Below are 57,511 nucleotides of genomic sequence, written 5' to 3' on the forward strand. Positions count from 1 at the left end.
TGGTGGATCCGGCAGCTGCGGTGCAGGGTCGAGCAATGGGCCGGTGACCATCCCACGAAGCTGCGCTGCGGAGGTGGCCTGATCAGCCTGATCCTGGTGCTCGGAAGCGCCATAGCCGGTTGGTGCCTTGAGCGACTGTTGTGGCTGCCATCTCCGTGGCAGTGGCTGGGAGTTGCGATCCTGACCGTGGGCTTAGCCAGTGCCCTGGCGGCCCGCAGCCTGACCGACAGCGTTTTGGCGGTGCTGGAAGCGCTCCCGGCAAGGGACGAAGGCGACCTCGAGACGGCACGCCGGAAGCTGAGCTGGATTGTTGGACGAGACGTACAGAGCTTGGATCAAGCTGGACTGCTCAGAGCTGCTGCCGAGACAGCCTCAGAAAATGCTGTAGATGGCGTTTTCGCACCCTTGTTCTGGATGGGCATCGGTGCGTTGCTCTGGATGGTCATGCCCGCAGGCCCTGGCCCACTCGCTCTGGCCTGGGCCTTCAAGGCCAGCAGCACGCTCGATTCCATGCTCGGCTATCGCACAGGTCGCCTGCGTTGGCTGGGGACGGCTGGCGCACGCCTGGATGATCTGCTTACGTGGCTGCCCTGCCGTCTAGTGATGCTGACGCTGCCTTTGGTCTGCCCGCCATGGTCACGCTGGGCGCAACGGGTGCAGGCCGCAGAACGGGATGGGGCCACAGATCCGTCGCCCAATGCAGGTCGCTCAGAAGCGATCTACGCCCACTGCATCGGGATCCAACTCGGTGGTGAGAACCGTTACGGAGACCGTGTTGTGCAGAAACCGGTTCTGGGAGCTGATCAACCGACAGCCAGCCTTGGGCTTGTCAGACGTGTTCTGAACGCATCACGTCGATTGGAACTCCTCTGGATCAGTGCTCTTCTGATGATTCAACTGGCCATCATCCACTGAAGACCAATCAGTAGGCGCCACGGTCCATCGGCAGAAGCAACACACCAAAGGTGCGCAGAATGATCGCGAAATCCAGGCTGAACGAGCGGCCACGGGCGTAGGCCAGATCGAGCTTGACGCGTTTCTTGTAACTCAGGTTATTCCGACCACTCACTTGCCAGAGGCCAGTCAGGCCTGGGCGCACAGAGGCAACTTCATCCATATAAGGGCCGTAACGAACAAGCTCCTTATCGACGATCGGGCGTGGGCCCACCACGCTCATCTCGCCGCGGAGAACATTCAAAAACTGCGGCAGCTCATCAAGACTCGAACGGCGGAGGAAACGACCCAGCGGAGTGATCCTGGGATCACGCTTGAGCTTGAAATCACGCTCGAATTCAGCCCGCAGCGATGGGTCAGCCTCCAGGACACGGGACAGGACAACATCTGCGTCGGCACGCATGGTGCGGAACTTGATGCAGCCGAACCGTTGGTAACCCCGGCCCACCCGACGCTGGGTGTAAAAAATCGGCCCCGGTGAACTGAGCTTGACCAAGCCAGCCAGGAGAAGTAGCACCGGTGAACCAAGGCCGAGAACGGTCAGGGAAAAGGCGATGTCGCCAGTTCGCTTGAACACCCTGCCCCATCGGTTCTGATGGCGAATCAGAGCGAGAGCCGGCAACTCCGACGGGGGGGCTGAGATCAGCGCAAGGTGGGGCTTGTACTTGCCACGGCGGGCAGCACGACCAGCGGTCTGAAGCAAGGATGGCCGAGAGGCCGAGGTCAAAGGCTCAACCTGGGACTCAGCACACTCAACGTCACAGGCGGAGTCCTGACATCTCGGCGGGGTCACTCGCTGCAACGTCACAGCCGCGTCGATGGGCCTGCCAGGCCGTTTGCAGAGCAGATTCAAAGCGTGCGGCGAATGCTTCTGGCCTAAACCGCTCGGCCCACTGACGGATGGCTTCCGAGTCGAAGGAACGCCAGATTCGGCCTTGCTCAAACCACTCCACAGCCTGAACAAGCGACTCCACACTCTGTTCCGGGAAAAGAACACCGGTGGGCTCTCGCAACCCGGCCGTTGCACAGCGCACCGTGTCCAATAAACCTCCACGGCCAAGGCCGATCACGGGAGCCCCAGCGGCCATCGCTTCCACAGGAGCAATGCCGAAATCCTCGAGGCCTGCATAAACAAAAGCGCGACAACGAGACAACAGCTCCTCCACCTGTTGCCCAGACTGTCGGCCAAGCAAAGTGACGGTTGGCCCTGCCAGGGACTCAAGCCGAGCACGCTCCGGCCCATCCCCGACCACAAGCAGGGGCAGGCCCAATCGATTAAAGGCTTGCACAACCAAGTCGACTCGTTTGTAAGGGACCAAACGACAAAGGCAGAGGTAAACGTCGTCTCGTTCTGAATTCCAGCGGAAGCGGTTGACCTCCACTGGGGGATGGATCACGGAGGCATCACGCCCCCAATACTTACGAATACGGCGCGCCGTGAAACGGGAATTAGCAATGAGATGGTCCACCCTCTGAGCACTGAGCTGATCCCATTGGCGCAGGGCATGCAGCTGCCAGCGAATCAAAGGCCCGAGGCCACGCCTCGCGAGGGCTGAACGCTCTAGATAAGCGTGCATCTGATCCCAGGCGTAACGAACCGGTGTATGCACATAACTGATGTGCAACTGCTCCGGACTCGTCAGCACGCCCTTGGCTACAAGATGACTGCTGCTGATCACCAGCTCAGCTGCGCCGAGATCGATCTGTTCAACAGCAAACGGCAACAAAGGCAGGTACTGCTGCACATGGCTGCGCCCCCAAGGCAGGCCTTGAATCGGGCTAGTCAAGACGGATCGGCCATGCAACCAACTGCCAGTCCGGCAGGATTCGGCATCAATAAGGGCAGCCAGCTGTGGTTCGCAGCCGCGGCTTTGCAACAGGGAATCAATCGCCTCAACAACACGTTCAGCACCACCGACCGAGCGTGGTGAGAACCACTCGTGAACCAGAGCGATGCGCTGCGGGAATTGGTCCGAAGCCGAGGGCATCCAGCCACAATGATGCGAACGATACGAAGTCTCTCAGCTGATTGCAGGACCCTGCCGAGGTCACGATGCTGGTCCACATGTCCAGTACGAACCTCACCATCAACATCCTCCTGGAAGAGGCGTTGAACGAACCGGACATCGGCACCACAAGCCGTTTCCGATGGCATGCCACAGCAGTAGGAATTGCTGCGCTCTGCATCGACAGCGCTCCGCCATCAACACCCCCTTTTGAGGATGCAGTCAAAGAGGGACTCAATGTGGGGCTCGATCTCAGCAGGGAGGAACGAGAGTTCCATCAAGTAGAACAAGGATTGGTTCTCTTGTTTCACTCTTAAGGAATGAAGCGATCGCTGATAATTACTATCAAAGAGAAACCAGACAAGCAACGAAGTGGCACCTAGATCGAGGAAGACCAAGGCAAGGCGAAATGTATCGCTTACAGCACTCCAACCGCATGGGATAAGCAAACCAGTCCATGGGCAAAGATCATCAAAGGCATAGACCACTTAATGCATCAATGCAGAAGAAAAAAGCGATGGACAGAAAACACCAAACAATCGGGGCGGCAACACAATGGGCACGATGAGACATAAAACCAAAGGGAAACGAGCTCAACACGTGATCGTGATCGCAGGTGCATCTGGCACAGGCAAAACCCAGTTGATTCAGAAATTAAGCCAGAAACCACATGATCATTTTAGACTAAAAGTACTAAAACAATTGGGCTGTGATCCGAATCAAAGAATGAAACGATCAACGGTGGAACGCATGCAACGGTTAATGGATCCAGCGAATTTCAAGAAGCGAAAAACCAGAAAGCTAAAATACTGCTTATTGCTCCACATCGATCTGACAAGCATCAATCACAAGAGCAATTTGAAGCTATTACGCAAAATATCTAAACGAAGCAAAAGGGTCGATATCATCACCCTATACACATCACCAAAAGAATGGCGCCAACGAATATTTAAAAGACTGCACACAGAGGATGAACCTTCAATGCGGGCTGCACTAATTGCCCTAACAACGAGGATAAACAAAAAGCTATCGGACACTCTATATCACAGAGAATACACAAAGTGGCTGAACGACCTGGAACAACTAAGATACAAGAAGAGCGCAATAATCAATACGTTTAACAAAACAATTCTTACCTCAATCCCCCAGGTCAGCCGATAAAACAACGATCATCATCAGAGAATGGAAAATAAAACAATAAACAGCTCTCTCCCAAGCAAAGGGCCTAAGCATCCTCCATTCACTCACCGGACTAAAAAAGACAGGAAAGAAACAAATATTAATGGGTAGAATATACAAATATTGAATTGCGAGGCATTCAACGACCATCAGCAAAAACAACAAGAACTGGAAGAAGGCGAAAGATAGTCAAAATGAACAGCATCTAATCAAAAACAGTGCAAATAACAGAGGAAGGGACATAAGCAAAAATCAATGTGAAAGGAATGCAAAACCTGACGCAAGGAGGAAAAACGAATAAACCATAAAAAGAAAGGGCAATAAAAGTACAGCTCCTAAAGTTAGAAGGAACTGAATACGCATCGTGGCAAACCTTGAAGACCTGCGTAATGCGAAGACGATTGGTCAGAAAAATTTCGAGAACTGGTCGAGGAATGCAGGGTTAACGGGAATTGCTCAAGACAGCGCATATTTCAATGTGCTCCCACAGCATCAAACGTATATCGCCATAGCAAGTGGGTGGCTTGATTGGCAAAAAGCAAATATTGGACACAGCCAGGGCAAATATGAAAGAACGAATCAGGATGGAACATTCTATTCAAGTTGGGGACCAGAATTTGATGAAGTCAATATTGACTTATCACTTGCATCACACAAAAAGATTACGGTAGATGGTTTTGGTGAAATAAGAGTCAGGGAGGAGTTCTCACAGAGCATCTATGACAATGAATTCTGGCTTTATAACGGTCAGACGCCAGGGCCTGTCATCATCGCGGATCCAGGAGACACTATAAAAGTCAAATTAACAAACAATCTTGGCATAGATGCTCAAACAAAGGAATGGAATGGAACAGTAGAACGTACTAATCTTCATTTGCATGGCTCCCACGTATCACCCCAGGGAAAAAGTGATAACGTCATGATTGCCGTGGAAAATGGTGATAGCCAAGAATATGAATACAAAATTCCTGAAAATCATCCGAGTGGATTGCTTTGGATGCATCCACATCTACATGGTTCAACATCATTGTCACTGGCAGGCGGCGCGGCGCTACCTGTATTCATTTTGCCAGACTCGGAAGATACAAACAATCTAAGCGGATATGACCCGACAAAAGAAAATATTCACCTATTGAGTTTGCAATCATGGGCGGTTGAACAAGAGATTAATCCCAATATTGAGCAGGTAGAACACAACTGGGAAAACACACAACAAATGCCTGCACGGGTATTCAGCGACGACGAAGGCAATTATTACAAGTACAGCTCATCACCCTTCAACGGCAACAATTACCAGCCATTAGCACACTTTACAGGTAATCCATATTGGGGGATAAAAGAAGGGAAAGGTGCAACATATGCAGACTATGTAGCAGCCGAAACAACAGAGAATTTAATACACACAGTCAATGGGCAATACAATCCCACGATTAAAGCCGATACAGGTGAATGGGTCACGTTTGGCTTTCTGAATTTCTCATTGAATTCTAGTCATATTATTCAACTAATTCATGTTGATGATAACGGAAACATAAGCTTGGAGTCGCCAAACTTATTAGGTATAGATTCCGATATATCACGATGGGCGTCGGAATACGACACCTCTGTATCAACACTGCCTGGAATATCACCGGGCGGAAGAATTACAATCCAGCATTCCTTTAACAAACCAGGAGATTACTACTTTATTAGTAATGCTAGCGAAGAAGTACTCGGGGATTTAGCACCTAATGAAACAAATAGACCCAAGAATTCTAGTGAAACGTATCTTGGGTACAACGATGGCTTTCAGATTACCCCATCTCAGGTCTTAGCCACAGTAGAAGTAACAGGAAATACGGTACAAAGCTCTGATCAGCCTGACGCCTGGGACTATCTTGATGGTCAGAGAACTCATGCGCTCGGGCTCAAAGAGGAAGCAGCAACGTCAGGAGTAGCTCGAGAAAGAGAGTTTAATTGGTTCACAGACGCTCAAAAAATAAAAAATGAAGAAGGCCGTGGTACGGAAATAGGGCCTGACGGCGAAGAATATATTGATCCTGGCTACAACGACCCAGAAAGTTGGGAAAGCGTATGGACAATTAACCAACAATATTGGACACATGAACCAGATCACAGTCCAACAATATCAATTGCAATGTTAGATACATTGGAACGATGGTCACTAGTTAATAGTTCAAAATCTTTTAAAAGAGATACATGGCCGAAGGACAACCCGCCAACACAGATACAAGTGGGTCAAGCCCATCCATTTCACCTGCATCAAAATGAATTCATTGTCGAAACAATTAATGGCCTGAATGTAGGAATAGATCCCAGCACACATCAAGTTGGTGATGCATACATAGGAGATTCACTGGTCGATGTCTACCAAATGGCACCAGCCTATGCGAAGGGAACTGTAACAACAGAGAATCCATTTGGAACTCCAATGATTCTAGACGAAGAAGGTAATCAAATTGATGGGAATGGAGACATATATACAGGAGATGATTACTTGATAAACTCTAAAACAGATATTTTAGTTCGCTTTGAAGACTTCGCCGGCTTGTATGTAGATCACTGCCACTTGTTATTCCATGAAGATGGAGGAATGATGGTGCCGGTATTAACCATCCTCAACACCAATGACAGTTGGATCACGAATGGTTCAAGAACAAAGAACAGCGTTGACATATCACTTGGATCGAACCGTGAAAACAAGATTGAATTTCAGCCATTTGAGAGTTCACGATCAAGGGGAGTCAACATCGCAAGTGGCGATATCAATGCATTGAACTTTGTACCCGGACCAGAAGCAAGAACAGTCCATGTAACCGACAACATTGAAGATATTGCCGTCATTGAAGCCACGTCTTCAAATAAAGGAAGGTTCAAACTCAATATTTTCGACGGACAGAGTACAAAAGATTTTTACTCGGAAAAACTCAATGGGAATGATCCCAAGCTGGATACACTAGAAAAAATAAAAGAGTTGACAATTAGCGCCGAAGGGAAAGGAAACCGAAAAAACTTAAAATCATCCTTGGCAGTTGGTGATATTAATGGGGATGGTTATGACGACATCATCGTTGGAATTTCGGGCAAGAACTACGATGCCAAAATTCGTGTCTTTAGTGGGTCGAATTATGAGGAGCTATATTGCTTAACACCCTTCGGTGGTGCGAAAAGCGATGGAATTGATCTTGCAGTAGGAGACATGAACGGTGATAACTATGCAGATATCATTGTTAGCCAACTAGAGGGTGGGCAAGGAATTATAGATGGCTTCAACGGAAAGAAACTAACGGATCATTCTGCGATGGGGTGCAAAGACGAGAAGCTATCGAATATGGCAAAGCTCTGGGGGCAACCATCATATTTTAATCCACATGGCAATACTGATAATGCCGTACGAATAGCAATTGGTTATTCACTTCCAGATGAGCAACCACAAGCGCCTGATGGTGAGACATATAATTTCGACAATGAGAAGTATAACCAGACCTACTTGGCAAATCTCTCTACGATGATGGTCGATTCCAAATCAAAAGGTAAAAATTCGGAATTAAAGAACTGGCTTCTTAATTCATCCGAGGGTGCTCATGCTGGTCATGGTGATAATAATGGGCATAGCATGATGAATATGGGCAGTGAAAGTGAAGTAAATAGTATGATGAGTATGGGGGATGAGATAATCAATCCAACGAAGACCATGAACCAAAAAGGCAGCAAAGTAACTGAATTAATAATGAATGGAAAAATCACATTGGACCAAAGATATACAGATATAGATTTTCAATATTTTGATATTGACGCAGACAATAGGGGGCAGGGAAGCTTGCTGTTAACGCAAGATGATGGAGACGCAACACTAATGCACCTAACCAAAGATGCCGTATATCATGATGTGGAAGATAATATGAGGCAAGCTACATGGCATTTGGAAGCTGATTACTTCGGTTGGGCCTAATGTAAATCATAGGAACATACAAAATAAAGATCTGCTAACTAAAGAGTGTGAAAGGAATGACTTCTAGATTGAAAATCCATTATTGATAACACAATAAGTAGCTTGCATACCAAGGGTCTTCATTTCAACCTTCATTTTTTGGATATCATCTTCGCTCGCAACAATAACCAAACTTTCTAACTCCAGCATAGAGAAGAATTCATCCAAGATATCATTTACAGTATCAAGATGTACATGAAAAGCCTTGTGATCAACATAGCTTTCCCTTAGAAACAAATGTGTATCACTAAAGGCAGCAGTGAACAATAGTGTACCTTCCTCGCCATGGCCACGGGAAATAATTTCATCGGTGATCTTTTTAATAGCATTCATTTGACCATCTTTCACACGGAAAAGAGGGTAGATACTGATAAAAGAGTCGATGCGCTTCATGGAAGGAGGGTAGCTTCTATCACTTTAGGCAAAACATAACGGTAAGCCAATGCATGTGGATTTCACAACTAAGCAAAGAGAGCGCGTAACAAATAATCAATAGTAGGTGAAGAGAATGTTCAAAGAGCGCAAAGTAAGGGAAAGTAAAAGCATAAAAAAGTCACCAACACAATGTGATGGTGACAAAAGAAGTTAAAGAGACCAAAGTTTATCTGCAAAAACCTTGGAAAGAAGCCATCTTTACAGGTGATAGGGCACTAAGAGCATTCGACAACTCTTCAGTCGGAAAACCATAAGCGACAACTTTGACAGGAGTCAGGAGACCCATAAAATCAGAACCAAACAAGTCTCCGAAGGCCTTCATATGGAGAAGCGCTTGAGCGGAGTTGGAGTAACGCTCATACACATGAACTTCGTCACGAGCAGAGTTAACACTGAACTCAAAGTTAGTGGTATCAGGCTCATTGGACTGAAAATACTCAGTCATCTTGGCGGCAAGAGTAGAAATTTGCTCAAATGAATCAGGTTTACAGGAACAGGTGATTGTCCAGGAAACCCACGTGTTGGAATCGGAGATGAGAGTCATGAGAAAAATAAATAATTAAGGGAGAAGAAGGAAATGGGGATTAGTGGCCAGCCCTAATCAGGTCAACAAGTCTTTCAGCTATTGCATAACAGGTAAGCATAGGATTGCGAGATACATGATCGGGAATGATTGAGCAATCAACAACTCTTAAGGAAGTGCACTCATGCACTTTTAGATATTGATCAACAACAGCGTGATTATCAGTGGCGGGGCCCATTTTGCAAGTGCCAACCGCATGCCATATTGTGGCAGAACGATCAGTAATATATTGCTCGATAAACCGAGTATCGTTAATCATATCCTCTGTTAAAACAGCTACTCCCTCAGAAATATCCTTGAGTGCGCCCGTAGTAAGCAACTCATAACCTCGTCGAACACCGTCTACCATCTTCCGCATGTCTTCAGCGTGAGAATTCAAGCGATGGTCAATACGGGGTTGCTGATTCGGATCAGAAGATTGAAGTGTGACGCGCCCGCGTGATTCAGGACGATTGATCACAATGCCAGTACCAAACATCAAACCTCGGGTTGGATCTGCACCTGGAAAACGCTCAGCACCAAGTTTGCCAAGACAATAGATTTGCATATCGTTAATATGACTGCTACCGGGGGCGGTGTAATGAATAACCATTTGAACGTCATCATCGGTCTCATTCACAATGCCGGGTTTTGGATAAGCAGCGACAACCGCTAATGAGTGGTCGATCAGATTACTACCAACACCCTGTAAATTATTGACGCACTTAATGTTCAATCGATCCATATCGTCAATTGGACCAACACCAGAACGCAGAAGAATCGAAGGAGAATTAATGGTGCCAGCGCTGAGAATCACTTCTCCGCCAAATAGACTTTCAACAGAATTATCCGAATTAACAACCTCAACGCCAATGGCATCTTTACCAGAGAATAGAACTTTATTGACCATCGTCCGATCCTTGATCGTCAGATTCGGACGGGATTGAGCATCCAAAAGGTAAGCAATAGAGCTGGAAACACGCAGTGAACCATCTCCTGCACGATTCATGGGAATGGGCCCTACACCGTCATAACCATTTGGGTGATTGTGATCTGGCACCCAGGCATAACCATCAGCCATAGCTGATTCCTTAAACGCACCAACTACTGGGGAATACTGATCAGGCCTAAAACGTTGGATAGGAATCTTGCCGGAACTACCGTGATAAGAAGCATACCCAAAATCAATATCATTCTCGATTCGTTTGTACATGGGCAAGATATCTTCCCAGTCCCAGCCAGTGTTACCAGCTGCGGCCCATGCTCTGAAATCCTGCGGAAGACCACGCAGAGAAATCACACCATTAACAGCAGAGCAACCACCACTCACCTTGCCCCGTGCATAGGGAAAATCTCGCCCTGGGGTTACCTGCGTGATGTAATGCCAGTCGTGATCTTCAACAGAAACCGCACGGGAATCCAAAAGATCACGAGGAGTTTCTTCAATGGAGGAGAAGTGAGGACCAGCCTCAAGAAGCAAAACTTTTGTATTTTCGTCTTCAGTTAGGCGGGCAGCAATGACAGCACCAGCTGTTCCAGCACCGACAATTATATAATCAAAAGCAGACATAAAGAGACAAGGAAAATCTATAATTAAACGTTAGCCATGGCGCTAAATCAATCAAACAAGAATGAAGATTTATTTTAGAATGAATTAGAAGAAGCCGGTGTCTGAAATCGGCGAACCGCTCAAAGAGGTCAGCACCTCGTCTCTGTATTCTGTAAAAACAGAATTGGCATCCTTCCAATTATTGACTTGTCCGGATTCAAGGACAAAATCGGATAATTCATTAAAAGAAGAATAAGAACTATTGGCAAGCAAACCCTGACCAAAGTTACCGTCGACGACCGCATTGGTGCCCCACTGTGTTTGCGACCATGTGCTTGCAGCGGCTAATAAGCCAACCCGGTAGGTGTCGCGACCGCTTGTAGAACGCAAAATAGCCAGTGGCAAATCATTCTTAGACAATCCATTATTCACGGCAGATGCCCAAGTTGATAGTTCCTTGGAATTAGGACTTCTATCGTAAAGAGTATTGAAGACCTTATTTGAAATAGCATCGGAAGACAGCTCATCAAGCTTGCCTCCAAAGAAAGATTCAACTAGCTCTGAATAATTAACAAGAATTTTAGTGACCAGCTCCTGCGATGTTAGTTTGGAGCCTTGATTGGCAACAGAAAGCTTTGCAAGATCACTTGGCTTAATCATTTTATTCGTATAAGCTTGATAGGCTAGTTGAGCAAGATTGACTCTTTCATCAACATCATTTGCAGAATACGAAAAGCTGAGATTTGGCAATGATGGATCTTTTTTTGACCGTGTAATACCAGTTAAATCATCTGAAGTTACACGATCTATTCCTTTCAGATTGATATACAAATCCTGTGTGCTGTTGTATATATCCTCTGAACTAGATGGATTACCAATATGATATTCGCCGTCGGAAGCCCCTTGGCTGAAAATCAAATAATCATCCATGATCAAAGAGCCATTTGCAAGAGCACCGGCAAAAGTTGGAGTGGCTGAAGATAAACCAGGTTCGATACTTTGATGATTCGTTAAGCTCAGCTTGAAGGCACCTCCAATATGATCAACACCATCTAGAGATGGGGTGTACATCTGATGGCCCTGATGATCACCATGATCGTTATCAGAGCTCATTCCATGCCCACTCATAGGAGTGTCATCTGGGTCTGTTGTACCAGTAGCAATGAAGTGTCCTGAATTGAGCTGAAAAGTCAAAACATGACTATTACCTGCTTCTGATTCAGCGGTAACAATTAAGTTCTCAATTGCCGATTGCGAATAACTATTGAAACCGGATGTTATTGACAGTGATTCGAGATCATCGAAGCTCGATGACTTATATTCAATGTCAGACAGGATGTCAGTATCAGGTAAATAACCTCCTTCAAATTGGCCAGTCTGATTCAATAAAGAAACAGAAGAACCATCGAGGATTCGAATTCTCAAAGTTCCATCATCAACATAAGCAAAAGCATAATCATCAAAATTATCTAAATTAAAATCTCCAACACCAACAGCAGTTGAAGAGCTTTTAAGCTTAAGAGATCTTGCATTATCTACTTTTTCCCAAGGACGATAACTATAAAGATTTGACCAATCAAAATGAGTATCCTGTGCTTGCCAACCAGTCAATTCCAAATCTGAAAGTTTAACTCTATTATGACCATTCAGGGATTTAATAAACCCAGCGGTAACCAGATCTCTCTTTCCATCACCCGTAAAATCGCTATTGAAAGCCCAAGGGGCTACAGTTGAATTTTCATAGGGTTTAAAACGAGAAAGCAATACAGCTTGCTGATCATTTTTAAGAGAAGCACCATCATAGATGTGAACACGCCCCGATGAATTTGCTTCTCCACTGTATGACAAAATAACATCTTGGATGAAATCGTTGGAAATGTCTCCTACTTGAATTCTCACTATATTCTTTCTCAATACATGCCGCAAAGGAAGAACCACTTGTTCAAGAGAATCAGCTTCACGTATAATCAAACCCTTTTTATTTAGGCGAAAAGACTCAGCAGGAACAATCCAGCTTGAATCAGTATTCTCAATAACTGAAACGACCTGCATCATGCCAGCATCTTCATGCTCCAGCAAATGGCAATGGTGAACAAAGGTTCCAAGAAAGTCTTGATATAACATTCTGATCGTCGTATCATTATATCCAGTTGTATAAGGTGTCGCTGAGGGATCAAGTCCGTCGTCAGTTGGTACAAACTCACCTACTAGAGGATCAAGCTTATAATGCGTTCCATCCTTATTATAGTTATATCCAGATGAATTGAGCTGAGTGACATCTTCGAGAGTGCGCTTATTCGACAACTCATTATCACTGTGTTTTACCTGATAATCATTGACATGGATATGAAAAGGGTGGGCAGTGAAGTAGCCACCATTAGCCACGTCTTTTCCGCCCCAATTCCAGTTTCGTAATGACCACTCCTCCATTGTGCCAAGCTGAGCAATAACCAATGGACCATTGGGAAAAACATGGTCATTAATCAAATCAGGATTGACATAACCAAGCCATGGATTCTCGTTGGAAGTAGCAATCAAATCATAGTTATTCACTGGTGAACCAGCCTGCGCCCGTTCAGTAAGTGCTTTCTGAGTTGGAATATCCCGTTGGTCATCGGGACCGACCAATTGCAAAATTTGATAATTAAACTGGCGCTTACGTGTAGGATTCCATCCGTCTTCAAAGAGATTTACACTGGGAATAGCATCGGGGGAATAGTCTTCACTGCTGGTCAGTGGTGTTATCTTCTGAACATTGATTTGTTGATTTACTTTCTCAATGTAATCATCGAGAACTTGTGTATCAATGTGAGGAGAATCGCCACTAACATTAAAAGTGGCAATTGCTCCTGGGCCTGAATTAGGATCAGAGAAATCTGTATTTTTAGTTGAAAGTTCTGCATATTTATCAGGTTGCCAGCGTAATGAATTAATGTCAAATTCCTGTCCATTTTGACCTTCAAAACTATAAGCACTGATCAGCTCTGATTTACCTGCAGGAAGATTCACAAGCAAATCAATTCTCTTACCAGAGGGTAAGGAGATCAGATTGGATGCTTGTTCATATGAGGTAGCATTACTCAAACTTCCATCTTGTTGATAACCTAAGACGCCCTGCTCAACTTTTTGAATCTGAGGATAAGTATGACCATCTTCACCGTACATATAAAGCGGCAAAGCAACCCACGAGCCATCACTTTGCTGATGACGTATGGCTAGATTCATATAATAGTTATTGTCTTGATTGCTAAAACTAAATGACTGCCAGCCACCGGCATTCATATTTACTTCTGGCTGATATTCACCATTAATCGTAAACATACTTGCACGGTTAGCAGCAAGCCCCTCAGTACCTAAGATGTTGCCGTTGACTGAAGCTAATTCATAATTTCCTGAATCTTTATCGATACCAACTTGCATCGTTTTGATGACGCCTAGGTTTCTTGGTACGTCTTTAAATGCAGGAATTAAGCTCAGTGGATCTCCAACTTGCATGAACCCTGAAAGGCCACCATAAACTTGAGTGTTAACAGCCGGGTGAAAATGGGGGTGATACCAGTAAGAACCCACTCCATGATCATCCGGAATGTCGATGATTGTTGTCCAATCTTGCCCAGTTGTATATCGACTAACGACATTGTCACCGAATCCAGATGGAACAACATGGCCACCATGCATATGAAAATTAGTACTATCCATGCCACCGGCCATGGCTCCACCATTGAGGCCATAGGAATTGTTCTCAACCATGGAAGCCATTTGGGCCTGCTTCCCGGTGAGGCCAGCGATACTTATATTGTTATCAAATTCTAGCTCTAAAGTTTCACCAGGCTTTATCATTAAAACAGGGCCTGGATAGGATGTTCCTTTGCCCTCTAACCCGTAGGTATACAGCATTGATGGATACCAAAGAGGAGCTGTATCCTCAGAGGCACCACTCATTGATGCTAAATTCTTGAGCAGTGCATTGGAATCAAAGTCAGATAAAACAGTATCAATACCTCTATCGTTATTCCATAGATCCTCAGGATAATAGTTATCTTTGTTCAATACTGCCTTATGAAGGTTGCTATCAAGGACGGATGTATTTGCCCATTCACCGGTTTGATTGGCAGATTGATCATAACCCACTCCCTTATATCCTATGTAGCTTAGTGCTTCGAGCAATTGATTATTGGCATAAGCCCCCCATCCTCCTTTTCCTGTCTTAAAGCTGGCCGTAATAGATGTTAGATATTGGTTAAAGATGCTATTTTCATCCTCTTTGTTGATTAGTTGAGGGATCAGCCAATCACCAACAAACTTGCTGACATTTTTAATCTGAACCGGATCTGTTGTAATTTCTAATGTAGCCTTAAGCGTGCCGTTATTTGTTACATTTTCACTAACAAAATAACCATTATTATCCTGCCCTAAAGTATATCCTGATGAAAGGAAGACGTTTGGTGCTCCATCTTTGTCAACGGGATAGAGAGAGCCAATACGGAACTGATCCACAATCAAAATCTACCGTGACACTATCGATATTAGCCATGGTGGATGCGTGGCAAAATGTTTTAATTTCTACTTAAGAATGGCATGTGTTCAATTCAAGACGGTCAAATTTTTGACTCACTAGTCGACTAAGTATTTTGCTTCTTAAACGCCGTAGCAGTCAACGACATGAGAATGAGATTAATAACAACAAGGGCCAGACCGATATAAAAAATCATAGTCACAGAGAAGGTTGATATGAAGCCAGCGATAAACGTCATTGCCACAAAGCCAATGCTTAAAAGAAAGCTGAACAAAGCCCATGCTGGACGAACGAGCCGTGGTCCAACAACTTCTGAAAGCCGAGCTACGATTAATCCAATGTAAGCGCCATTCCAGAAGGCAAAGAGAAACGCTCCAAGATTAACAACTGCGATTATTGGGGAAAAAACAAAGATACAGGTCCCGATAGTTCCAATCACCACAGATGCAAGAAGAACCGAATCAGTCGGAATTTTTTTCGGAACTAAACCTGCAACGATAGCTCCAAGGGTGTATCCAAATCCCACCAAAGCGAATGAACTGCTAGCGACTTCGCTCGAGACCTTAAAAACTGAAGTTAGGTATAAAGGTTGATACGTTAAAATTGACACTTGAGAGGCACCATAAAGAAGTGTCGTGAGTGCAAATATTTTAAGCGCAGGAGTCCAATTGATTGTTGACGGTGCAGTTGATTTAGCACTGATGGCTTCCTGAGTTGATGAACTGGGTATATCTTGATCTGAAGAATGTGATAATTTTAAATCTCGCTCTTCCGATAGACCTCTTGAAATTAACATCCATATCGGAACAGCAAACAAAATAGAGAAAATGCCAGTGAAATCCCATGCAGCTACTGGAGAGCTTTTAACAAAAAATGGCAGTAATACAGAATCCAAGAGAGGTGCAATACCAGCACCTGCAAAGATAATTCCCATCGCCAATCGCTTTTGGTCGGCATGTAATCGGCGCGTACCAAAACCGGGCAATCCAGTAACGAGGTGTGCACAGCCCCAACCAGAGACTAAACGCCAAATTGCATTCCATCCCATCGAAGGGAAAAGTGGCTCAATGAAAAATGTCACGATACATACAATTAAGGCAATTCGGATCATTCTTAGAGATTGATCCTCTCTCTTTAACCTTGTCTGATGCACACATCCGGCAAGATATCCAGCTAAATTAAGGCCTACAAGTTGCCCAATATTATCCGATGTGATCCAATCAGACTCGACCATCATATTTCCAAGAACAGCTAATTCTGTTCTCTGAAGTCCAACCCCTATTGCTAACGCAGATGAAGCTGCGATGACGCCTAAGTAGTCGTAGGAAGACTCTTTGTTGATGGCTGAATGAGTCATCTAGGATAGTGAATCAGATGATCGGAGATTTTGTTTTGGATATGTCATGCATCACCTAAGATGCTGAAGTTTGTTCCGCAGCAAAATCACGCCTTCCGAATCTATACAAAAGCACATGAATGGAGCATTAACCATGGAAAGATTTAATCAATGGGTTGCATAAGATTTCAGGATTTTCGCAACGACTCCAGGCAGGAGTGTGCTCCAATCGAATTGCGATCTTCAAAACCAAATAGTTGATGTCTTGCAAAAGGATGGATAGACATCCTCAAGACCCATGGAAGATAACGATAAATAAGGAATCTTGTTCTGCCCCTCTCACGTTCCATCACCTTTTCTCTTGTGAGGAGTAGGAAAACAGCAAGATCTATTAGTGAGCACCTTTACTTGCGTCAATCAGAAGACTCGCCATTCACAGAAGAGCAAGAACTTGGATGTAGCACTTGCTGTCTCACTTGGACAAATTCGCTATAGCGATGACCTACTGGGAGTCTCCATAACGCAACTCCTCTTACGTTTGAAATTTTCTCTTACATCGCTAGCGAAAACCTTTTCAACAATCAGCTTCACGGATCAGTGCTGAGTGCGTATAGTGAGTTTATATATATCGAATGCGAGAATGAACGGCGAATTTTTGTCGCACTTATCCCAGGTGTTACTTGATTCTGACGAGCAAAGATATTCAAAGTCTCAACTACTTTAAAAAATGCAGTAAGTAGTTGAAGCTTATTACTGTGAAGATTCTTCAGCATTGAACCTGGAGAAAAGCAGCAAACTTAGTGACAGCAAGCTTACAAATAATTCTCTTAGATTTGCTTCTTGCGAGGATTTCGCACGCCTTTCAGTTTTGCTGCCTTGGTCTGCTGCCAGTCAGTGCTCGCAACATGTTGTAGGAGGTCAATACAATTCCAGGAAAGGAGCTGCAGTACAAGCCATTCCCGATAATTTAGTGACCGAATTAAATGATAAAATTGACTTGAATCAAATGAACGTTATTGAATCAGGCTGCTTTGAAGGCATTCATTCTATTAGCATGGCTATTTATGGAGCCAAAGTATATGGATTTGATGTGCGCATAGAGAACGTACTTAAATCAATGGTGAGGGCTTGGGTCCATGGGCAAAGCTCTTCAACGTGTTTTGATCTTTTAAATATTGAAAATACATCTGTATCTGATTTTTACTTAGCTGCTTATCCTAATTTAAATGTTGATTTATATCATTGCAGAGGTGTATTGTATCACTTGACCAATCCATATAAATACTGTTGTCAAGTTGCTGCTCTAAAACCAAGTTTCATTTATTTCCATACACAAGTCGCATCTGACGAACAAGCTGACGAATTATTAGAAACTTCGCATGGAACCTATAAGGTCTTTAATTACAGAGAAGGAGGGAGAGTGATTCCCTTTGCTGGAGTAGAGGATTATGCGAAGTGATTTACTGTTTCATCGCTAAAGTCTTTAATGAGTGAGCTGGGGTACGGAAACATTATTTTAGAAAAACTTAAGGAAGAAAGAAATGAGCTAAGGCTCAAAATCTTGTTGAAGCGCCAATAGTAAATTTACCGCCCTTTGTAACTTAACATGCGGGAACATGGTCTGCAACATATTCTTTATTTGCTTATTTATTTATCAACTCGTCACTTCTAATTCTACCATTTACAATACTCTTCTAAACCTTTCTAATCAGAGAAGCGCGTCTAGTGTAAATTTCTCTTATCGGCTAGCGGTAATAAATAGCTGTCAGACAAAGGGTCCAACAGATGCCGAACCCATTGATTTCGCCCTACACGTAATTCAAGACCAGGCAACACTTTGCGGGTTTTAATTCTTGAGATCCTATCCATGGCAGTCTATTTGGGACTGCAGAAGACCCCCAAACAACTGCTCAAAACGAAAAAGGTTGTTTGCAGACTTGAGGTCCTTAGGGGACTTCCTGTGACCTTCTAAACGCTAAGAAGCCCAACCCTCACTAGAGGATGGGACTTCAGAGAACTTCCTGGGAAGTACTTGACACGGAGAGGGTGGGATTCGAACCCACGAGGGTGTTACCCCTACACGATTTCGAGTCGTGCGCGATCAACCGGACTCTGCCACCTCTCCACACGTCCGAGGACGTGTAGGAACTTTAGAGGCCAATGAACCGCGAGCCAGCCCAATGCTGCAGAAGCCAACGGCGCTGCGGTGCAGAAGGCTTGAAGCCAAGCCATGTTCCAGTGAAAACCTGCTGGGGGCCTGATCTCTGCTGCTGCTGAAGTTTCCACATGGCCTGAGGCCTGGGGAGCAGCTGCCAGCGTTGCCGTCCCGCCCGCAACACCAGTGATCCAGTGCGGTACTGCGCGCGTTGCACCGACAACCCATCACTCCGCAGCATCTTGCCTGTGGCGATTGGAGGGCGGCCCTGCTGAGGGGCCTCTACGCGGTGTGCAAGCTCTTGCCAACAGGGGAGCACATCCGTGGCCACTGGATCCAACAACATCACCCAATCCAGGCGGGAGTGACCATGCACAGCGGCCACCCGTTGCGCCATCCGACAACTCCGGACATCGCCATGGGTGCTTACCAGAGCAGCACGCCCACGATGACGAGCCAGCAACCAGTGGCGACCAAAACGCTCGACCGCCACGAGGCCATCGGAGAGCTGCAACAAGCCGTGGGCCAGCAAGGCAGCTGCCATGGGGAGCAGCGACCAGCGCCTGCTGCTAGCACTTGCCCTCAGCAGCCAGGGCAACAAGGCCACAACCAGCAGTCCAACAACCCACGCCTGCGGACGACCGGTGAGCATTAGCGCTCCAGGCCATTGACTGATCCAGATCGAGATGGCCATCACCAGCCCTGCCATCTGCTGCGCCGGCCACAGCAGCAGGGGGAGAACGGACGGAGGCAACACCAACGCCAAAAGTGCCGACAGCATGGCCAGCAGCGTCAGAGGCGCCAGCAGCGGAGCAACCAGAAGATTGGCGAGCAAGGCGTAAAGCGGCATCGCACCGAAGTGCAGCAACTGCAGGGGCAGTGTCCAGAGGAAAGCCGCGACGGGGATGGAGAGCGCCGCGGCAGCGATCAGGCAGGCAACCTTGAACAGCCTGCTCCAGGCGTGGAGCCGTAAGGATCAAACCAGCGGTTGCTGCTGCACTGAGTTGAAAGCCGATCGACAAGGCCCAGCCAGGCCGAAACAGCAGCATGCCGCTGAGTGTCAGCAGAAGCACGCCGAGCGGACGGCTGTGATGGCCTGACTCACGAATCAGCAATGCGATCGCAGCCATCAGCACCGCCCGCACCACTGATGGCTGGGCCCCGGCAAGACAGACAAACAGCAGCAGCGAAAGGCCAGCCAGAGGAAGCCTCAGGCAAGGGGCCCAATGGCGGGCCAGCATCAGCACACTGCCCAGCAGCACTGACAAGTGAAAACCCGATGCAGCGAGCGCATGGGACAAGCCGGCAACGCGGAACGCCTGTCGCACGTCTTCGGGGAGCTGCACCTGGGCGCTGCCTAGAACCAGGGCGGACAGGAAGGCGCCCCGCCGCGGCCCTAAGGCCTTCTGAAGCCGCTGGGCAACATCACGCCGCAGATCAACCAAAGGTGTCGGTGGACGCCGCAGAACCTCGATGCTGTCGAGCCTGAGTCGACTCCAACTGCCTTGGCGGGCCAGACGCTCCGCCGATCCCGGCAACGATGGGTGCGCACCAGGCATCGGACGCCGCAGAACCCCAGTTGCTTGGACGTGCCAGCCCTGGAGCAGCGTTGAAGCGCATTCAGGGAGCTGCAACTCAGTGCGCCCCATGGCCCGGTGGCCCTCAACCCGATCCACCTCCAGCAGGACAGAACACCCTGAGGGGAAACGCCGCACGTCGGCGACCAATCGACCACTGATCACCACCGCTGCTGACGGCGTCTGAATCAGGCGCGATGGATCAGATCGACTCGGCGTTGGTGCCCCCAACAGCACTCCTCGAAGCACAAGGAGTACCAGTAGGCAGAGGGCAACGCCATCAACGGAAAGACGTCGACTCAGAAACCATTACGCCGCTGTCTCGAGAGTTCCCCCCTCCAGCAACGGAAAGCCCAAGGCCTCCCGTTCCGCCAGCCAGCCCTCGGCCACCTTGCGGGCCAGGTTGCGGATACGACCGATGGTGGCCGTGCGTTCGGTCACGGAAATCACGCCACGGGCTTCCAGCAGGTTGAAGGTGTGGCTGCACTTCAGAACGAAATCCAGGGCCGGCGCCGGCAGTTTCTGCTCGATCAAATCAGAGGCTTCAGCCTCATAGATGGCAAACAACTGCTTAAGCCGCTCAGGATTGGCGGCCTCGAAGTTGAAATGGCACTGGCCCTTTTCAAACGGCAACCAGATCTCGCCATAGCTGCGCTTGCCGTTCCAGCTCAAATCCCAGATGCTTTCAACGTCCTGGAGGTACATGGCCAGCCGTTCCAGGCCGTAGGTGATCTCAATGGAAACCGGCTTGCAGTCAATACCTCCGCATTGCTGGAAATAGGTGAACTGGGTGACCTCCATGCCATCGAGCCAGACTTCCCAGCCCACCCCCCAGGCCCCGAGGGTGGGGGATTCCCAGTTGTCTTCGACGAAACGGATGTCGTGATCAGCGGCCTTGATGCCCAGAGCCTCGAGCGAAGCCAAATAGGTCTCCTGAATGCCATCGGGAGACGGCTTAATCAGCACCTGGTACTGGAAGTAGTGCTGAGCCCGATTGGGGTTATCGCCATAGCGACCATCGGTGGGGCGGCGGCAGGGTTCGGGATAGGCCACGGCCCAGGGTTCGGGGCCGATGGCACGAAGCACCGTGTGGGGACTCATGGTGCCGGCACCCTTTTCCGTGTCGTAGGGCTGCAGCAGCAGACACCCCTGGTCCGCCCAGAACCGGTTAAGCGTGCTGATGATGTCCTGAAAATGCACTGGGCCGGGGCTACCTGAGTTCCGATTCTGCCCAGTGACCGGTCAGCCCTCCAAGGCCAGGCAACGGCGCAGGTGCGCAATGGCGTGATGGCGATGCGGATTGCTGCCGCTGGGGCCAATCATTCCGAGCCAGAAACTGCCGTCCCCTTGAAAGACCAGGACAGGCTTTGCCCCTCCCTTTCCATGGCAGTCGAGCAGGGACATGCAGAGTTTTTCGGCCACTTCCGGGCCCTTGGGTCGCTGACGCAGGCGGCGCAGCAGCGGATCCACCTGAGAGAAAGAGACGAAACAGGTGCGATCGGAATCTGTGATCAGGATCAGACCATCCAGCCACTCGACCTCTTGGAGCAGCTCTTCGATGCGGGGCAGCAGCTTCGGCAGCGGAAACGCCAAACCGGACCCTCCCCTTAACTTTCTCTTTAGCTTTTCTAGGTCAGCAACGGGGTGCGTCGCAAGCGACACAGCCAAAGGTTCACGCCCTGAGGGTCAAAACCCCCATCTGTCTTCCCACAACAGCGCGGTGGACCGCTTCAGCAAATCCCGCCTCCTGTGCCAGCCGCTCCTGCTCAGACCCATCAGGGAAGCGCTCCAGGCTTCTCTCCAGGTAGGCGTACTCCTCGCGCAAACCCACTGAAGCGGCGGCGGGCACTACCAGGCGGCGCAGATAGAAGCGTTGAAACGCAGCCGCCGCTCCGCTCGCCGGCAATCGATTGAAATCCAGCACCCCTGCGCGTCCCCCTGGCTTCAGCAGCCGTCGCAGTTCCTTCAGCCCCTGCAACGGGTCCGCCAAATTGCGCAGCCCGTAGGCCATCACCGCACCGTCAGCACAGGCGCTAGGCAATCCGGTTTGCAGGGCATCCCCTTGCTGGAAGGACACCGGCAACCAAGGCTGCTGCCGTTGGCGCTGGCGGGCCTGCTCCAGTGGAGCCGCGGCCGCATCCATACCGGTCACCGTGCCGCCAGGGCGAACACAGCGCCCCAGTTCCAAGGCCAGATCTCCTGTCCCACAGCACAGATCCAGCCACTGTTCACCAGCCGCCGGCTTGAGAGCACGCACCAGCTGACGTTTCCACTGACGATGCAGCCCGAAACTGAGCACATCGTTCAAGCGGTCGTAGCGCGGAGCCACAGCATCAAACAGCTGTTCCACCGCCGCGGGATCACCAGGCTTCATGGACGAATCGTCAGGCCACGGGAGAGCAGATCCTGCTTGATCTGTTCCACCGTGAGAACGCCATCGTGCAGCAGCGAAGCCAGCAAAGCTGCAGAGGCATGCCCTCCCGCGGGGCCTACATCCAGAGCTTTGGCGATGTGATCCATGCAACCAGCTCCTCCGGAGGCGATCACAGGAATGGGAACGGCATCCGCCACGGCCCGGGTCAAGGCGAGGTCGTATCCAGCCTGGGTGCCATCGCCGTCCATCGACGTCAGCAGGATCTCGCCGGCCCCGAGGCCCGCCACCCTCTTCGCCCACTCCACAACATCGAGACCGGTGTTCTCACGCCCTCCTTTCACATACACGTCCCACCCACCTGCATCGCGCCGACGGGCATCAATAGCCACAACAATGCACTGACAGCCGAACTGATCAGCCCCCTCCCGCACCAACTCAGGCCGACGCACCGCCGAAGAGTTCAGGCTCACCTTGTCAGCACCGGCCCGCAACAGCTCGGTGATCCCCTCAACGGTGCTGATCCCACCTCCCACTGTGAAAGGAATCGTGACCGATTCAGCGGTGCGACGCACCATGTCGATCAGGGTGCCGCGCCCCTCGTGGCTGGCCGCGATATCGAGGAAAACCAATTCATCAGCCCCTGCACGGCTGTAACGGCAGGCGAGTTCCACCGGATCACCGGCATCGCGCAGGCCAACAAAATTGACACCTTTCACCACCCGTCCGCGGGCGACATCGAGGCAGGGAATCAGACGCAGAGCAACCATCGATTCGGCGCAAAAGCGACTGTTAAGGTTGCGCCACTCTCCAAGCCTCGCAGGCCATGTCCCAGGGTGACGTCATCTCGATCGGCTCCAAGGTTCGCGTGACCCGCGTGCGGGATCGCATTCCACAGGCGATGGTGGACCTTCTCAAGAAGGACGCCAACGGCACGGTGAAGGATTTCCGCACTGTCGACGGCAAGGGAATCGGTGTGGTGGTCGAGCTCAGTGATGGCTCCACCAGCTGGTTCTTCGAAGACGAAATCGCCGCCTCCTGAGGACAGTCTCCGTGAGCGACGCGCGTCAGCTGCTTGGGATGAAAGGTGCCTCCGGCACCACCAACATCTGGAAGCTGCGGCTGCAGCTGATGAAACCGGTCACATGGATCCCCCTAATTTGGGGCGTGATCTGTGGGGCCGCCGCCAGCGGCAACTACCAGTGGCGTTTGGATCACGTGCTTGCCGCCTTCGCCTGCATGTTGATGAGCGGCCCCCTGCTCGCGGGCTTCACCCAAACCATCAACGATTACTACGACCGCGAGATCGACGCGATTAACGAGCCCTATCGGCCGATTCCTTCGGGAGCGATTCCTCTGGGCCAGGTCAAGCTGCAGATCTGGGTGTTGCTGCTGGCAGGCCTTGGGGTCTCTTACGGACTCGACCGCTGGGCTGGGCACAGCACCCCAGTGGTGTTTCTCCTGGCCTTGGGTGGCTCTTTTGTGAGCTACATCTACTCAGCACCTCCGCTGAAACTGAAGCAGAACGGCTGGCTGGGGAACTACGCCCTTGGGGCCAGCTACATCGCCCTTCCCTGGTGGGCCGGTCAGGCCCTGTTCGGTCAACTCACCTGGGGCACAGCGCTCCTCACCCTCGCCTACAGCCTCGCTGGACTCGGCATCGCTGTTGTCAACGACTTCAAGAGCGTCGAAGGCGACCGCGAGCTCGGCCTTCAATCCTTGCCTGTGGTCTTCGGGATCGAACGTGCTAGTTGGATCAGCGCCGGAATGATTGATGTTTTTCAGCTGGCGATGGTTGCCGTCTTGATTGGGATCGGCCAACATTTCGCAGCGGTTCTGTTGGTTCTCTTGATTGTTCCTCAGATCACCTTCCAAGACATCTGGTTGTTGAGAGACCCCGTGGCCTTTGACGTCAAATATCAAGCCAGCGCCCAGCCGTTCCTGGTGCTCGGAATGCTGGTGACCGCATTGGCTGTGGGCCACAGCCCCCTGACCCAGGTGATGTGAACCGTTCCCGCCTGCAATGGGCTCTGATCGCAGGCACTGCAGCTGCGGTGGGAGTGGGGGCTGCACTGGGCACGAGAGCTCTGACAGAGCTGGTGGATGCCACTCTTCCAGATGCCCGGGGAATTGCCAGCTTCAATCGACCGGGAACGATCACCCTGCTCTCCACCAACGGCAAGGTGATCCAGAAGCTGGGGCCAGCGACCCGCGAGAAGGTCAAGCCCGGCACGATGCCGCAAACGGTGGCAGAAGCCTTCATCGCCGCGGAAGATCGGCGCTTCTATCAGCATGACGGGGTGGATGGCTGGGGGATTGCCCGCGCCATCGTCACCAATGTCCGCCAGGGCGCTGTCCGGGAAGGGGCGAGCACCATCACCCAGCAACTGGCCCGAACCGTCTTCCTGAGCCAAGACCGCACCATCACACGCAAACTCAAGGAAGCGGCTCTAGCGATGAAGCTGGAACGCCAGCTGAGCAAGCAGCAGATCCTCGAGCAATACCTCAATTACGTCTACCTGGGATCCGGCGCCTATGGCGTCGCCGACGCGGCCTGGATCTATTTCTCTAAAACCCCAGATCAGCTCACGGTTCCGGAAGCGGCGATGATCGCTGGGCTGCCCCCGGCACCATCGATCTATTCCCCCCTGGTCAACCCTGATCTAGCGAAGGAACAGCGTTCGATCGTTCTCGATCGGATGGCGCAGGCCGGGTTCATCTCCACAAGCGAAGCGGAGCGCGGTCGCAACAGCCCCCTGGGGCTTAAGCCTGCAACACCAAAATATTTCAACAGTGCAGCGCCCTACTTCACCACTTGGATTGCCCAAGAACTGCCCAAACTTTTAACTCCCGAACAACTTGAAGTTGGTGGGGTCAAAGTTCGCACCAGCCTCAATCTCGACTGGCAAAAAAAAGCTCAGCAGGTTGTTCGAGCCAATGCACCATTCGACACTGAAGGGGCGATGGTTTCGATCGATCCCGGCAACGGACTGGTGAGAGTGATGGTGGGCGGGAAGGATTTCTCCAGGAGTCAGTTCAATCGCACCATCCTGGCGCTGCGCTCTCCAGGTTCAACCTTCAAGCTTTTTCCTTATGCAGCAGCCATTGATCGGGGAATGAAACCCGAAACCAAGGTGTTTGACGCAAAGCGTTGCTGGAATGGCTACTGCCCCAAAAACTTTGGGAACAAGTACTACGGCAACATCTCCCTGGCCGATGCTCTGAAGAATTCACTCAACACGGTGGCTGTTCAACTGCAAGACATCGTTGGGTTTGATGCCGTCATTGACATTGCCAACAACTTCAACATCGGTACCGAGCGTCCTCTCGGCAAGTACTACCCCATGGCTATTGGGGCCTACGAGCAAACCATCCTCGACATGACTGCGGCCTATGCAGGCATGGCCAATCGCGGTGTGTTTTTCACACCCAGCCCCTTTGAGGAAATCCGCGGACCCAAGAATGAGCTTCTTTGGAGTCGGCGATTGAGTGGAAACAGAGGACGACGAGCGGTTGACAGTGATGTCGCCGACACCATGAACTGGATGCTGCAGCGGGTCGTGACCGGCGGCACAGGCATCGCCGCGAAACTCGATGATCGGCAGGTTGCCGGAAAGACAGGAACGTCAGAGAACACCCGCGATCTCTGGTTCATCGGTTCGATTCCTCAGCTCACAACTGGTGTTTGGTTCGGATACGACGACGATCGAGCCACCAAAAGTACGAGCGGCGAGGCCGCATGGGCTTGGAAACAATTCATGCTTCAGATCAAGGACGAGATTCCCGTCCGCGCCTTCCCTGACAAACCCAAGCTGAAACGAAAAATGCGTCTGGCGGTCGATCCAAAAACGATCGCCAAACCGCCCAAGACAAAACCCAAACAAGAGCCGAAGGCCACCTCCGAGCCTGAAGTACCTCAACCGACTGCAGAGACTGAACTGGAACTGCTGAACCCCACTCCCGTGGCACCTCCGCGTCGCCAGACGCCTTACCTATGGAGAAACCGCTCGCAAGACGACAACGTTGATCGCCAAGGTCGCCGCTGGACCCGGGATTAATCCAACGGCCTAAACCCGCTGAAGCACAGCGGAATAGAACCCATCCCCCCCGCTGGCTTGATCCGGCCAGCGCTGGCTTTCCTCCTCCAATCGCAGCGAGGGGTGACGCTTCAACAAGGCCTGCACCTGAGCATGATTTTCATCTGGATGAATGGTGCAGGTGGCATAAACCAACGATCCAGCGGGAGCCAGCAACGGCACAAGCCCATCCAGGAGAGCCTGTTGTTGGGGCAGAAGGCCGCGGATGGATTGCGGCGTCACCCGCCAACGGGCATCGGGGTGACGGGCCAAGGTGCCAAGCCCAGAGCAGGGAGCATCGATCAGGATCCGCTGGAAAGATTCACGCCATTGGGGATGCTCTTCCAACAAGTTGGTGGCATCCGCTGCAAGCGCATGAATGGAAGCAAGGCCTAGCCGAGCTGCATTGGCCGCGACGCGCTTGAGCCGTCCAGGAGACCGATCCACAGCCCAAATCTCAGCCTGATCTCCCACCAATTCCGCCAAATGGGTGGCTTTCCCGCCCGGCGCAGCGCAGGCATCGAGGATCCGGTCCCCAGGCTGGGGTTGCAGCAGAGGCGCAATCCATTGCGCCGAACAATCCTGAACACACCAATGGCCCTCCGCATAACCGGGCCAGTGGCGCAGGTCGCCGCTGTGACCGGAAATGCGAAGGCCATCAGGACAATCAAAGATGGGTTCACAGCTGATTCCTGCCGCTGCCAAGGCCTGCTGCACCTGCTGCGGGCTCGAGCGCAGCCGATTCACCCGTAAATCCAGATCCGGCACACGGTTGCAGGCGCTCGCCACTGCCTCGGCTCCCTCCGAACCGCGCCAGTCGAGCAACAGCTGGGTGAACCAATCTGGAAGGGAATGGGCCTGGGCCAGCTGAGCCGCCTCATCATTCGGCAGCTCAAGGGTTTCGCCGGCATCCCGCGCCCGCAGCGCCGCCCTCAGAACCCCATTCACGACGGGAGCCAGCCGTGCCAGCCCCTTGCTGGTTTTGGCCAATTCAACGGCGGTGTTCACCGCTGCTGAATCTGGAATCCGCTCCATCAGCAGCAGTTGATAGAGACCCACGTGCAACAGCCAGCGCAGCTTGGGCGGCTGCTTCGACGCGGGAACTTTGCCCAGCCGATCCAGCCAGGCATCGAGGTAGCCGCGTTGACGGATGGCGCCATAGGCCAGCTCGGTCACCAAGCCTCGATCCGAGGGTTTGAGGTCCCTCTCCCGCAGCAACCGCTCCAGCGCCACATCGGCATAGGCCCCAGCCGCAACTGCCTGCAACACATCCCAGGCGAGGCGGCGCGGCAGCAGTCCAATCGGAGCCGAATCAGACAAGAACACCAGGCATCAAGCTCCAGCATGGGTGTCCGGGTGCCAGAGGAACTGGAGTAGGGGCAAGCGTCCTTCCACATCCACCGGAATGCCTTCTGCCATCAGCAACTCCCGCTGCATCCAGTCACTTCCCTCACGGCTGAGGCTCATCGCAATCCGACCTTGAGCATTCACCACGCGGTGCCAGGGAACGGTGGATGGGAGCTTGAGGCGACGCAGCGCCCAGCCAACCTGTCGCGCGCAGCCATAGGCACCGATCAAATCAGCGATCTGGCCATAAGTCGCCAAGCGACCGTGGGGGATGCGAGCCACCTCGCTCCAAACACGCTGATCAAATGTGGATGAGGACGACTCCATCAATCTGCGTGGCTTTGATGGGAGCTTTCATGCATCAGAACCCAGACGTCCTACGGTGCCGCCGGAGACGTACGGTTCAACAGAGGGATCCTTGAGCAGGATCTGGATGGCGACAGAAGCACAGACTTCTTGATTGTCTTGCCAGGCCCCCAAGCATGGAAGGACCCCCATCTGTTGCTCTAACCCGATTCATCGCCCATGCCCCTGCTGCCGCGACGGTTTGAGCGGCTGAAATCCGTGCTGAACCACCGCATGGCGGACCTCACGGTGCTGCTCGAACACGTGGAGAAACCCCACAACCTCTCCGCCATCCTGCGCAGCTGCGATGCCGTCGGGGCGCTTGAAGCCCACGCGGTGAGTTTCGACGGGCGTCCGCGCACCTTCAACAGCACGGCCCAGGGCAGCCAGAAATGGGTGCCTCTTCACGACCACCCCGATACCGAAACAGCAATCCGCTACTTAAAAGAGCGGGGGTTCCGTCTCTACGGAACCCACCTCGGGGTGAATGCCAAGGACTATCGGGACTGCGACTTCACCGGACCCACCGCCTTCGTGCTCGGGGCGGAGAAATGGGGGCTGACCGATGAGGCCAGGGATCTGATGGATGAAGCGCTGTTCATCCCCATGCGCGGCATGGTGCAGTCACTGAACGTGTCGGTCGCCACGGCAACCCTGCTGTTTGAGGCGCTGCGCCAACGCCAGGTGGCCGGCCTGGCGCCGACCCAAGGCGAAGGGCTTAAGCCGGAGCAGTACCAACAATTGCTGTTCGAATGGTCCTACCCCGAGGTTGCGCGCTGGTGCAAAGAGCAGCAACGGCCCTATCCCGCCCTAAGTGAGGAGGGCGAACTGATGGAAGAGCTGCCTCGGACTGTGAAGCTGCGCTGCTGATCTGACAAAACACTTGTATCTCCGCGAACCCTGGGCCATAACCAAAGCAGCGGATTGTCAGCAATGGACAACAAACAGCTGCACCAGTACGCGGTCACATACCACTGCGGCCACGAGTGGGGCGAGGAAATGCTCCAGTCCGACGATCTCAGCCATGCCGTGGAAGCAGCCCACGCCATCTTCCCGAGCTCCTGCCGGATTTCGATTCGAGAGGTGAAGGCCCCGAAACAGGCCTGAGCTCAACGCGACCGCCGCGGCACCCCAGGCAACTGAATCGCAGCAATTAACACCGCTGCCTCCAGCAGCAAATTGCGGCTCACCAGGACCACCACCATCACCAAGGTGGTGGCCAGGATCCGCTCGAGCAAAGCGATCACATCGTCCATGCTGTCGCAGCTCTTCTTCCAGAGCAGTGCTGCCATGCTCAGCAAAAGCAGGCTGATCCACCAGGCCATCAAACCCGAGCTGATGGGATCAGTCTGACGCGGGGCGGGCTTCGCCGCCGCTCACCCAAGCCTCAATGCCTTCCCCAAGGAAGGACAGACCGAGCACAAGAACAAACATCGCCAGACCTGGGAACAGCGCGGTCCACCACACCCCAGTGGGCACCGCAGCCAGCGCCAGATTGAGATCACCGCCCCATTCGGGCACGGTCTCCGGCAGGCCCAGGCCGAGAAATCCCAGCCCCCCCAGCACCAGCACCGCATCGGCGGCATTGAGGGTGAGCAGCACAGGCACAGAGGTGATCACGTTGCGGAACAGATAACGCCGCAGGATCCAAAGCGGCCCCGCCCCCAGGCTCTGGGCGGCTTCCACAAACAGTTCGCTCTTCACCTGGGCGGTTTGGTTGCGAACCACCCGGAAGTACTGCGGCACGTACACCACACAGAGTGCGGCGGCGGCATTGGGAATTCCCTTGCCCAACAGAAACGCCAACACCACCGACAACAACAGCACCGGCAGGGTGTAGAGCGTGTCCATCAACAAGACCATCACACGATCGACAGCGCCACCGAAGTAACCACTCACCATCCCGAGGGGTACACCGACCACCAAGGCCAAGCCAACCGCCAGCAGCACCACTTGAAGGGCCACCCCACTGCCGGCCATGGTGCGCACACACACATCCCGGCCCAAGCGGTCCGTGCCGCACCAATGGGTCCAGCTGGGGCCTGAATAGATCGGGTTCTCCAGGCCAGCATTGGCATCCGGAAGGATCCCAACACTCACCAGCACGGGCGTGATCAACGCCACCAACAGGTAGATCCCCACGATCACCAGCCCCCAGCGGGCCATGCGGGTCGAGAGGCTGCGGGTCACGGGCAAGTTGGCCTCGGGCAGATGCATTGTCTCCCGAACCGCGGAAGAATGAATCCATGCCTTCCCGCTACCGCTGGCGACAACGACTCCTCGGCAGCCTCCAAGGTCAGCTGCAACTGGCCACCTATCTCGTTGTCTTTCTTGGGTTCACCGGAGCCTCGTCGGTGGGCTTGTTCATCGGTCAGCGGAATCTGCTGGCCAATGACCGGCAATTGGCCCGCCAGAGCATCGAGCTTTGCGAAGACGCCATCACGGACCTGCAGAACGATCCAGCCCGTCTTGAACAGGAGCTTCTGTTCCACTCCAATCTGAACACGAACCTTTGGATCGAACGCAACAACGGCGTCCTGGTGCGGCCCAGCATTCACCAGTCCCTCTCGGACGATACGATCCAAACCGCAATGGCCACCAACCCAGGCCGTGAGCCGGGGCTTCAACACACGATCGACGTCGATGATCAACGGCTGGTCACAGAGCTGGTCAAGCAGCTCCCCGATGGCTCACGCCTCTGGATGGCACAACGGGCCAGCTCCAACCTTCAAGCCCTGAACAATTATTTGGGGTTGATGATCATGGTTTGGGGCAGCTGCCTGGCGATCACCTTGCTCAGTGTGAGCTGGGTGGTGCGGCGCGTGGTTCAGCCGTTGGATCAGCTCAATTCCGCCACCTCCCAATTAACGGCCGACACCCTGGCCAACGCCAAATTGCAGCTGGGTCAGGGCCCTGTCGAAGTGATGCAGCTGAGCCGCACTTACAACGACTTGTTGGAACGTTTGGCCCAGTCATGGAGTCAGCAACGCCAGTTCGTGAGCGCTGTGAGCCACGAACTGCGCACCCCCCTCACCATCGTTCAGGGCTATCTGCACCGCACGATCAAACGGGGCGACAACCTCAGCCCCGACCAGGTGAAGGGGCTAGAGACCGCAGAGGATGAAAGCATCCGCATGCGCCGGCTGCTGGACGATCTGCTGGACCTGTCCCGCGGGGATTCCGGCAGATTGGCCCTCGCCAATGAACCGCTGCGCATCGCCGACCAGCTGGAAGAAGTGGCGGATCTGGCCCGCAACACCTTGAACCGTCCCCTGCTGCTGGAACTGCCTGACGATCCAATGGCCCGCGATGCAATCGCCCAGGCCGATCCGCCCAGGCTGCGTCAGGTGCTGCTGGATCTGATCGAAAACGCCGACAAGTATTCGCCTGAGCGCTCACCCATCCGTCTGGTGCTGCGGCACACAAGCGGTGCGTCCTTCATCGAGGTGATCGATCAAGGCATCGGCATCCCGCCTGAAGACCTGGGGCAGGTCTTCCAGCGCTTTCAACGGGCCAGCAACGCCCCAGAAAAAACAGGCTCCGGCTTAGGACTTTCGGTGGTGAAGCTGCTGGTGGAGGGAATGGGCGGCAGCATTGAGGTGCAGAGCAGCCTGGGTGAAGGCAGCTGCTTCACCGTGATCCTGCCGTCATGATTCCGTTTCTGGTGTTCTGCTCACTGCTGATCCCGGTGAATCTCTGGGCTGCAATCACACCACACATGCACAGCGATGTGTCGATGCGCATCCTGCACGGCGTCTGCACTGTTGTTTTGATTCCCCTGCTGTGGACGCTCTGGGATCAACGGCGTTTGCTGCGGACTCTGCCTGCGCTGGTGTTGGCGATCTTTGCGACGGTGATGGTGGTGGTGAACAGCTGGATCACTGCCATGGGCATGGGCGTGGAATTCGGCTGGTTGGATCACCTGTTCCTGGCGATGTCTGAAGTGGCGTTAACGGTGTTTTTCTTGATGGCTCCGGAGCCAGAGGCCATCCCAGAGCCTTAACCCACCGCCTGGGAGCGAACACGACGGTCACCGAGGCGGGAGCGTTGTTCAAGCTGAATCTGCAGCACCGGCAGTCCGGGCGGCTGGTGGAGTTGGAACGACTCCACGGCATCCAACACAACACGGTTCTGATAGCGGCTGCCAGCTCGAATGCTGCCCTGGAGATCAAAGGCAGGCCCGCAGCGCATCAAGACTGAGCCGCGCCAAATCGCTGATGGCGCCGGTCCCAGGCTGTACAGCACAGGATCAGAGCCGTCGCTTGGCGTAATAGCGAGCTGGGGTCGCCGACCGGCCAAAGCACAAGGCCAGCTAACAGACGGATCAGGGTCGATCCGCCAGCTGGAGGCTCGCTCCAGATCGCCCTTCACCAGCTCCAGCGTGCGGCGTTGCCATTGCTTCAACTGAAAGCTCTCTGCAAGAGAGCCGCCCTGACGGGTTTCTGCGAACAACATACGCCGGATTGAATGCCACCCGGGTGACCAATGGGAATCGATCCATCAAAATCAATTCCACAAGTGTGGGACTTGATTCCACATGGATGCAACTCCTCTCGAGTAAAACTTCTGGTTCATACATCAAGGTCGAAGACCTTTGACCCTTCATCACATGGAGGGAGGGCTTAGTTCCCTCCTCCATCGTTCAGCTTCAGCACCGCCATGAAGGCCTCCTGCGGCACATCCACCTTACCCATGGCCTTCATCCGCTTCTTGCCTTTGGCTTGTTTCTTCAACAGTTTCTTCTTCCTGGAGATGTCACCGCCATAACACTTGGCCAACACATCTTTGCGGATGGCGCTGATGCTGGTGGAGGCAATGATCCTGCTGCCAATGGACGCCTGAATGGGGATCTTGAACTGCTGGCGAGGAATCAGTTCCTTGAGTTTCTCCACCAAGGCCTTGCCCACGTTGTAGGCCTTGTCTTGATGGACGATCGTGGTGAGAGCATCGGCCCGCTCGCCATTGATCAACACATCCAGGCGCACTAACTGGTTCTTGCGGTACCCGATCAGGCTGTATTCCATCGAGGCATAGCCCTGGGTGCGCGTCTTCATCTGATCGAAGAAGTCGGTCACCACTTCCGCCAGCGGTAACTCGTAGATCAATGTCACCCGATCGGTGGTGATGTATTTCATATCGATGTACTCACCGCGCCGTTCCTGGCAGAGGCCCATCAAGGCACCGTTGTATTCATTCGGTGCATAGATCTCCATCTTCACGTAGGGCTCTTCGATCGACTCACGCTTTTGCGGATCGGGAAGTGTGGCGGGGTTGTCCACCATCACCTCTGAGCCATCGATCATGTTCACCTTGTAGATCACCGATGGCGCGGTGACGATCAGATCGAGGTCGTATTCGCGCTCCAGCCGCTCCTGCACGATCTCCATGTGCAGCAGGCCAAGGAAGCCGCAGCGAAAACCGAAGCCCATTGCACTGCTGGTTTCCGGCTCGTACTTCAGCGCCGCATCAGACAGCTGCAGCTTGTCGAGAGCATCACGCAGGTCTGGGTACTGATCAGCCTCCGTGGGGAACAGGCCGCAAAACACCATTGGCTTGGCCTCGGTGTATCCGGGTAAAGCCTCATCCGCCGGCGCATTCACCAGGGTGATCGTGTCGCCGACCCTCGCATCGGCCACGGCCTTGATCGAGGCCGCCAGATAACCCACCTCACCGGCGTGGAGCTCATCCACCTTCTTCTGATCAGGCGCCATGATCCCGATCTCATCGAGCTCATAGGTCTTCTTGCTGGCCATCAACAGCACTCTGTCTTTGCAGTTGATCCGGCCGCTCATCACCCGGAAATAAACGATCACGCCCCGGTAAGGGTCGTAATACGAGTCGAAGATCAGTGCCTTGGTGGGTTCCTCCACCGCATCCTTCGGCGGGGGCACCCGGTCGACCACGGCCTGCAGGATCTCGGGCACACCCAAACCGGTCTTGGCCGAGCAGGAAATGGCGTTGCTGCAATCGAGTCCGATGATCGCCTCGACCTCTTCCTTGATCCGATCGGGATCGGCCCCGGGCAGATCGATCTTGTTGAGCACCGGGATGATCTCGAGATCGTTGTCCAGCGCCAGATACACGTTGGCCAGGGTCTGGGCCTCCACACCCTGGCTGGCGTCCACCACCAACAACGCGCCTTCACAGGCCTGCAGGCTGCGGCTCACCTCATAGGAGAAGTCGACGTGACCCGGGGTGTCGATCAAGTTGAGGACGTACTCCTCGCCATCAGCAGCGGTGTAATTCATCCGGGCGGCCTGGAGCTTGATCGTGATGCCCCGCTCCCGTTCCAGATCCATGTTGTCCAGGAACTGCTCCTGCATATCCCTGTTGGCCACGGTGCCCGTGTCTTGCAGCAACCGGTCGGCCAGGGTCGACTTGCCGTGGTCGATGTGGGCAATGATGCAGAAGTTGCGGATCCGTGAGACGGGGGCGTCGGTCATGCAGCGGCGGAATCCCGTCTCGGGTCCAGAGATCGTCGTTGTCCCAATCCTAAGGAGCCGCACCAGTGGTCATGAGCAATCCCTGGACCCTGCTGCTGCTGGCGATCAGCGCTGAGGTGATTGGCACCTCCTGCCTGCGGTTGTCGGAAGGCATGACTCGACCGCTGCCCACCCTGCTGGTGTTCAGCGCCTATGCCATCGCCATGGCCCTGCTCTCCAAGGTGGTGCTGAGCATTCCCTTGGGCATCACCTATGCCCTCTGGAGCGGCATCGGCACCGTGGTGATCGTGCTGGTGGGGCGCTTCGCCTACAGCCAGATGCTGCAGCCCACCCAGTTGATCGGCATCGGCCTGATCACCGCCGGGGTGGTCTTGGTGAATTTGGCGAAATGAGCTTCAGGGGGTGAGTCCCAGCAAGGCATCGCTGCGCTCCCGCATCCGCTGCAGCACCTGCGGATCCTGCTGAGGGTCTTCATTGATGCTGGGCAACAGTGCTTGCAGCCGCTGCTGCCAGGCGTCGCCGTCGAGGCGTTGCTTGAAGCAGCGCTTTAGCACCTCCAACATGATCGTTACCGCCGTGCTCGCTCCCGGGGAGGCCCCCAGCAACGCCGCGAGGGAGCCATCGCCGGAGGCGACCACCTCCGTTCCCAGCTGCAGCCGACCGCCCTGCTTGCTGCGTTTGATGATCTGCACCCGCTGGCCGGCCACCGAAAGGGTCCAATCTTCAGCGCGGGCGGTGGGCATGAACTGCTGTAGGGCCTCATGCCGCTCGGCAGGACTCTGGCGCAGCTGATTGATCAGGTATTGCACCAATTCGAAATTGGTGGCGCCCACCTGCAGCATCGGCACCAGATTTGTGGCGCGAACGGAGGCGGGCAGATCCAGCAAGGAACCCTGCTTGAGGAACTTGCTGCTGAAACCGGCAAAGGGGCCAAACAACAGCGACCGCTTGCCATCGATCCAGCGAGTGTCGAGGTGGGGCACCGACATCGGCGGGGCACCCACCGCTGCCTTGCCGTACACCTTGGCGCGTTGCCGGTCGGCCAGCTGCGCATCGCCGCAAACCAGCCAAAGGCCACTCACTGGGAAGCCAGCAAAATCGGCCGCCTCCGGAATCCCAGAACGTTGCATCAGCGGCAGGGCTCCACCACCGGCACCGAGGAAGACAAAGGGAGCACGCACCTCCTTCTTGCCGGAGGGCCCCTTCAGCACCACGCGCCAGTCGGCTTCGGTCATGTCGCTTCGGCGCAAGCGCTTGAGGTCTTGCACCTGAGTGCCATACACAACAGTGAGGGCTCCGCTCTGCTGAAGCGGCATCAGATAGGCCCGGGTGAGGGTGCCGAAATCAACGTCGGTACCCCGATCAATCCGCGTCGCCGCCACCGGCTGCTTGAGATCACGCCCCGCCATCACCAGGGGCATCCATTCGGTGAGCTCGCTTTGCTCCTCGCTCCAGCGCATCCGCGCAAAGGCCGGCAGCTCCTTCAATTGGCTGAAACGCTGACGCAGAAAAGCGATGTTTTCGGGCGTCCACACCGCGCTGATGTGCGCCGCTTGCTGCAGAAAGCTGCCGGTGTCGAGCTCGCCCCGCTCCCGCAGCGACCCCCAGAACTCCAGGCTTCGTTCAAACGACGCATTGATGGCCACCGCTTTAGCGGTGGCGACGGTGCCATCCGCCTGGAGAGGGGTGTAATTGAGTTCGCAGTTGGCGGCATGGCCGGTGCCAGCGTTGTTCACCGCTGCGCTGCTTTCCAGTGCAGGGGCTTCGAGCCGCTCGACAAGAAGAATCTGCAGCTGCGGATCCAGTTCGTGCAGCAAGGCCGCCAGCGTGGCGCTCATGATTCCGGCACCCACCAGCACGGCGTCGTAACGAGCCTCTGGGTTGAACGAACCGTCGTGCTGCACCGGAGCTGGAGGGTTAACCGCTCTCGTCACCCTATGGGGCCACTCCGTAACCTTGGGACCCTGACGTCTGGTTCATCCCAATGAGCACTGAAACCATGGCCCTCACGCTGGAGAACGTGGAGAAGGTGCTGGATGAACTGCGCCCCTTCCTGATGGCCGACGGCGGCAACGTTGAAGTGGTGGAACTGGATGGCCCGATCGTTAAGGTGCGTCTGCAGGGAGCCTGCGGCAGCTGCCCCAGCAGCACGATGACCCTAAAGATGGGCATTGAACGCAAGATGCGCGAATCGATTCCCGAAGTGAGCGAAGTGGTGCAAGTGCTCTGAGAAGCATTTCGGTGAAAGCCGAATAAATTTGAAGAGGTCAAGTCGGCTGAATGGTCACCGAGGAACAACTCGCAGCACTCGATTTGACCCTATGGCTGGGCTCAACAGAGCGAGCAGCGGAAGTTGAGTTCTCGAACCAGAGCACGATTTCTCGGCGCCACCACAAGGTTCTGCGTCAATTCGGAATCGAGCTGAAACGCACCAAGCGTGAGTTGGAGGTATCAGGCGACCTTCAGCTTCTGGATCTGGAACGCCAGGTGCACCAGATGGCTCGCCTCAAACGCCGGCTAGGTCTTCGCCTCCAGGCTCCCTTCTGGCTTCAGAACAGTCCCGGCGTTGTTCCACCCGAGGGCTGGACAATGAACCCGCAGCGAGTGGACCTCAACTGCACAGATCCCGTGACGCTGTTGAGAGAACACGTCCTGGACGCCTGTCTGGCCACGCCGACGCAGATTCCCGACAATCGCGACGATCTCTTCATCCTCAAGCTGCACAACCGCCCGATCGAGCTCACCCTTCTGAACCGGAACAATCAGAGCGAAAGCGAACTCGCGGATTCTTTCCAATGGAGCTTGGAAAGGGGAAATCTGCAGCTGAAGCTGATGCCCTTCCTCCCCGCGAGTTGTCGCGAGCGCTCCCAAGAGTGGTTTGAAGAGTTGCTCACGATCAACCAGCCAGAGCGAAACAAAACAATGACCCTGCGGCCTTCAAGGCATTCGGGACAAAGCTTCCATATGGCTTATCTCACCCCAGAGATGCGAGTAGCTCAACCACTGCCATGGCTGGTGGATCAAAACTTCGAGCCGTACATCTACACCGAACACCTGGTGGTGTTGGCGCAACATGCCAATGAACCGGCCATGCTGGCCTTGATTGAGAGCCTTCAGCAGCAAATCGGCCAATAAACATTGGAGTTCCAGTTCCAAGCAAGGCTTCTGTCTTGTTGCTGGACGTTCATCACGCTCTACGGACAGCTCCGTAGAACGAAATCGCACCCGTACAACGCTGTTTTTTGCCAGCTCAGCGGAATCTCCAGCAGATCCCGCGTGCCAGTCACACCCTGCATGAAAAACAACACGGCCCCCAGCACTGACGCCATGACATGCAAACGGCGGAGGCGGAGGTCTCGCAGGATCTCAGGCCGAGCCGCTAAGGAGAACAGCATCAGTCCTCTAACCGCAACACCAGCCCAGTCATGGGACTGCCAGAACGCCGGCGACAGGGGGTCGTCCGACAGACACCAAACCTCAGGCTGCGCTCCGAGGGTCAAAACACCGATCCAGGAGATCAGATTGAAACTGAGGCGTAGAGCGGCCGCCTTACTTCGCCAAAGGGCAACGAGGCTCGCCCCCATCCCCAGAAGCACGATAAGCAGCTGGGAGGCTCGACCAGCACCGCCGGCCAACGGCCCAGATCACTGTGATTGCGTCCCACGAGGGTGGGTGCTTCACCTGTGCGACACGACGTTGACGCGTCTGCCAAGCCAGACGCACCACCATTCCAATCAAGGGCTACATCAGAACAACCGCCAAGGCGGGATGGAGAATCCAGAGCCAATCGGTTGTCGTCATATGTCGGAGTCCATGCCCTTCAACGGTCAAGCATGGCCAGCAGCCTTGATGCCTCAAGTGGCCGCCCTGCGAATTAAATTAATCGATCAAATTAAAATCAACAAAGCGCAAAGTATCGCACTGCATATTTACAGAAAATAAAAAATGAATGCCTTAGACCACAGGCATGCCTAGCGAGCTGAACCAATGCGGACAGCACCCAAGCCGATCAACGAAGCAGCCAGGCTGAGATCACTCAGTGAATATCGAATTCTGGGAACAAAGCCTGAAAAGGCGTTTGACAACATCACCAGAATGGCCTCAGAGATTTGCCAGTCGCCGATTGCCCTGATCTCTCTGGTGGACGAAAAACGTCAGTGGTTCAAATCAAAGGTGGGACTTGAAGCCAGTGAAACAGACCGGGACATCTCCTTTTGCGCCCATACGATTCTCGATTCCAAACCGCTAGTTGTTGAGGACGCACTGTTTCACGAGAAATTCCGCGACAACCCCCTCGTTCAGGAAGAACCCCACATCCGCCTCTACGCAGGATTCCCCCTCAAAACCGATATCAATCACCGCATCGGAACGCTTTGCGTGATTGATCGCATTCCCAAATCACTCACCAATTCGCAATACAAGGTGATGGAAGGCCTGGCTGATCAGGCCACCACTCTTTTGGAACTCAGGCGCCGCTCACTGGCCCTGATGGATGAGTTCTGCCAGATGCATCACCATCAGGGCTTGATCACCACCTGCAGCTACTGCAAATCCATCCGCGACAGCGAAGGATTCTGGCAACCGATCGAACGGTTCCTGATGCAGCACAGCACACTGAATTTCAGCCATGGCATCTGCCCCGAGTGCATGAACGAGCACTTCCCAGACGTCCCAACGAGCTGACTCGATTCCTTGAACAGGCACGGTTGAACCCATTGAAGATGTGTGATTGAGAGAAGCAACACCACGAACACTTGACATCACCGGAAAATAAACTTGAAGTTCTGGTGATGCGTTATGCGAATTGCAGATTTTCTGTATCGCAAGCTCGGGCTCAATATTTTCAAAGCTGCGCCACACCTGCAAACGCAGACCTCAGATATTTCCGCATCTCCAGTGGTCGAAGCAGAACGCTTGGAACCACCGACCCCAATCAACACATTGCTAACAGATGTGATTCACATCGGCCCTCGGGGTGGTCGATACAAAGTGGACGCCAAAGGTCGCAAGGTGTACCTCAAGGCCAGCTGAAGCTTTCCAGGCCCACAAGATTGCGATGCAAACTGAGTTGAAATACTGATCGATTGCGTTCGGTATCAAACAGAACCATCACGTAACCAACCTGCAAGACAGGGTTGGTTCATGTCGGGAGATTGAGTTGAACGCTGGTCCTGCTTGCCCCATCCGATTTGCCATACCCAAGAACCAAAAAGAATCGCTCGCCGATCAATGCCTGACGGCAGCTGAGATCGAATGGCGACGCTGGTCTGGATGGCAGATGGAACGAACAGCGGAAAAAAAATTCCGAAAAAAGTGGTGCTGAATTCATTGACCCAGCCCTGACACGATCACGCAGCAGGCTCAGCGTCTATCGCCTGGCTACGACCCGATGGTCTTGCCAACGTGGTGGCACCCATCCTTCGGCTCTCGTCAGTGCCGTAACCATGCGCGACCTCTGCCCTGCCCTGCAGAACAAGACGTACTTCAACTAGGACGCACTTCTATTTAGAAAAGCTCAGATCACCTGCAGCGCAGTCGTTTTTGAAGAAGAGACCATGAAGCTTTAGTCATACCTTTAGTCACAGAATTTGGTCGCCAAAGTCAGCCGAGAAAACCCTGGGTCATGACACCCACTAAGCAAGAGATCCTCGCCGCGTCTGCTGGCTGGGTAGCGGTGACCCTGAACGTGTTGCCTGGTCTTGGCGCCGGATACCTCTATCAGCGCCGCTGGAAGGCGTACTGGACGACGTCAGCACTTAGCCACGACCTGGTTCGTTCTAGGGGCGGTTCTGGGGCAAGACGCAGGCGCTGGAGAGGAGCTTCAGAACCAGCTCATCGGGCTCGTTGGCCTATTTGCACTGGCAGCCAGCGCTGCAGCTCAGACGGGTCTGACCGCAAAGAAGGCGCGAGGAGAGACATCAAGGCCCCACTCACCTCGGGCAAAGGGGGGATAGGGGTCATTGGCGGCCACGCTTACCCGTATAGGGAACTAAAAAATTTGCAGTTAACCCTAGGAGCCACTTCGGCGCAACTGCTGTGATTACGGTTGAAAAGCAGCCATCAGACGAAGCATGAGTCCTCTACTCCTGCTGGTTGGCTTTGGACTCGGCGGTTATCTCGCCGTATGGCGCAACAAGCAAGCCTTAAGAGCCAAAGCGAGTCGTAGGCGCTAGCTGTCCTTAGCCAGCTCAATCAGGTTTCGCAGCGCCACCCACTGCGCAATTCATAGATGGTTACCTGAGTGATTCGCAGGCTTCTCCATCGCCATCACCATCGAGGTAATGGTGACCCTGAGCCAAAAGCTCTTGAGCGCGACTCCAAGATCCAATGTCCTTGCAGCGGTATTTGCGAGAGGTGCCTGAGCTTGATGAACTGCTGCGTCTCCCTCGCCGATAGTCCCAAGGCCGTGCGATGCCTGACGGCCCAATGGACCAGACTCCGATGCCCTGACGCTGGGCTTCGTTCTCAAGCTGCAGGTATCTCTGTGAATCGCACTGACGGAGGTACCTCCGATAGGCAAATGCTTGGCCTGCTTCAACCATCAGCTGGTTCACATTCCCTCGACGGTTGAGCAATTCCGCCACGGTTCTTCCGTAGCGGTCTTTGGTTTTCACCCTCAATGTCACCTCTGAGCCAACGGGTGTTAGCTGCTTCAGTAATGCCGTTGACCTTGCACCCCACGGTCGCTGAGATGTCTCCGGTGCATCGATGCATGCGAGGCGAACAGTGATTCGACTGCTTCCTTCAGAGACACGAATCGTATCGCCATCACCTACAGAAACCACCTGTGCAGCGTTGACGCTTGTCGTGAGGCAGATAGGGAGCAGGAGAGCAGAAGCTGCTTTCATCGCATCCTTTCTCCATTCATGTCTTAAAGCTTTCCTATCAGCATTCTCGTCTTTGGACTTTGAGTCCTGAAGCCAGATGCCTAAAATAAGACAATACAAGCTACAAAAGATCTTCAAAGTAAAGAATAGGCTGGCGAGGTCCTTCCAAGATCCACAGCCACACTTAGGTAAATCCAGTGAAACTGCAAAGTCAATACCACGTAGTCGTTCATCTCGGATACTATTCTTGGAGCATTCAACCTTGCATGTGATGTCTGTAAATAGTTTCGCGATTGTTACCTTTCGCTCGACGGGGAAAATAGTCCTACTGCTAATTCTTGGCTTTTCTCCAGCAATATCTCATGCGCACGGGGGCGGATTGGCTGCTGATGGCTGCCACAGAGACAACCAGAGTGGTGGGCGCCATTGTCACGGCGGAGGCACCCTGAACTTCTCAATGCCAAGCATGACCGTCCCATCCCTGACTCCATACGCTCCCACCATGGTCAGCCCAAAACGGGGCACGTGTGCCAGCTATTCGGAAGTAGATGGAGTCAAGAACTGTCTTGACTAGCTCATTGTCAGCGATTACTTATTTTGTCGATTTGTCTAAATGAATAGCTACATGCAAAAATTAGCAGCAAAAGCAAAATGCCTACAGCACATTCCGGACTGCTAAAGTAAAAGAGATTGCTACCATGCGCTTGAAAAAGACAATTGGTCTATCAAACGATTTTTGGCTTGTAGTATTCATATGTTTATTAATTGCCCTGTGGCCAATAACCCTTGCCCTGGGGTGTGCTGCAGCAATAATTTTAGTATTAATAAGCATCTCCAATGGGATCCATTCGGGCAATGCCCGTCTTTGGCAAAAGGAAAATTCTGGGAAGCCCTGCTCATATTCAGGTCAGTTTGGTTTTATTGAAAGAGCAAGCCACGACGGAAATAAAGTCACCTTATCGATAATGCCAATAAGAGCACTTCTGCCAGACTCATCGCCTCCCTTAGCTACTTATACAACTAAATTTATTGAGGGGTCATTCCAGAAGACAATGAATAAACTATTCAAGGATAATTCAATCGAGCTGTTGGATGGCATTTCAGTCAGCCTTGCTGCAATCGAGTCTGCATTGAAGTGTCAAGAGCACATGATCTGGTGCAATAGATCTTTGGGCTCCATCGGGAAAATGTCCAAGAAAGTTAATCAAGCACTGCAGATAGCAGACGGAAATCCCCTTCTTGAGCCATCTATTCCAGCATTAGAGGCCACTAAAAGTAGGATTACAAGCGAATCATCGAGCTTGAAAAAGGCAAAAAAATTTGCACTTGAGACCCTAAGCGACTTGATCGAATATCTCTCAGTTCCGGAAGAGCTGCGAGATCCATCAATGATTGGGAGCCTCAGTGACGCGATTGCTATTCAAAATGATGAACTGAAAAAGTCTTTTAAAGAACTAGTTGAGTTTAATAATGAGTATATAAAGCTTATGCAGTAACTAAATTCTTAAAGGCCAGAAAACAGTTCAACATTGACAGAGGACATAAACGCTGGTTCAAACTCCCGCTCTGACTTGCCTGTCAGTCTTAAGCGGGTGTTGTTGATGATCTTGTTTAGCGCCGAAACGTCATCCCAGACCTGGCCCCTGCGATTACCCTTTGGAACGCCATGCCGCATTGATCGTTAAAACAATTCTGATGCGACCTCAAGTTCCGGCAAATCCCTTAGATCAGGAATAGGGAGGTGTGAATGCTGACCTGGTGACTCACATCATTGCAAGGGGCTGATCAACGGCGATAGATCTCAGCCAAAAGCTGGGCTTGAACCTCAGACAGTTCAGCGGTGCGCTTGGTGTTCGTTGCACAGGCTCCCAAGCAAGCTGTAGGGGGAATTGCCAGCAGGGCAAATAAGGAGACGCCCATGGTGAACGGAGCGGCGAGGATTCCGACACCAAATTCAAAAAGGCAGATAAGACCAACCCAGTTGTCAGCGGAAGATTTGGCTTGGCTGGCTTTTTCGATGGCTTCGTTGATGTTCATGGTGATGCGGTGTTGATCGCTCCAATGATCGATGCCATCCTTGGCGCATGAGAAAGCTCCTCCCCCTACTCCTTCTCCCCGCTCTGGTGTCTTGTGGCGGAGAAGAGAAACACGCTGATCGTCAGGCCAAACTCCTGAAGTACCGAGGTGCTGACGAGGTCTGCACCACAGCTTCCAAGGCTTGCGTCACCTGGACGAAAATGGCCATTGGATGCGAAGAAAACATGCAGCGAAGAGATGAGGGCTATATGGGCAAATTTGATAGGAACTGGTGCTCGGAGATGGAGACATATCGCGAAGCAGTCACTGGCGTCGAACTAAGTAGCGACACAGGGGCCTACTCCTTTTAAACGTCGATCACGTTGGTCGTTGCTGCGATCGTTGCCATCATTGGTGCATGAGAAAGCTCCTTGTTGCTGCATCTCTTTTCGCTTCAACCGCCCTGGCGGCATGCGGAAGTAGCCCATGTATGAACACTGGCTACACGGTCGTCAGCAAGATTCCGCTGCCTGCTGGGACGAGTGGCACCAAATTCATCGTCACCTCCGACACCAGTACCGAGAAACTGGTGCAGCTCTCATCCAGTGCTTGTGGCAGCAGGTGGTGCAAGCTCATGATTTGGGACAACGCAGAAGCCGCGGGCAGAGGATTTCCGCTGTCAGATTCTGCACTCGCTTCCCTAGTTGCTTCCTATGTCCACAACCCAAATACCAACTACGAACAACTGATCGTCAGAGGCAAGGAGGTGCCAATGGGCCAGTGCACCAACCTGCGTCCCTAAACGTCGATCACGTTGGGTGCTCCAGTGGGCGTTGTTATATTTTATGCATGAATAAGATTCCTCCTCTTGAGACCGTTGCTTGCAAAAGGTTTTCTTTTGACAGGAATTTAAGCTCAGAGGGAGGTTTTACCTTAATTGAGCTGATATTTGTTTTCATGATTGTGGCGATATTGTGCGGGCTCGCCATTCCTGGTTACCACGAAATAATTAAGTCAGTAATTATTTCTGATTGCTCCCAGCAGTTATCGGCATACAACAAAGCCGTGATCGGCTACTACAACACTTACAACGAGCTTCCACTTAACATTGGAACGCTTGAAAACCATGGCCTGGTAAGCATATTGGCCTGTCCTAAGGACAGCCCATCTGACTGCTCAAGTCACCCCCCTGTCAAAGCCTCAACAAGGCAAATTGGTGGCGGAGGCAACTTCAACACTTATTGGCCTTCACCTAGTGGTCACTGCGCTATTCAGTATCGTGGAGGTTACGGTAATTATTCGCAGTTTTGGGCAAGCCCGCACCACAATAGCTCTTACAGAAACTGGACTGTTAGTGCTTGTTTTAATGCTCAGACAGGAGCTTCTAAGCTTGTTAAATACAAATATGAGCTCTCTCAGACCTCTAAAGCTTCAAGCACTTTTTGCTGACTAAACATCGATAAAGTCGGGCATTCCATCCTTCAAACGTCCAGGGTCTCCCGGACATAATCCTCCGTGAAAGACCCTCAGTCCTTCTTGACAGGTAAGGCACCCCTTTTCCGTTCCTCCGTGTATTCATCATTCCAAGTCCAAGCCATCCATCCCATCCTTCTTGCCTCTTCGATGCGGTAACGCACAGAGGTCCGTAGACGTGGCATGGGTCCATAGACGTAAGGATTCTGATCAAGACCAAATTCCAACCACCAGCCTTGGTTGACAAGAGGATTCCTTACAAGGTTACAAGCTCCGCAAGGACGCTCCAATGCAGCTTGAGCGGTCTTGGTATCGATTCCAGCTTTGACATGGGTTGTAGCACCACAGACTGAGCACTCCATGACAGTCCTGACTCTGTTGTCTACATGAATTTCTTTAGCGGTTTTCATAGTTAATAAATTGGGTGTTTAGTTCACCTACTCACGAAGGAATAGGCGACTAACACCAAGACGAGCTACCGGAATCGAACCGGTACAGGATGACCACATACTCGTTGAACAACAGAACTATCTACATAGACAAGATCTGTTATCACACGTGACTTATAGATAAACTAGATTCCACCCAATCCAGTAGCTAGTAGCAACCACGATCTACTAGCCAAGACAACCAACAGGTAATGCTCCTATTCTCTGTTCACTTGAAGGTTGATGAGAATAACTGATTAGATAATGACTGTGATGTATGTCGTCTATCTAGTCGGGTTAACGTCATTACATAAAAGATGTTTGTTCACTCCTTCACGAACTCGCTACGCTCGTTCGTTCAGTCGTTCACCTAAACATAAATAAATGGAATGTTGTGTCTTTCTGACACCTCGCTCGCTCCGCTCGCTCGGTGTACCGGTACTAGGTTTGGAGATATTTGATGGTCTTTTGTTTCTCCTATTCTAGTAGGAGGGTCAGAGCATTTTCTTAGTCATACCAATGCTTTTCAAGCAGCACCATTAAATAGCTCATCAAGACTCCTATCCAGCCATTTTTTAAAGGCAAGATCAGGGTCAGCAAGCACTTGCTCTCGACGTTTCATTGCTGGAACAGTCCAGAAATATTTTCGATACGACATTGATGGCGCAGGTGATCTTTGGAATTCTCAAGTAATTGCAGGAGACGAAGTCTCTTGTCATGAAAATCATTCCGATTATAGATTTACATACATGGGATTTTGGATGGATGATGTTCATGCAGCTTGTAAGCCATATCAAAAAGATTGAATGCGCCACCGGGGACATCAACAGGAGCTAATCACGCCACCCAATCAAACGAGCTCCAGCCCCCTTAAGCAACTCTCTGCAGCGACGACGGGCCCAGTTCATCTTTTCTCATTACCTCGGAGGCTCCTGGTGACTGCTCACACCGTCAGCAATAGCGGGGTGTTTCTGTATCTACCCGGATAGGAGACAAGAACAATGCTAAAGATCCCTAAAATGGAGGAGCCAGTAACGGCATAAAGCAAATAAGATGCAAACAACATCGTCTAGAGAATTATCCAATGAAGAACTTAATTGCAGGATTACTAACTGCTCTTGCCATAATCGGCTGCATTGCAAAGCTAGAGGGCGACAAGAACAAGCCAGTCGAGAACGCTTCTAGAGAAGTCGAATCAGTTGTTCCTGCTCCCTCTTTGGATTCAGCAATCAGAATCGAAGAAGACTTGCTTACTGGAAATACTAATTACTATTTAACGCTTAGGTCAGAAACTACTGTCTACAATTCAATTGGAATAGCCGAAACAGCTGGCCTGGTCATTAGATGTGTAAATCGTAATTTTGATACCTTCATAAGCACTCCCACCTACAATGCTGAACACAAAAGAGTGTTTATCCGCTGGAATGAAAGGGCTACCCAAACCACTATCTGGAACAAAGAAGAAGGAGGCACTGGCTTCTTTGCACCAGCACCTAACACCTTTCTAAACAGTGCCAGGAGAGCTGACACTTTAATCTTTGGTTGGCTCCCATATCAAAAGACGAGAACTGCAGCCAAGTGGACGTTCACGGAGCAAAATAAACGTGACATACTGGCAATGCAAAAATACTGTGCTTGAGATATAAAACACATCATTCTTACCGCTGCTAGTTGTCCGTATAGCTAATTATGCACTATCAACTATTTTTTGAATATGTAGCCCGCTTCAAGAAAGAAAGATCATCAACGTCTGTTATCACACGTGACTTATAGATAAACTAGATTCCACCCAATCCAGTAGCTAGTAGCAATCACCAACTACTAGCAAAAGACAACCAGCCGGTAATGCTCCGGCTCTACGTTCACTTGAAGGTTGTTGGGCTTATTTAAAGAAGATCAAAGATCAAGGCACTTATTGAGATGCTTCGTACACATACTATGATGCCTTTCCTCGGCTTTGTGCATTTCAGGGTGCGTATAGCCTGGTGTCAATTCAAGCAGCGCATCTACGACTACGCCAGCCATCTCAGATCTAAAACATTCCCATTCATCAAACGACCTGTCCAATAGCTTCTCTCTCTTTGCCCTTTCATCAACTGGTGGGGGAGTAATAATGAGGTTGTCCTCTTCATCGAAATATTCTCCGTAGCAGTCGTCTGGAATTTCAATCGTGATTTTCATTAGATTCAGATTTGAGATTTGAGGTTAGTTATTGTGAATTTGTTGGCTATTTAAAGGCTCAAGCTATTGGTCTAGATCAGATCACCCATTCACTGATCATCGCCCGTGCATCGACTGGCTTTGACGTAAGGATCTCGTCGATACGTTGTCTAGCACTCAGTGCGATCTGACCACGACACCAGAACCTGATGTGTGGTCGTACATAGTTGCTACGTGGTTCTGGATTCATAAATCAATTGGCAGAGCTAACTTCAATGGTTTTGTTCTTTCTGACAAACTCTTCAAGCAAGGTGATACCCATTTTGATTTCATCAATCAGGTGAGCTTGAGCAGCAGGGGTGTATCCAGAAAGGTAATGTTCGATTTCACCTGACTTAATCAGTTGAAAGAATTTACCAATGAAGCCTTGAGCAGACTCTTTCTGTCTAATCACGGTTGCCTCATCAGCATCTTCCATCACAGCCAATGACTCATGTGCCTCAGCTTGATGCGTTAACCGTTTCTTTTCAACGTTTTCACTGCTTCGTTTCCGAGCTTTCCCATTACGCTCCTCCTTCGGGTTAGATCGTCTCAACTCCTCCAGCTCAGATTGCGTGTAGACCTTGTTGTCATAAAGAAACTCAGTACGTACACGATCAATGGCCATATCATTCATGCGAGAAAGCTCATAGAGTTTTGAGACATTCTTGAAGTACTCATCAAGGAAACGGTTTTGCCTTTCGATTCGTTCAAGTTCAGAGAAGCACTCTTCCCAACCATCGTTAGGGAATGCACGGTCGTGATTCCTTGCATAAAACTCTCCAGCCCCCATCAGCTTGCTTACCTTTGATGGTTTAAAACCAATCTCTTGAAGCTGCTCACGGATGTGTTTCTTGAACTTAGACCTTTCAAAGCGTTCATCCATTGGGATGCTGAACAAGGCAATCACAAGCTGTAGACCTGCAGATGCAGATTCCCTTTCAAGGTTGTTTGTTGTGGCGTATAGCTTCCGAAGCTGAGCCTCTACTCGTTCACCAGCGAGGTCAACGATTGAATGGGCTATGGGTATGTATCGATGATCGACACTTCCGTCTTCGTTCTTTGGTGTGATTAGTTGTTTAAGGTTCATGTGTCAATTGAGGTAATCAATTTTTTCCGCGCGGAAAACTTTTAACCACCTGCTGGTAGCTCATTGTCCTGGCAGATGGTCATATTGAATATCTGTCTAGATATTCATTTAGATTCGGCTTGGGAAGTGTTGCCGTAGGCTCCGCCTACAGCACATCCTCCGAAAACACGAACCAACAAGCCAATCCAGAGTTGGATTGGTTTTCATTTGAGTTCCTGGTAGTGCCGCTGTGTTAGCGCGTCACGTTGACGGGATCAGATAACGGGTCCTACTAAGCAGTGCCTAAAGCTGCTTTATCCCTGGCGTCTGACGGCGCGAATGACGACTTACTCCCGAAGGCATTCAGAGTCACCCATTTCTTTTACGTGGATTCCAAACCACGAGTGTTTGTGTCTTTGCTTTGACTCACAGGGTCAGCAAGCTTCTCCCTATATGCATGTGGGGTTTCCGAGCTGATGATTCCTCCCTGTATACATAAGGGGTTTCCGAAAAGACCGGTCTTTCCTTTATACATATGGGATTACCGGAGCTTGAGCTGTTCTCCCCTATACATGAGGGATTGAGAAAATGGTTTCTCCCTTATACATAAGGGATTACCAGAGCCGCCTAGAAGCTCCCACAAGAAGCACAAGGTGTGCGCGATGGATTGATCATTTAGCGCTCGTCAAGGGCCTTAGAGGAGCTTTACGGCGCGTTTCAGTTCTTTCCAGGGAGTAGCGCCATACGCCATTGAGATTGAATTAGGTGTGTGGCCAAGCAACGCCACGACAACTGCTTCGTTCATGTTGTTTGACCGCAACACTGTTGCAGCACGATCCCTAAATCCTTTGGGCGTGACTCCAACTATTTTTTTACAAGGCTTCGACAGATTGACTCCCCAGCGTTTATTTGACTCCTGATACTGACCTGGCCATAGAAGACCATTCTTCTTTCGCAGCTCGATCACCAAAGACTGCAGTCTTGGATGGATTGGGATAGACCTCTCAGAGGCCTCTGTTTTTAAAGGTCTGGACTCGTTAGGTCGAATGAGTATTTGATCTTCAAGCAAGTCTTCAGCCTGCAACCCAGCAATCTCAGCAAGTCGTGCACCTGTGAAATAAAGGAACTGAAAAATCTCCATCCGTTCACCTGAGCCCTGCCACTGCGAGGGATCGATGATTGTGACTACAGACTTTCTGGATTTAACGACCTTGATCCGTTTGTTCAGTCCTTGAAAGACATGAGTGGAACCAGGTCGCAACTCACACAGAACTGACCAAAGACCAGAAAGGAAAGCGAGACGCGTCTTAACCGTTGAAGCACTGAGGCGTTCCAGCAACCAGGAGCGATAAGCAATGGCCTGTTGGCTTGTTGCAGACGTTGGGTGAGTTACAGCAGCGTGTGCCAAGAAATCGTCTAAGGCACTCTTCCAACTCATTTCGGTCCTCGCAGCAGGTGCCTTCAGTGCCTTGGCCTGCTGGATCAGCTCTTCCTTCGACAGGTGCTCTCGTGGCTGCTCCTCACCCTTCAGGATCGCCCTGTATCTGGATGCCTGCTCACGAGTTAACACCCCTTCCTCAACCTCGACATCACAGCCAGTAAGCAGTAGCTCGACCACCTCTGGATCAGACAGGTCAAACCGAGCAGGGACAGCATCAATCAGCTCGTCACCCGTCAGTGACACCTCATTGCGCGCCTCCGCGATGAGTCGATCGGTCTTGGCAGCGAAGACAGGTGAGAGGCGCTGGGCGACGCGATAAGTAGAACCCGCACCTTCAACCCAAATCGTTTTGCCTATGACTGGCTGAACGTCTTTCGGGACGCCACGCTGCAGCTGGTACCCGTTACGGGCTTTACGCACGTATGTCGGATGCTTCCGAAACGGCACCTTTAGTCACAGCTTTAGTCACACCCTAGTCAGCCAAAAGCCAGATGGACACAAACGAGTTGCGATCACTGTGTCCTGCCCTGCAGAACAAGACCTACTTCAACTACGGCGGCCAGGGGCCGTTGCCCAGCCCATCTCTGGAAGCCATCACGGCGAGCTGGTTACGCATTCAGGAGTTGGGGCCATTCACAGCGGATGTTTGGCCCTTCATCGCCTCGGAGGTCAACAGCACCCGACGCCTTCTGGCCCAGTGCTGCGGCGTCCCTGCCCATCGGTTGGCCCTCACCGAGAACGTCACCAGCGGCTGCGTGCTGCCGCTGTGGGGTCTGCCCTTCGCTGAAGACGACCGACTGCTGATCAGCGACTGCGAACACCCAGGTGTGGTCAGCGCCTGCGTTGAGTTGGCCAGGCGCCAGAACCTCGCCATTGACCTGCTGAAGGTGAAGCATCTGCGTGGTGATCAGGCCCACTGCGATGCAGCCGTGATTGAGGCGATTGCACACGCCCTCACCCCTCGCACCCGGCTGGTGGTGCTGAGCCATTTGCTCTGGAACACGGGACAGGTGATGCCGATTGCCGCCGTCGCCGAACAGCTCAACCAACACCCACAACAACCCTTTCTGTTGGTGGATGCCGCCCAAAGCTTCGGGCAGATTCCCGTCGAAGAAGCTGCTGCCGCAGCCGATATCTATGCCTTCACCGGGCACAAGTGGGCCTGCGGGCCCGAAGGCCTGGGAGGCGTGGCACTTTCAGAACGTGTGGTAGCCGAGGCCGCTCCGACCGTGATCGGCTGGCGCAGCCTGCGCGATGAAAGCAAGGCTGATCTGAACGGCAGCGATCTGTTTCACCACGACAGCCGCCGCTTTGAAGTGGCCACCAGCTGCGTGCCCCTGATGGCTGGCCTGCGCTGCTCCCTTGAACTGCTGGAACGACAGGGGTCAGCCGACCAACGCTGGGACAGCATTCGAAAACTCAGCGGAAACCTCTGGCAGGCACTCCAAGGGCTAAACCACGTCACACCCCTGCTGGAAACGGCGCCCGCCAGCGGACTGGTGAGCTTCCAGATCAACGGCGACGTATCCCCCGCTGAGCATGTGAAGCAGTTGGGGGGCCAAGGGCTTTGGATTCGCGATTTAGCCGACCCCAGTTGCCTACGCGCCTGCACCCACATCAGTACAACAACAGACGACATCAACACCCTGGTGGCAGCGATCAGCGCCCTTTGATCGCTTCACAGCAACCGCTTCAGAGCAACTTCTGGCGCAGGGCTTGTTCCGCTTCCTCGCGGTCGTCAAAGTGCACCTTCTCGGTGCCGAGAATCTGGTAGTCCTCGTGCCCCTTGCCGGCCACCAGCACCAGATCATCGGCCTCAGCCTCTGCAATGGCTGAGGCGATCGCACTGGCCCGATCGCCCTCCACAAGGAGATCGATTCCGTCCGGAATCCCCGCCACCACGTCATCGAGGATCTGCTGAGGATCCTCCGTTCGCGGGTTGTCGGAGGTGACCACCACGCGGTCAGCCAGGCGGGCTGCAATCGCGGCCATTTGGGGACGCTTGCCCCGATCCCGGTCACCACCACAACCGAACACACAGATCAGCCGGCCGGTGCAGAAGGGACGTGCTGCTGAAAGAGCGTTGTCCAAGCCATCCGGGGTATGGGCGTAATCCACCAACACCGGCGGCAGCACTTCATCGTTCACCCCGTCCACGATCACCCGCTCCATCCGTCCAGGCACACCGCCGAAACGGCCGATGGCCTCCAGCAACACCGGCAAGGGCAACCGCTGCTGAAGCAGCACCCCAACCGCCTGAAGCAGGTTCATCAGGTTGAAGCGTCCCAGCAGGGGCGAGCGGAAGCGTCCCTCTCCCACAGGGCTGATCAAGCGTCCCTCCACGCCAGCCCCCGTCATCTGCAGGTCGGTCATGTGCAGTTCAGCCGATGGATCCTCCAGCGAGCTGCGCCAACAAGCGGAGCCCAGGCGTTCGGCCAAGCGCGCACCCCAGGGATCATCGCTATTAACGACAGCGCGCCCACCACCATCGAGCAACAAAGGATCGGCAAAAAGCGTTGCCTTGGCCTCGAAGTAGTCCTCCATCGAGGCGTGGTAGTCGAGGTGGTCCTGCGTGAGGTTGGTGAACACGGCACCGCCAAAGCGGCAGCCCGCCACCCGCTGCTGCGCCAGGGCATGGGAACTCACTTCCATCGCGGCCAGGCCGCAGCCGGCAGATGCGGCCTCCGCGAGTTGCCCCTGCAGACGGTCGGCAAATGCCGTGGTGTGGGTGGCCGTGATGCTGTGACCGGGCCAGCGGTTGACCAAGGTGCCGAACAAGCCCACGGGCTGGCCCGCCGAGGCGGCCAGATGCTCAATCAAATGGGTCGTGGTCGTTTTGCCATTGGTGCCCGTCACACCAATCAAGGCCATCCGGCGGCAAGGATTATCCCAGTACGCAGCGGCAATCTCACCGATCCGGCGCGCCACCGGCTCTTCAATCACCACCACAGGGTCATCAGCTCCAGGAGGGTGCGCTGCAGCAGCCCCAGGTCCGATGACCGCGGCGGCAGCACCTGCCTCGAGTGCTTGGGCCCAGAACGTCCCCCCATCGACTTGCTCCCCTGGAAGCCCAAGAAACAGACTCCCCGGCCCAACCCGGCGTGAATCAGTCGTGATCGCTTCCAGTGTGGGATTGGCCAGGCCTTGCGGCACCGCAATCCCTGCATCACTCAACAGGGCATGCAACGCCTGAGTCATCCCCTCTCCCCGGTTCTTGAGGGAGTTTTAAGCCGTTCAGAGCGCCGTGGACAGGCAGCGTTGCAACCAATTCAACAGTCCCTCACCAGTAAGACGCGGGGAAACCCGGGGCAGCTCACAACCATCGAGCGCGAGCACAGGCACTTCGAGGTCGTAACGCGCCCTTTGTTCCTGGGGAGTTTCTGGCGCATCGATATCAATCACCTTCAACGTGATCGATATCCCCACAAGATCGAGGGCGCGCAAGCGGGATTCCAGGCCTTCACACAGACAGCATCCTGTGCGGCTGAACAGCGTGAGCTCATGCATCAATCGGGCACCGGATCACATCCACAGGGAGTGAAGGGATGGCACCGCAGCAGCCGTTTCACGGTCAGCCAGCCTCCCTTCCAAGGACCATGCTTCTGGATGGCCTCCAGGCCATAGGCACTGCAGGTGGGCGTGAAGCGGCAACGGGGCCCGATCATCGGGGAGATGAAGCGCCGATAGAAGGCGATGCCAGCCAGGAGAACAGCAGCGAGAGCCTGATTGATCGCCCGTCGCAGGTGGTCGGCGAGTCCGCCAGATAGAGTGTTCGATTCGTGCATCGCGGGAGATGCCTGGGACTGTTTCGGTTCCAGCATGCCCAACAACTGCACGATCTCAACAAACACCTTCCCACTTATGTCTCGTTACCGCGGCCCTCGTCTGAGGATCACGCGGCGCTTGGGAGACCTCCCCGGTCTCACCCGGAAGGCCGCAAAACGGTCCTATCCCCCCGGTCAGCACGGCCAAGCCCGTCGCAAGCGCTCTGAATACGCGATCCGTCTCGAAGAGAAGCAGAAGCTTCGCTTCAACTACGGCGTCTCCGAGCGTCAGCTCGTGCGCTACGTGAAGAAAGCGCGCGCCCAGGAGGGTTCCACCGGAACCAACCTGCTCAAGCTGCTCGAGAACCGTCTCGACAATGTTTGTTTCCGCCTCGGCTTTGGTCCCACCGTGCCTGGCGCCCGTCAGCTGGTGAACCACGGTCACGTCACCGTGAACGGTCGTGTGACCGACATCGCCAGCTACCAGTGCAAGCCTGGCGACGTGATCGCCATCCGCGAGCGCAAGTGCAGCAAGAAGCTGGCTGAAGCCAACCTCGAGTTCCCCGGCCTTGCCAACGTGCCAACGCACCTGGAGCTCGACAAAGCCAAGCTGAGTGCCAAGGTCACCGCCCGCTGCGAACGCGAGTGGGTTGCCCTGGAAATCAACGAACTGCTGGTGGTGGAGTACTACTCCAGAAAGGTCTGATCCAGATCCTCAGTTCACAGGCCCACGATGCGCAACCCTGGGTTCAGGGTTGCGTTTTTTTTTGGCTGATCCCCTAGCACTGCAAGCGCTCACCAGCCACGACTGGCTGGGACTGATCCATCCCGTGCTGATGATCCTGTTTGTCTACCCAGTGGTGGGGGCCACGATCCGACTGGGGATCCTGGTGCGGGAAAAGCGATTGAAGATCAACCCGATCGCCGACACCGTGCCGGTTGAGCATGCGCAGCATGGGGCCTGGGTGACCGGCGGAGTGCTGATGGCGGTGCTGATCGGCCTCAGCCACAGCCTTTGGGCCACCCATCCCCTAGGTCTGCTGCTCACTGGAAGCGCTGTGCTGTTCTGCTTTGGGCGCCTGCTCTCGAGCCGAATCGTCTGGCAGCGCCTGCTGTGGGCTGCCGCCAGTGGGGGCGGCCTGCTTCTGCTGGGACTACAACCTGCCGTGGAACGGTTCAGCGATGTTCCCTGGAGCCCCTTGTTTTGGCAGTCCCATTTCTGGATGGGCCTGTTGCTCACTGGCCTATTGCTGAGCTCTACAGCGCTGCAGCCCTTAATTGGTCATTCCGTGACTGCGCGACGCCTTCACATCAGCAGCAATCTGCTGGTGGCCTTGCTGCTGGCCATGCAAGCGATCTCAGGCACAAGGAACCTTCTGCTGAGCGGGTTCTGACGCTTGCATTATTTGGGCGAGTAGCAAGAGGGGCGGAAAGAAAGGACTGCTTGGAAAATATGCAGCGCTACGCCCGCCTTGCCCGCATCTAGCGCTAGCCAACCCGTTACCAGAACCACCGACCCGCAATGAGTACCGCAGCACTTCACGGCAAGGACATGGAGGCGTGGTGGACTGCAACCTCAACGCCCCAAGCGGAGATCGGAGCCTCATTGCTCCGACAGCTCAAAACAACGCAGGGGTGGAGATTGGTAGCCTGATTGCAGCATTTGGTACACCAGAAGTCCTAGATCACTTGTATGTTTGTTACGTTTTTTAACAACACCATGGACAGCAAGTTCGGCTTCTCTTCTTTCGCTGAAACCTGGAACGGTCGCCTCGCAATGATGGGATTCATCATTGGCTTAGGGACTGAGCTGCTCACTGGTCAAGGAATCCTTTCTCAGATCGGAATGGGCTAATGCCCAGAGAGGAAAGCGATGTTTGGGTGCCCGAGACACGTCTCGGGTACGTCAAGCTCTTTTACTTCGGGATGCTCATGGGAGCGATTTGCGTTGGAGGCAACACTGCAATCAGCTCCCTATTGTCAGCCGTAGCCCAGTCTTCTGTGGCTTTTTAGGGCTCAACCTCAGCACTCCAACGAGGGGCAGTGGCTGACCAGACCAGTACTCAACATCCCGTCAGCAATGGCAAGGATGTTGAGTACTGCCCAGGTGGGGGAGCGGATCAATCACTCGGATTGAGCCTCGCGGTCCGACCTAATCGCTTCAGCGTTGTTGCATGCAATCCGCTCTGCCTCTGTTTTGGCATTCTCCAAACAAGCTTTGCGCTCGGGAGACAGACCTTCGCCACTGCAAGCAGCCATCAGCGAAGCAAGCAATAGGACAATCCAGGAAATCTTCATCGCAATAATGCAGAGATATTCATGTGATAGCAATCCAATGCTGAGCGCCCAGTCCACGCTCTTAGGGCATCAATAAAGCAGGATGCAGCGACAGCAAGGTGAGACCTAGAGAAGCGGTGCAAGCTCTGGTCACCGACCCAAGCCAGCTGAAGCATGGGACTAACGCGTACCGGGATCAACAACTCTTGAAGCGGCAAGGTCCAAACCGTCCGCTAAGAGGACCCCACGGCGATGCAAGGACCGGAGGGCACGGCGTTGGAATTCACGCTCAGTGGTCCACTGCTCTCCTGCTTTGGTGATCAACAACACCTGCATGTGCACGCCGAGGGCAGAGGTGCGCTTCACCCCCCGCAGCACCGGCTCACTGATCAACCGACTGCCCCAGACTGGGTCGTGACGGAAGGCGTCAATCTCAGCGTCGAGAACGCGGTACACCACTTCCAGATCAGGCTGTCGATGTGAAATCAACAACGTCACCAAGCTGCCGGATCGCAGCTTGGTGTGATTGCGCATCTGCAGGATGGATGCGTTGTTGAGGATGTTGACCCGCTGATCCAGGCAGCGGATCTGGGTGCCAAACAGGCCAACATCGATCACTTCCCCATCTATGCCATCCACCTCCACCCAATCGCCGATGGCACAGCGGTCCTCCAGCAGCATCAATAGGCCAGCCGAAAAATCACGCAAAACGCCCTGAAACACGAACGCCAGTGCACCCAGCAGTGCACCTCCAGCGAGTAACAGCGATGCCGACGTGGAGCGAACACCGGGAATATCCAGCACGATCCAAAGGCTCACCAACAACACCCCCATCACATCAATCAGGCGATGGATGACCCGCACCAAACTCCGATAGCGCTGCTGACGGCGGGCCTGCTCCTGCGGCGGCACATCCACATCGGCCATCCACTGCCGCAGCAGAAACATGCTGAGGCTGCGCAGCAGGAATGTGGCCAAGGTGAGGACCAGGAGCTTGGCGACCGCCAAGGAGGGCTGAAGCATCAAATCAATCCCCAAAGGAACCTGACCGGGGATCGCACTGACGCCCAACGCCAGCATCAACACCAATTCGGTGATGATCAGCATCAGGAAAGCGATTGTGAGCGCCTGCTCGGCATGCAGGCGAATCTCCACCCGCTTTAACCGCTGCCGCT

General features: G+C 52.9%; 55 protein-coding genes, 1 tRNA gene and 3 pseudogenes (2 of these 59 cut by a window edge). 27 read left to right on the forward strand and 32 right to left on the reverse strand.

The annotated features are described in order from the left end of the window. On the forward strand, positions 1-915 hold the 3' portion of the coding sequence (cbiB, locus tag FZZ92_RS07355; protein ID WP_226422916.1) for an adenosylcobinamide-phosphate synthase CbiB. It extends 105 nt beyond the left edge of the window; 915 of the gene's 1,020 nt are visible here — the last part of the coding sequence; the start codon falls outside the window, past its left edge; it ends in the stop codon at positions 913-915. 7 nt (positions 916-922) lie between these two features. Here the strand turns inward: cbiB and FZZ92_RS07360 are convergent, their stop codons facing one another. Together FZZ92_RS07360 and FZZ92_RS07365 are read right to left on the reverse strand one after the other, a co-directional pair. Then, entirely contained in the window at positions 923-1,681 is a 759-nt protein-coding gene (locus FZZ92_RS07360) for a sugar transferase (protein ID WP_226397878.1), read from the reverse strand. A gap of 31 nt (positions 1,682-1,712) precedes the next feature. Continuing rightward, on the reverse strand, positions 1,713-2,942 hold the full coding sequence (locus FZZ92_RS07365; RefSeq protein WP_226397879.1) for a glycosyltransferase: 1,230 nt from the start codon (positions 2,940-2,942) through the stop codon (positions 1,713-1,715). Between the two features lie 65 nt (positions 2,943-3,007). On the opposite strand from FZZ92_RS07365, the gene FZZ92_RS07370 reads away from it, so the two are divergent. Together FZZ92_RS07370 and FZZ92_RS07375 are read left to right on the forward strand one after the other, a co-directional pair. After that, positions 3,008-3,277, forward strand: a complete 270-nt coding sequence (locus tag FZZ92_RS07370; RefSeq protein WP_166016948.1) for a hypothetical protein — start codon at positions 3,008-3,010, stop codon at positions 3,275-3,277. A gap of 1,226 nt (positions 3,278-4,503) precedes the next feature. Next, positions 4,504-8,091: a multicopper oxidase domain-containing protein gene (locus tag FZZ92_RS07375; RefSeq protein ID WP_226422917.1), complete on the forward strand. Its 3,588-nt coding sequence runs from the start codon at positions 4,504-4,506 to the stop codon at positions 8,089-8,091. Between the two features lie 63 nt (positions 8,092-8,154). Here FZZ92_RS07375 and FZZ92_RS07380 read toward each other — a convergent pair whose 3' ends face one another. From FZZ92_RS07380 to FZZ92_RS07400, 5 genes are all read right to left on the reverse strand, one after another. Beyond that, entirely contained in the window at positions 8,155-8,523 is a 369-nt protein-coding gene (locus FZZ92_RS07380) for a putative quinol monooxygenase (protein ID WP_226397882.1), read from the reverse strand. A gap of 208 nt (positions 8,524-8,731) precedes the next feature. Next, complete coding sequence (locus FZZ92_RS07385; RefSeq protein WP_226422918.1) at positions 8,732-9,109, reverse strand: hypothetical protein; 378 nt, start codon at positions 9,107-9,109, stop codon at positions 8,732-8,734. 40 nt (positions 9,110-9,149) lie between these two features. Beyond that, positions 9,150-10,697, reverse strand: coding sequence for a GMC family oxidoreductase (locus tag FZZ92_RS07390; protein WP_226397884.1), 1,548 nt, complete (start codon positions 10,695-10,697; stop codon positions 9,150-9,152). Between the two features lie 84 nt (positions 10,698-10,781). Beyond that, positions 10,782-15,173, reverse strand: a complete 4,392-nt coding sequence (locus FZZ92_RS07395; protein ID WP_226422919.1) for a multicopper oxidase domain-containing protein — start codon at positions 15,171-15,173, stop codon at positions 10,782-10,784. Positions 15,174-15,298: 125 nt separating this feature from the next. Next, positions 15,299-16,549: an MFS transporter gene (locus FZZ92_RS07400; protein WP_226397886.1), complete on the reverse strand. Its 1,251-nt coding sequence runs from the start codon at positions 16,547-16,549 to the stop codon at positions 15,299-15,301. Positions 16,550-17,300: 751 nt separating this feature from the next. Between FZZ92_RS07400 and FZZ92_RS07405 the strand changes: the two genes are divergently transcribed. After that, complete coding sequence (locus FZZ92_RS07405; protein ID WP_226422920.1) at positions 17,301-17,987, forward strand: methyltransferase domain-containing protein; 687 nt, start codon at positions 17,301-17,303, stop codon at positions 17,985-17,987. A 579-nt stretch (positions 17,988-18,566) separates the two neighbouring features. Here the strand turns inward: FZZ92_RS07405 and FZZ92_RS07410 are convergent. The 7 genes and pseudogenes from FZZ92_RS07410 to hisF all read right to left on the reverse strand — a co-directional run bounded on the left by FZZ92_RS07410 (position 18,567) and on the right by hisF (position 23,401). Next, positions 18,567-18,653: transfer RNA gene (locus FZZ92_RS07410), tRNA-Ser, on the reverse strand. Positions 18,654-18,678: 25 nt separating this feature from the next. Then, entirely contained in the window at positions 18,679-19,551 is an 873-nt protein-coding gene (locus FZZ92_RS13130; RefSeq protein WP_255614165.1) for a ComEC/Rec2 family competence protein, read from the reverse strand. A 133-nt stretch (positions 19,552-19,684) separates the two neighbouring features. After that, positions 19,685-20,509, reverse strand: a pseudogene (locus FZZ92_RS13135) (ComEC/Rec2 family competence protein); the annotation flags it as partial. Between the two features lie 60 nt (positions 20,510-20,569). Further along, positions 20,570-21,460, reverse strand: a complete 891-nt coding sequence (gene glyQ / locus FZZ92_RS07420; protein ID WP_115023795.1) for a glycine--tRNA ligase subunit alpha — start codon at positions 21,458-21,460, stop codon at positions 20,570-20,572. A gap of 42 nt (positions 21,461-21,502) precedes the next feature. Beyond that, positions 21,503-21,853, reverse strand: coding sequence for a hypothetical protein (locus FZZ92_RS07425; RefSeq protein WP_115023809.1), 351 nt, complete (start codon positions 21,851-21,853; stop codon positions 21,503-21,505). A gap of 79 nt (positions 21,854-21,932) precedes the next feature. Then, a complete protein-coding gene (gene ubiE, locus FZZ92_RS07430) occupies positions 21,933-22,634 on the reverse strand; it encodes a bifunctional demethylmenaquinone methyltransferase/2-methoxy-6-polyprenyl-1,4-benzoquinol methylase UbiE (RefSeq protein ID WP_226397888.1) in 702 nt (233 codons plus the stop codon). Beyond that, the gene (gene hisF, locus FZZ92_RS07435) at positions 22,631-23,401 is read right to left on the reverse strand and encodes an imidazole glycerol phosphate synthase subunit HisF (RefSeq protein WP_226397889.1); all 771 of its coding nucleotides are present in this window, start codon (positions 23,399-23,401) and stop codon (positions 22,631-22,633) included. The genes ubiE and hisF overlap by 4 nt, the downstream gene beginning before the upstream one ends. A 56-nt stretch (positions 23,402-23,457) precedes the next feature. On the opposite strand from hisF, the gene FZZ92_RS07440 reads away from it, so the two are divergent. From FZZ92_RS07440 to FZZ92_RS07450, 3 genes are read left to right on the forward strand one after another with little or no spacing between them, the layout of a single operon-like run. After that, complete coding sequence (locus tag FZZ92_RS07440) at positions 23,458-23,673, forward strand: DUF2862 domain-containing protein (protein ID WP_115023814.1); 216 nt, start codon at positions 23,458-23,460, stop codon at positions 23,671-23,673. An 11-nt stretch (positions 23,674-23,684) separates the two neighbouring features. Continuing rightward, the gene (chlG, locus tag FZZ92_RS07445) at positions 23,685-24,638 is read left to right on the forward strand and encodes a chlorophyll synthase ChlG (protein WP_115023815.1); all 954 of its coding nucleotides are present in this window, start codon (positions 23,685-23,687) and stop codon (positions 24,636-24,638) included. Next, positions 24,635-26,689 (forward strand): PBP1A family penicillin-binding protein, encoded by a 2,055-nt coding sequence (locus tag FZZ92_RS07450; RefSeq protein WP_226422921.1) that lies wholly within the window; start codon positions 24,635-24,637, stop codon positions 26,687-26,689. Before chlG ends, FZZ92_RS07450 begins: the two co-directional genes overlap by 4 nt. Before the next feature lie 9 nt (positions 26,690-26,698). Here the strand turns inward: FZZ92_RS07450 and FZZ92_RS07455 are convergent, their stop codons facing one another. Both FZZ92_RS07455 and FZZ92_RS07460 read right to left on the reverse strand, forming a co-directional pair. Next, complete coding sequence (locus FZZ92_RS07455; RefSeq protein WP_226397924.1) at positions 26,699-28,036, reverse strand: 16S rRNA (cytosine(967)-C(5))-methyltransferase; 1,338 nt, start codon at positions 28,034-28,036, stop codon at positions 26,699-26,701. Positions 28,037-28,039: 3 nt separating this feature from the next. Further along, positions 28,040-28,381, reverse strand: coding sequence for an MGMT family protein (locus FZZ92_RS07460; protein ID WP_226422922.1), 342 nt, complete (start codon positions 28,379-28,381; stop codon positions 28,040-28,042). 198 nt (positions 28,382-28,579) lie between these two features. Here FZZ92_RS07460 and trmH point away from each other — a divergent pair, with 198 nt between their 5' ends. Then, positions 28,580-29,269: a tRNA (guanosine(18)-2'-O)-methyltransferase TrmH gene (trmH, locus tag FZZ92_RS07465; protein ID WP_226422923.1), complete on the forward strand. Its 690-nt coding sequence runs from the start codon at positions 28,580-28,582 to the stop codon at positions 29,267-29,269. A gap of 63 nt (positions 29,270-29,332) precedes the next feature. Further along, on the forward strand, positions 29,333-29,506 hold the full coding sequence (locus tag FZZ92_RS07470) for a hypothetical protein (protein ID WP_166016831.1): 174 nt from the start codon (positions 29,333-29,335) through the stop codon (positions 29,504-29,506). Positions 29,507-29,508: 2 nt separating this feature from the next. Here FZZ92_RS07470 and FZZ92_RS07475 read toward each other — a convergent pair whose 3' ends face one another. After that, positions 29,509-29,724 (reverse strand): hypothetical protein, encoded by a 216-nt coding sequence (locus FZZ92_RS07475; protein WP_226397893.1) that lies wholly within the window; start codon positions 29,722-29,724, stop codon positions 29,509-29,511. Positions 29,725-29,743: 19 nt separating this feature from the next. Beyond that, positions 29,744-30,616, reverse strand: a complete 873-nt coding sequence (locus FZZ92_RS07480; RefSeq protein ID WP_206339087.1) for an ABC transporter permease — start codon at positions 30,614-30,616, stop codon at positions 29,744-29,746. Positions 30,617-30,645: 29 nt separating this feature from the next. On the opposite strand from FZZ92_RS07480, the gene FZZ92_RS07485 reads away from it, so the two are divergent. Continuing rightward, positions 30,646-32,052, forward strand: a complete 1,407-nt coding sequence (locus FZZ92_RS07485; protein WP_226422924.1) for a sensor histidine kinase KdpD — start codon at positions 30,646-30,648, stop codon at positions 32,050-32,052. Next, positions 32,049-32,402, forward strand: a complete 354-nt coding sequence (locus FZZ92_RS07490; RefSeq protein WP_226397895.1) for a hypothetical protein — start codon at positions 32,049-32,051, stop codon at positions 32,400-32,402. The genes FZZ92_RS07485 and FZZ92_RS07490 overlap by 4 nt, the downstream gene beginning before the upstream one ends. Here the strand turns inward: FZZ92_RS07490 and FZZ92_RS07495 are convergent. Both FZZ92_RS07495 and lepA read right to left on the reverse strand, forming a co-directional pair. Next, complete coding sequence (locus FZZ92_RS07495; protein ID WP_226422925.1) at positions 32,399-32,854, reverse strand: prepilin-type cleavage/methylation domain-containing protein; 456 nt, start codon at positions 32,852-32,854, stop codon at positions 32,399-32,401. The genes FZZ92_RS07490 and FZZ92_RS07495 overlap by 4 nt on opposite strands. Positions 32,855-33,021: 167 nt before the next feature. Then, a complete protein-coding gene (gene lepA, locus FZZ92_RS07500) occupies positions 33,022-34,842 on the reverse strand; it encodes a translation elongation factor 4 (RefSeq protein ID WP_226422926.1) in 1,821 nt (606 codons plus the stop codon). 71 nt (positions 34,843-34,913) lie between these two features. On the opposite strand from lepA, the gene FZZ92_RS07505 reads away from it, so the two are divergent. Then, positions 34,914-35,234 (forward strand): multidrug efflux SMR transporter, encoded by a 321-nt coding sequence (locus FZZ92_RS07505; protein ID WP_226422927.1) that lies wholly within the window; start codon positions 34,914-34,916, stop codon positions 35,232-35,234. A gap of 3 nt (positions 35,235-35,237) precedes the next feature. Here the strand turns inward: FZZ92_RS07505 and FZZ92_RS07510 are convergent, their stop codons facing one another. Then, a complete protein-coding gene (locus tag FZZ92_RS07510; protein ID WP_226423011.1) occupies positions 35,238-36,746 on the reverse strand; it encodes a malate:quinone oxidoreductase in 1,509 nt (502 codons plus the stop codon). Positions 36,747-36,826: 80 nt separating this feature from the next. Here FZZ92_RS07510 and FZZ92_RS07515 point away from each other — a divergent pair, with 80 nt between their 5' ends. Both FZZ92_RS07515 and FZZ92_RS07520 read left to right on the forward strand, forming a co-directional pair. Further along, complete coding sequence (locus tag FZZ92_RS07515; protein ID WP_011128549.1) at positions 36,827-37,072, forward strand: NifU family protein; 246 nt, start codon at positions 36,827-36,829, stop codon at positions 37,070-37,072. 50 nt (positions 37,073-37,122) lie between these two features. Beyond that, positions 37,123-37,977, forward strand: coding sequence for a hypothetical protein (locus FZZ92_RS07520; RefSeq protein ID WP_226422928.1), 855 nt, complete (start codon positions 37,123-37,125; stop codon positions 37,975-37,977). A gap of 59 nt (positions 37,978-38,036) precedes the next feature. Here FZZ92_RS07520 and FZZ92_RS07525 read toward each other — a convergent pair. After that, positions 38,037-38,643: pseudogene (locus tag FZZ92_RS07525) on the reverse strand (DUF4079 domain-containing protein). Here FZZ92_RS07525 and FZZ92_RS07530 point away from each other — a divergent pair. From FZZ92_RS07530 to FZZ92_RS07545, 4 genes and pseudogenes are all read left to right on the forward strand, one after another. Next, positions 38,539-38,784, forward strand: coding sequence for a hypothetical protein (locus FZZ92_RS07530; protein WP_226397927.1), 246 nt, complete (start codon positions 38,539-38,541; stop codon positions 38,782-38,784). The pseudogene FZZ92_RS07525 and the gene FZZ92_RS07530 sit on opposite strands and share 105 nt — an antisense overlap. Positions 38,785-38,829: 45 nt before the next feature. Beyond that, complete coding sequence (locus FZZ92_RS07535; RefSeq protein ID WP_115095181.1) at positions 38,830-39,525, forward strand: GAF domain-containing protein; 696 nt, start codon at positions 38,830-38,832, stop codon at positions 39,523-39,525. 114 nt (positions 39,526-39,639) lie between these two features. After that, positions 39,640-39,873 (forward strand): hypothetical protein, encoded by a 234-nt coding sequence (locus tag FZZ92_RS07540; RefSeq protein ID WP_226422929.1) that lies wholly within the window; start codon positions 39,640-39,642, stop codon positions 39,871-39,873. 592 nt (positions 39,874-40,465) lie between these two features. Then, positions 40,466-40,796, forward strand: a pseudogene (locus FZZ92_RS07545) (hypothetical protein). Positions 40,797-41,075: 279 nt separating this feature from the next. Here the strand turns inward: FZZ92_RS07545 and FZZ92_RS07550 are convergent. Further along, positions 41,076-41,690 (reverse strand): thermonuclease family protein, encoded by a 615-nt coding sequence (locus FZZ92_RS07550; protein ID WP_226422930.1) that lies wholly within the window; start codon positions 41,688-41,690, stop codon positions 41,076-41,078. Positions 41,691-42,367: 677 nt separating this feature from the next. On the opposite strand from FZZ92_RS07550, the gene FZZ92_RS07555 reads away from it, so the two are divergent. Next, entirely contained in the window at positions 42,368-43,165 is a 798-nt protein-coding gene (locus FZZ92_RS07555) for a hypothetical protein (protein WP_226422931.1), read from the forward strand. Between the two features lie 289 nt (positions 43,166-43,454). Here FZZ92_RS07555 and FZZ92_RS07560 read toward each other — a convergent pair whose 3' ends face one another. Next, positions 43,455-43,706, reverse strand: a complete 252-nt coding sequence (locus FZZ92_RS07560) for a hypothetical protein (protein ID WP_226422932.1) — start codon at positions 43,704-43,706, stop codon at positions 43,455-43,457. Between the two features lie 47 nt (positions 43,707-43,753). Here FZZ92_RS07560 and FZZ92_RS07565 point away from each other — a divergent pair, with 47 nt between their 5' ends. From FZZ92_RS07565 to FZZ92_RS07580, 4 genes are all read left to right on the forward strand, one after another. Beyond that, on the forward strand, positions 43,754-44,056 hold the full coding sequence (locus FZZ92_RS07565; RefSeq protein WP_226422933.1) for a hypothetical protein: 303 nt from the start codon (positions 43,754-43,756) through the stop codon (positions 44,054-44,056). A gap of 119 nt (positions 44,057-44,175) precedes the next feature. Then, a complete protein-coding gene (locus FZZ92_RS07570) occupies positions 44,176-44,487 on the forward strand; it encodes a hypothetical protein (RefSeq protein ID WP_226422934.1) in 312 nt (103 codons plus the stop codon). 47 nt (positions 44,488-44,534) lie between these two features. Continuing rightward, on the forward strand, positions 44,535-45,134 hold the full coding sequence (locus tag FZZ92_RS07575) for a type II secretion system protein (RefSeq protein ID WP_226422935.1): 600 nt from the start codon (positions 44,535-44,537) through the stop codon (positions 45,132-45,134). A 1,536-nt stretch (positions 45,135-46,670) separates the two neighbouring features. Then, on the forward strand, positions 46,671-47,225 hold the full coding sequence (locus tag FZZ92_RS07580; RefSeq protein WP_226422936.1) for a hypothetical protein: 555 nt from the start codon (positions 46,671-46,673) through the stop codon (positions 47,223-47,225). A 257-nt stretch (positions 47,226-47,482) separates the two neighbouring features. Here FZZ92_RS07580 and FZZ92_RS07585 read toward each other — a convergent pair whose 3' ends face one another. The 3 genes from FZZ92_RS07585 to FZZ92_RS07595 form a co-directional block, all read right to left on the reverse strand. Beyond that, positions 47,483-47,767: a hypothetical protein gene (locus tag FZZ92_RS07585; protein WP_226422937.1), complete on the reverse strand. Its 285-nt coding sequence runs from the start codon at positions 47,765-47,767 to the stop codon at positions 47,483-47,485. 232 nt (positions 47,768-47,999) lie between these two features. Further along, positions 48,000-48,875: a hypothetical protein gene (locus tag FZZ92_RS07590; RefSeq protein WP_226422938.1), complete on the reverse strand. Its 876-nt coding sequence runs from the start codon at positions 48,873-48,875 to the stop codon at positions 48,000-48,002. A gap of 673 nt (positions 48,876-49,548) precedes the next feature. Next, a complete protein-coding gene (locus FZZ92_RS07595) occupies positions 49,549-50,715 on the reverse strand; it encodes a hypothetical protein (protein WP_226422939.1) in 1,167 nt (388 codons plus the stop codon). Positions 50,716-50,786: 71 nt separating this feature from the next. Between FZZ92_RS07595 and FZZ92_RS07600 the strand changes: the two genes are divergently transcribed. Next, positions 50,787-51,968 carry an aminotransferase class V-fold PLP-dependent enzyme gene (locus FZZ92_RS07600; RefSeq protein WP_226422940.1) on the forward strand — a complete coding sequence of 394 codons (1,182 nt, stop codon included), beginning with the start codon at positions 50,787-50,789 and terminating at the stop codon, positions 51,966-51,968. A 19-nt stretch (positions 51,969-51,987) separates the two neighbouring features. On the opposite strand, the gene FZZ92_RS07605 is transcribed toward FZZ92_RS07600, so the two are convergent. The 3 genes from FZZ92_RS07605 to yidD are packed head-to-tail and all read right to left on the reverse strand — an operon-like array spanning position 51,988 to position 54,080. After that, a complete protein-coding gene (locus FZZ92_RS07605) occupies positions 51,988-53,493 on the reverse strand; it encodes a UDP-N-acetylmuramoyl-L-alanyl-D-glutamate--2,6-diaminopimelate ligase (RefSeq protein ID WP_226422941.1) in 1,506 nt (501 codons plus the stop codon). Positions 53,494-53,529: 36 nt separating this feature from the next. After that, complete coding sequence (locus tag FZZ92_RS07610; protein ID WP_115023854.1) at positions 53,530-53,802, reverse strand: glutaredoxin family protein; 273 nt, start codon at positions 53,800-53,802, stop codon at positions 53,530-53,532. Beyond that, on the reverse strand, positions 53,802-54,080 hold the full coding sequence (gene yidD, locus FZZ92_RS07615) for a membrane protein insertion efficiency factor YidD (protein ID WP_226423012.1): 279 nt from the start codon (positions 54,078-54,080) through the stop codon (positions 53,802-53,804). The genes FZZ92_RS07610 and yidD overlap by 1 nt, the downstream gene beginning before the upstream one ends. 76 nt (positions 54,081-54,156) lie before the next feature. On the opposite strand from yidD, the gene rpsD reads away from it, so the two are divergent. The 3 genes from rpsD to FZZ92_RS07630 all read left to right on the forward strand — a co-directional run bounded on the left by rpsD (position 54,157) and on the right by FZZ92_RS07630 (position 55,914). Next, positions 54,157-54,765 carry a 30S ribosomal protein S4 gene (rpsD, locus tag FZZ92_RS07620; RefSeq protein WP_115023856.1) on the forward strand — a complete coding sequence of 203 codons (609 nt, stop codon included), beginning with the start codon at positions 54,157-54,159 and terminating at the stop codon, positions 54,763-54,765. Between the two features lie 61 nt (positions 54,766-54,826). Then, complete coding sequence (locus tag FZZ92_RS07625; protein WP_226398828.1) at positions 54,827-55,453, forward strand: DUF4079 domain-containing protein; 627 nt, start codon at positions 54,827-54,829, stop codon at positions 55,451-55,453. Between the two features lie 326 nt (positions 55,454-55,779). Then, entirely contained in the window at positions 55,780-55,914 is a 135-nt protein-coding gene (locus FZZ92_RS07630; RefSeq protein ID WP_114987765.1) for a high light inducible protein, read from the forward strand. 269 nt (positions 55,915-56,183) lie between these two features. Here FZZ92_RS07630 and FZZ92_RS07635 read toward each other — a convergent pair whose 3' ends face one another. Next, entirely contained in the window at positions 56,184-56,414 is a 231-nt protein-coding gene (locus FZZ92_RS07635; RefSeq protein WP_226398827.1) for a hypothetical protein, read from the reverse strand. Positions 56,415-56,516: 102 nt separating this feature from the next. Next, positions 56,517-57,511: the 3' portion of a mechanosensitive ion channel domain-containing protein gene (locus FZZ92_RS07640; protein ID WP_226422942.1), read on the reverse strand. It continues 757 nt past the right edge of the window; only the last 995 of its 1,752 coding nucleotides appear in the window; the start codon falls outside the window, past its right edge; its stop codon occupies positions 56,517-56,519.

Origin of the sequence: Synechococcus sp. MU1611 (genome assembly GCF_020514255.1) — a bacterium.
GTDB lineage: Bacteria > Cyanobacteriota > Cyanobacteriia > PCC-6307 > Cyanobiaceae > Parasynechococcus.

What these genes read in the sequence shown, in the direction of transcription:
- FZZ92_RS07365 (WP_226397879.1), bottom strand. Translation starts at nt 2,942, where the DNA reads ATGCCCTCGGCTTCGGACCAATTCCCGCAGCGCATCGCTCTGGTTCAC.
- FZZ92_RS07370 (WP_166016948.1), top strand. Translation starts at nt 3,008, where the DNA reads ATGCTGGTCCACATGTCCAGTACGAACCTCACCATCAACATCCTCCTG.
- FZZ92_RS07380 (WP_226397882.1), bottom strand. Translation starts at nt 8,523, where the DNA reads ATGAAGCGCATCGACTCTTTTATCAGTATCTACCCTCTTTTCCGTGTG.
- FZZ92_RS07385 (WP_226422918.1), bottom strand. Translation starts at nt 9,109, where the DNA reads ATGACTCTCATCTCCGATTCCAACACGTGGGTTTCCTGGACAATCACC.
- FZZ92_RS07390 (WP_226397884.1), bottom strand. Translation starts at nt 10,697, where the DNA reads ATGTCTGCTTTTGATTATATAATTGTCGGTGCTGGAACAGCTGGTGCT.
- FZZ92_RS07400 (WP_226397886.1), bottom strand. Translation starts at nt 16,549, where the DNA reads ATGACTCATTCAGCCATCAACAAAGAGTCTTCCTACGACTACTTAGGC.
- ubiE (WP_226397888.1), bottom strand. Translation starts at nt 22,634, where the DNA reads ATGAAGCCTGGTGATCCCGCGGCGGTGGAACAGCTGTTTGATGCTGTG.
- hisF (WP_226397889.1), bottom strand. Translation starts at nt 23,401, where the DNA reads ATGGTTGCTCTGCGTCTGATTCCCTGCCTCGATGTCGCCCGCGGACGG.
- FZZ92_RS07440 (WP_115023814.1), top strand. Translation starts at nt 23,458, where the DNA reads ATGTCCCAGGGTGACGTCATCTCGATCGGCTCCAAGGTTCGCGTGACC.
- FZZ92_RS07460 (WP_226422922.1), bottom strand. Translation starts at nt 28,381, where the DNA reads ATGGAGTCGTCCTCATCCACATTTGATCAGCGTGTTTGGAGCGAGGTG.
- trmH (WP_226422923.1), top strand. Translation starts at nt 28,580, where the DNA reads ATGCCCCTGCTGCCGCGACGGTTTGAGCGGCTGAAATCCGTGCTGAAC.
- FZZ92_RS07470 (WP_166016831.1), top strand. Translation starts at nt 29,333, where the DNA reads ATGGACAACAAACAGCTGCACCAGTACGCGGTCACATACCACTGCGGC.
- FZZ92_RS07475 (WP_226397893.1), bottom strand. Translation starts at nt 29,724, where the DNA reads ATGGCCTGGTGGATCAGCCTGCTTTTGCTGAGCATGGCAGCACTGCTC.
- FZZ92_RS07480 (WP_206339087.1), bottom strand. Translation starts at nt 30,616, where the DNA reads ATGCATCTGCCCGAGGCCAACTTGCCCGTGACCCGCAGCCTCTCGACC.
- FZZ92_RS07485 (WP_226422924.1), top strand. Translation starts at nt 30,646, where the DNA reads ATGCCTTCCCGCTACCGCTGGCGACAACGACTCCTCGGCAGCCTCCAA.
- FZZ92_RS07490 (WP_226397895.1), top strand. Translation starts at nt 32,049, where the DNA reads ATGATTCCGTTTCTGGTGTTCTGCTCACTGCTGATCCCGGTGAATCTC.
- FZZ92_RS07495 (WP_226422925.1), bottom strand. Translation starts at nt 32,854, where the DNA reads ATGTTGTTCGCAGAAACCCGTCAGGGCGGCTCTCTTGCAGAGAGCTTT.
- lepA (WP_226422926.1), bottom strand. Translation starts at nt 34,842, where the DNA reads ATGACCGACGCCCCCGTCTCACGGATCCGCAACTTCTGCATCATTGCC.
- FZZ92_RS07505 (WP_226422927.1), top strand. Translation starts at nt 34,914, where the DNA reads ATGAGCAATCCCTGGACCCTGCTGCTGCTGGCGATCAGCGCTGAGGTG.
- FZZ92_RS07515 (WP_011128549.1), top strand. Translation starts at nt 36,827, where the DNA reads ATGAGCACTGAAACCATGGCCCTCACGCTGGAGAACGTGGAGAAGGTG.
- FZZ92_RS07520 (WP_226422928.1), top strand. Translation starts at nt 37,123, where the DNA reads ATGGTCACCGAGGAACAACTCGCAGCACTCGATTTGACCCTATGGCTG.
- FZZ92_RS07535 (WP_115095181.1), top strand. Translation starts at nt 38,830, where the DNA reads ATGCGGACAGCACCCAAGCCGATCAACGAAGCAGCCAGGCTGAGATCA.
- FZZ92_RS07540 (WP_226422929.1), top strand. Translation starts at nt 39,640, where the DNA reads ATGCGAATTGCAGATTTTCTGTATCGCAAGCTCGGGCTCAATATTTTC.
- FZZ92_RS07550 (WP_226422930.1), bottom strand. Translation starts at nt 41,690, where the DNA reads ATGAAAGCAGCTTCTGCTCTCCTGCTCCCTATCTGCCTCACGACAAGC.
- FZZ92_RS07555 (WP_226422931.1), top strand. Translation starts at nt 42,368, where the DNA reads ATGCGCTTGAAAAAGACAATTGGTCTATCAAACGATTTTTGGCTTGTA.
- FZZ92_RS07560 (WP_226422932.1), bottom strand. Translation starts at nt 43,706, where the DNA reads ATGAACATCAACGAAGCCATCGAAAAAGCCAGCCAAGCCAAATCTTCC.
- FZZ92_RS07565 (WP_226422933.1), top strand. Translation starts at nt 43,754, where the DNA reads ATGAGAAAGCTCCTCCCCCTACTCCTTCTCCCCGCTCTGGTGTCTTGT.
- FZZ92_RS07570 (WP_226422934.1), top strand. Translation starts at nt 44,176, where the DNA reads ATGAACACTGGCTACACGGTCGTCAGCAAGATTCCGCTGCCTGCTGGG.
- FZZ92_RS07575 (WP_226422935.1), top strand. Translation starts at nt 44,535, where the DNA reads ATGAATAAGATTCCTCCTCTTGAGACCGTTGCTTGCAAAAGGTTTTCT.
- FZZ92_RS07580 (WP_226422936.1), top strand. Translation starts at nt 46,671, where the DNA reads ATGAAGAACTTAATTGCAGGATTACTAACTGCTCTTGCCATAATCGGC.
- FZZ92_RS07585 (WP_226422937.1), bottom strand. Translation starts at nt 47,767, where the DNA reads ATGAAAATCACGATTGAAATTCCAGACGACTGCTACGGAGAATATTTC.
- FZZ92_RS07590 (WP_226422938.1), bottom strand. Translation starts at nt 48,875, where the DNA reads ATGAACCTTAAACAACTAATCACACCAAAGAACGAAGACGGAAGTGTC.
- FZZ92_RS07600 (WP_226422940.1), top strand. Translation starts at nt 50,787, where the DNA reads ATGGACACAAACGAGTTGCGATCACTGTGTCCTGCCCTGCAGAACAAG.
- FZZ92_RS07605 (WP_226422941.1), bottom strand. Translation starts at nt 53,493, where the DNA reads ATGACTCAGGCGTTGCATGCCCTGTTGAGTGATGCAGGGATTGCGGTG.
- FZZ92_RS07610 (WP_115023854.1), bottom strand. Translation starts at nt 53,802, where the DNA reads ATGCATGAGCTCACGCTGTTCAGCCGCACAGGATGCTGTCTGTGTGAA.
- yidD (WP_226423012.1), bottom strand. Translation starts at nt 54,080, where the DNA reads ATGCACGAATCGAACACTCTATCTGGCGGACTCGCCGACCACCTGCGA.
- rpsD (WP_115023856.1), top strand. Translation starts at nt 54,157, where the DNA reads ATGTCTCGTTACCGCGGCCCTCGTCTGAGGATCACGCGGCGCTTGGGA.
- FZZ92_RS07630 (WP_114987765.1), top strand. Translation starts at nt 55,780, where the DNA reads ATGGACAGCAAGTTCGGCTTCTCTTCTTTCGCTGAAACCTGGAACGGT.